Below are 57671 nucleotides of genomic sequence, written 5' to 3' on the forward strand. Positions count from 1 at the left end.
AAAAATTGATTACGGTAAAACAAATAGCCTCATATTGCGAAACGCAAATGAAGTTGGATGAAGCAAAAAGCTTCACCTGTTTTACCATAATCAAATCTGGAAACGCTGCATCGCTATGCGTATGTCAGTCGGTGGGGGGTAGTAAAAACGAACCTTATAATGGACAGGAAAATCCTTGACAGCCGCTGAGAAATCAATATTAAAATAAGTACTAAGAATTGCCACAAATACCGGTATATAGATACCAGTAGTATTTACGGAAACATTTTTATCCAAATCTTGAAACTCCTGCACTTCATTGGTACAACATCCGCCATCTTCTTTTGTAAGTAAGTTATTGCCATCAACGGGAATTAGTGTTGTGGGCTCGCTATCATGTTGGTGATTAATGCCATTTTCATGAACATGATTTGTTACTATTGCTGTTTCCTTTTCATGAACATGATTTTTCCCATCATCGTGAATATGCACTTCTGCAGACGCTTCAGTTTGGTTATGATGAGAGGAGGAATTAAAACCCATATCTACACCTATAGCACAGGCAAAACCTACAACTGTATTTGTTGCAAATACAACCAGTAGGAACAGCGCTTTTAGTTTTATGGATAAACTCTGTTTCATTGAATATTGCTAAAAATAAGAATTTTTAGCGAACCTCTACTCCTTTTGAAGACGAAGATATGGTAGAATGGTTTAGGAAATTTGTAAAATTATTGATAATTTTTATAAAATTTTGCTGCCACTTACTGCTACGCTTGCTTGGCTTTCCCGTTGAAAATGTAGTATTTACGTCAGCTAAACGTGTTTTTACCTCTTTTTTCCTAATAGTCTAAACCCACTCAACTAAAATTACTTAAACACCGAACTACCATCGCTTAATAACAGCCTCACAATTTTGATATTAGATAAAACGAAAATAGGTTGCCAGTCTGCTATTTATTGACTAAACCCTAAATATTTCTGCATTGCATAACTCTATTTCCCTTTTACATAAGTGGTATTACACAAAGCATGAGCACTTTTGCAATTCAAAATCATACTTATGAGTAAAAGAGAGCTTGTTTTGTGTTTAATGATATTGGCATTAAATGTAGCTACCGGGCAAACCAAAAAAGGAAATAGTGATACACTACTGATAAAAAACCTGCCCGATGTGACCGTAGTGGGTAGAAACAGCAAAAGCGATTATCAGCAAATACCGGAAATTGTTGGCACAAATATTTATGCGGGTAAAAAGAATACACTGATTGTGTTAGACAATGTGCAGGGTAATGTAGTAACAAATAACATGCGGCAGGTACTGGCAAAAGTACCCGGAATTCATATTTGGGAAAGTGACCCCAGCGGAATCCAGATTGGCATTGCTGCTCGTGGATTAAGTCCCAACCGCAGTTGGGAGTTTAATGTGCGTCAAAACGGATATGATATTGCTGCGGATCCTTTTGGTTATCCGGAAGCATACTATAATCCGCAGCTACAGGCTGTGCAACGTATAGAAATGGTAAGAGGACAAGGCTCTTTGCAATATGGCCCACAATTTGGCGGCTTGGTAAATTACATTCTCAGAAATGGTAGTGAAATAAACAAACCTTTTGAATTTGAAACACAGCAAACAGTTGGAAGCAATGGCCTATTCAACAGCTATAATGCAATAGGCGGCAAAAAAGGGAAAGTTCATTATTATACATTTTTCGACCATCGTAATGGAGACGGATGGAGAGAAAACAGTCGATATTTCACCAACGCAGGCTATGGTACTGTAACCTATAATTTCACAACAAAATTTTCATTAACGGCTGAAGTAATGCGTTCACATATCCGCAGTCAACAACCAGGTGGTTTAACAGATATACAAATAAAGCAGGATGCCCAACAAAGTTTCCGCAGCCGTAATTGGTTTGATATAACCTGGACAACCTCCGCATTAATCGCCAACTATCAAATAAATGAAAACGCCCGGTGGAATACGAAACTATTTAGCACCAATGGTGACAGGAACAGTGTTGGCTTTTTGCAATCCATCAATATAAAAGACAGTATTAACCCTGCATCACTGAACTACAACAACAGGGTGGTGAATCTTGACCAATACAGGAACTATGGAATGGAAAGCCGTATCATCACAGATTACCATCTGGGCAAAATGAAAAATACTTTATCTGCTGGTATCCGTTTATATACCGGGACTACCACCAGACAGGCCGACGGTAAAGGAACAACAGGTACAGGATATGATGTTACCATAACCGGTAATTATCCCCGTGATATTATTTTTAAGTCCAGAAACACAGCTGCATTTGCAGAAAATATTTTTCGTGTCAGCGATAAGTTTTTGATAATACCCGGAATAAGATATGAATGGCTGGAAGGCTCATCTTCTGGACGAAATGGATATACAACAGGGGGTACAGAAATAATCTTACAGAATATTACAAGAGATAGAAGTTTTGTTCTCGCTGGTGTGGGAACAGAGTACCATGTTACCAGGTCTACTGAGGTATATGCAAATTTTTCCCAGGCTTATCGCCCTATTCAGTTTGCAAATTTGCAAGCTCCACCTACAACCGATGTGGTTGACGCAGATTTGAAAGATGCCAAGGGATACAATATTGATTTAGGCTACCGTGGTAAAGCGAAAGATTTTCTCCAGTTTGATATAAGTGGATTTTACTTACAGTATGATAACCGTGTAGGGACAATTACTGTTAGCGGAACACCTTCATACCGGCTTATTACTAATGTTGGCAGCAGCACCAGCAAAGGGTTTGAGGGATATGTAGAATTTAATCCTTTCAGGGCATTCGGAAAAAACAAAGATGCAGATTTAATTATTTTTGGGTCTTACGGATATACAGATGCTAAATACAGTGGCAACCATAAAGATGCCAGTACAAAAGGTAAGAAAGTGGAGAATGCCCCAACGAATCTTTTCCGTGGTGGAATAACAGGCGGTTATAAAGGCTTTTTATTAACTGTACAGATGAGCAATGTAGGAGAAACCTTTAGCGATGCCAATAACACAGTTACACCTTCGGCAAATGGCAATAATGGTTTAATACCATCTTATACTGTAACTGATTTAACAGCTACCTATAAATTTTCAAAAGGGCTAAACCTGAAAGCAGGAGCAAATAATTTATTTAACGAAAGATATTTCACCCGCAGAGCAGGTGGTTATCCGGGGCCGGGTGCTTTACCGGCTGATGGAAGAACATTCTTTATATCTGTTGGAGCAAAATTTTAAACCAAAAGCGGCAGCAACATTAACTGCCGCTTTTTATACTGCCTTCGCTATCTTCTCCATAATATGATGGCTCTCGCCAAACTTGCACAATGCATCGCAATGACTACGTAATTCAGAAAAGAGGATGTATTTAATTATTACATTGTTTTGTTTAATTGCAGGACGGGAAAGTTGAAGACAAACATCTTTTTCTCTTTTATCAGGTACAATCAGATAGAACACTTCATCACCATCTGCAATTGTATAACTCAAATCTGTCAACCTTAAAATACCTGAATAAATACTGGTACTTTTTTCTACTTCAAAAGCAGCAATTACGTTATTTGTTCCCTTTTGAAACCAAAGAACATCTATTAGTTTTACAGTATTCAATGTATCTTTTTCCAACCGGATATCCGGGAATTGTTGTAAGCTCACAAATGAAAAACTGTTACCACAGTGTGATTTTGATCTGTCGTTAGAAGCGGCAATCACATCATAGCCTAAGGCACTACCTATTTTCAATAAATGATATTGCATCTCCGTATGCAGATTTTCTTCATCCTTTTCCTGCTGCACACTTTCCTGTCTTTTTTCAATTAGTTTTTCCAATTTCTTTCGTTCAGGCTCGGATAAATATGCATCTGTACCCAGTATCAATTTTTGAGTCCCTATTTCAAATAACAGACCAGCAATAGCGCCTAAATCGGATGACAGTTCTGAACGATACTGATTATTGGTATCAATCATTACTTCTCTCAGCTTAAGGTATTCACTCCAGCTACCTAATTTCTTTTTGTCTTTGTATAGGAAATTGAACCCATTAATAATAGCAGTGTTAAATGGAGGAATAATGGTTGGGTGAAGAAAATAAAGGATACTCGCAACAGCAGGGCCAAGACCTTTAATTTTTAAACCATCCAGTCTTATGATTTCTTTAAGAATCTGTTCCTCAGTCTTTGCATTCAGACAATTTTCTAAGAATTGTCCGAATGCCTGTTTATTGTTTTCATTCTCATAAATATCAGGAATCCTCAACTTGGGTTTCCAGTAAAATGGATGGGAAGCTCCTTCAAATACCTGCTTTTGTTCTGTAATGCAGGTAAGCACAAACTCTAACGAAGACCCTTTAAAATCAGCGGGAAATTTTTTACCCTTAATATCATCAATTACCTGCATAACGCCACGACGGATAGAACGAAACGCCTTTAGCCGTTCCTCATTATTGATGAACCAGGTGTTGTATACAGACTGATTATCTTCTTTATATTGCCGTATTAGTAGTGCTAATTTATTGTTCATATGCTGCTTAAGACAGCAAAATACACTATTTGACCCATTAGTTCACCCTTGTAAGGGTCTTGGTTTTACCAAATAGCCTCATGCCGTGGTAACCCGTAACTATAGCAGTATTTACATCTTTGAGTTTAATATAACAGCTTGCAGAATGTCCAATATCAGGTAACTGGATTTCGCCACCTTTCCACTCTTTGTCATCAGCATCATATTCCAAATTCCACAATACTCTCCTGCCGATTTCATTGTTTTTTGACATATCTTTTACCCAATAGATTTTACCAACGTATTTACCATCTTCTTTAACGACGCTTATCTTTTTACTACCATCCTGAAGCTGCCAATTACCGGTAATAGCATCTGCATACATCTGGGAAAATACAATTCCATTTATAAACAGCATAGCTGCAATGAGTAAGATTGTTTTTGAATTTTGCCGAATCTTTTTATTGAAAGGGTAGAGAAATTGTTTCCAGTAGTTTTTGGGAAAGTTCTTTTCTTCAGCAATACCGATAGCGCCTAATTCTGTTTGCATTTTCGGACTATCATACGCAGTGTTGAACAGGCGGTCCCAAATGGTAAGCCAGGCTCCGTAGTTAACCTGTGCATCTTTATAATCTGCACGGTGATGCCAGCGGTGCAACTCTGCTACACAAAAGAATTTCTTCAAAATACCTGCTTTGTAATCAAGATTGGTATGCTGCATAAACATATTTACGGCCAGAATTGCCAGCGCCACCACCACCACCGGTTGCGGAGTACCGATTACAAGGCAAAGAATAATGCCAGGTGTTCCCTCTATTACCTGGTGCAATGCATGACGTTTTTCACCATTTAAAAAGTATAATCGCTCCGAACTATGGTGAATAGCATGAAGCTTCCATAAAAATTGGTATTTATGACTCTGCCAGTGTACCAGGAAAAGAAAGAAGTCTATTATTGTAAGTGCAATTATAACCTGCATCCAAAATGGCAATTGCATCGGAAACAACGACAAAAAGCTAATACTTTCCGCCAGCCATATAAAAAGAAATTGAGCAATAAGTTTTATACTGTAATTAATGATGTAGTAAGTAAGGTCAAGGTTCCAGTCATCTTTACCACCTACCCAATTCTTTTCATAAGGCATCCATTGTTCCAATACTAAAATTAATATACCTGTAAGAGTAATGACAGGTACAGTTACAAGATATTGGTTGTACCCTGATCGGATTCCATACAAAATAATGGCGGAAGCTGACAACATGATGGCAGGATAAATTCCAAACTGAAATACTTTCTTCATGCAAAACATTTTTAGAGTGCAAAAATGCTTTACCGAAAAGTAAAAGACTTGAATAAACCTGCTATTATTTAAGAACTTCTGAAGGCGAAACTCCAAACATTTCTGTAAATGTGCGGCTAAGATGGGCTACATCTGAAAAACCCCCGCCATATGCTGCATTGGTAAACGATTGCCCTTTCATTACTTCTTGTAATGCTGCCTGCATCCGGCACCAAAGTATGTATTTACGAAATGGGATACCGGTTTGCTCCTTAAATAAATGGGCAAAGCGGCTTTCAGAAAGATGCACTTTAGAAGCGATATTTGCCAAACTTATTTCTTCATTCAAGTTTGAATGAAGAAACGCTATTGATTGTTTAATTCTTTCATCAATTTGATTAACTGAGTTTTCGCTGCCCGTTAGCTTTTCAACCAGCAAGCCAATTAGACTATGTACATTTTCCTCTTCATTTGATGCTGAATTAAACCAATTGATAAATTCAGTTCTTACAGCATCAATTTCACTACCAAAGTAATGAACCAATCCTTGTTTTTCCAGATGCATGGATGCTTCCAGCCTATGAGTGTAATTCAATTCAGCATCCAAATAAATGAAAATATAAAAATCATCCTTACCGATAAATTGATGTGGCAAGTCGGCAGCTATAATGCTGCAATCACTTTTTTCAAATTCAGTTCCATTTTTTGAAATCAAGAAAGATTTCTGGAATGACATTACAATTTCAAGGGCATGGTGTGCATGCATTTTTGTCAGCACCTGACGACCTATATAGACCGCCATGCCCCCGGAGATATGAAGTTTGAATTTTTGCAAGCCTGCTAAATTTTATCATGAAAAGATGTGTTAGCTTAAACGAATGTTTTGAAACCAGTTACTCTATTAAAATTGAATACTAGTCAAGCTGTGAATATTCCATAAGCAAATAGTTATTGTGCTTGAGTTATACAATTATTTGCCGTTAGTATTATTATTCATTTTATCTCTTCAATTGTTTACTTGGCGTATTGTTATATTTTTTAGAACTAAGTTAGGACGAAATAATTTTAACCGTTCTTCAATATTAATGAATCATATGTTGTGAACAGATTGTTCATTTCTCTTGTATTGAACGATGATTGGGGAGAGCTTGCTTTTCATCGGTAGTTTTTAACAGTAAAATATATCATTTACAGCAATCCTTTTTCCTTACAAAGAGCGCCTTAAAGATTTTCCAGAAAAATTGCCATATTGATTTTACAGTTGCCATTATAACATAGTTAGTAACATTAGTACACTCATGTAAATCATTAATAAATCCGCAAGAATGGTAATGGTACTCATGGGTAAATTAAATACAGCACCAAGGTAGGCAGATTTTATTTTCGTTTGTTAAGAACGCTTAATAAAGCTACAACAATGCTTACCGTCATTACTACAAAGGTAACGGTATTGGTAAAAATTGGATTGACCCCGGTTAAGAAAGCCAAGCATAAAGATAGCTTCTGCATATGAATTGTATATAAATCTGTTTGAATATTTAGATTATTATAGCCCAATTGAACATTTATTAGAGTTCGTTTGATGAAATATCGAAAGAGGGAGGATTTTTATTAATAGACTTCGCATAATTGATTTTTCTTAATGGCATTTTAGTATTAAGCAAGCATTCAAATTTAGGCCAATTAGGAAGACAGTTAGGCACTTGATATCGTTTAGCGGCTAAACGTATTTTACATGAAAAGAAGGAATCATCTCTATTTCGCATATACGATATTTAATACTTATTTTGATACGTATATCTTTTGCAAATCGCCATCATTTGGTACGGATAAATTAAAAGAAAGGTTGCTATTGCTTTTTAAAAAAATATCAGCTTTACATTTTCATTCCCTCCATCGGATTGGCTCCTTTATTGAAAATATATTCGCTGTGAAGCAAATAAGCCCCTTTCAATACAACAATATCCCCTTCGCTCAAACCGGATATTATTTCTATACGATCATCACTCTCCAACCCCGTCTGTACCATTAAATTTTTAAATGTATTCTTACCAGTCTGTACCCATACAGTTGCCCCTTTGCCGTCTCTTATTACTGCATCAATAGGTAAACTAAGGGACTTTCTTCTAGGACTTTTTAACAATACATAAGCCGACATACCAGGCTTCAAATAATTACCGGGATTCGGAATAGGAATGCGCACAAGATTAATTCTTGTAGCCTGATTGATTTCAGGATTTACAAATTCAAGTTTCCCTTTTATTTCCTTATTATTAAAATCCGGAAGTTGAACAGTAACCATACTGTTCTCCTGCAGATCAGCTAATTGCGAGCTATATACCTGTGCCTCTACCCATAATGTTGAAAGATCCGCAAGTTTTACAATTGTACCACCTTCCATTACATAATCGCCTTCCCGGATATCAAGCTGGGTAATATAGCCGCCCGCAGTGCTATAGTAGGTAGTTATCGGGCTTGCTTTCCTGGTATTGGCCAGCTCACTAAGTTGCATTTCGGTCAAGCCCCAAAGAAGTAATTTATTTTTCGCACCCTGAATTAATTGATCAAAATCAATAATGGCCTGACTTGAAAAAGCATTTTTCTTATCTATTGCAAGTAGGTATTCCTGTTTTGCATTATTCAAATCTTCACTGTACATTTCATAAAGTGGCGACCCTTTTTTGACGTATTCACCAAGGTTCTTGAAATAAAGTTTTTCAACTCTTCCCATAACCCTGGAACTAACAGCATATAGCTTCGATTGATCAAAATTCAATGAAGCAGTTAAAATTAACTGATCATTAATTGTCCCATTTCGGATAGTATCCACTAAAATGTTCCCTAATTGAATCTGCTGTTCACTCAGTTCCAGCTCATCTTGACTTTCTCCCTTTCTTTTTTTTACTGGTGTTAAGTCCATTTTACAAATAGGACATTTACCAGGTTTATACTCAACAACCTGAGGATCCATTGAACAGGTATAATATGTATCAGGATCGATAGGTTCCTTTATTGTATTCTTGCAAGACGAAACGAGTATTATGAATACTAGTATAAAGATGATATACCGCATACTTAGTTTTTTATTTTTATAAAACTTTCACTGTCCATAAGAAATTGAGCATTTGCTGCAACTGAATCTTTCATTGTCAATCCTTTGAGTATCTGTATCTGTTTCTCCAGAACAACCCCTGTAATTACTTTCTTTGCTCTAAAGCCCTCGGCTGTTTTTTGGAAAACCACTTTTTCTAATCCTAATGAGAGCACTGCGTCTTTGGGTAACCAATAACCTTTTATAGTATTTCCAAAGATTACTGCCTGAACCTGACTACCAATAGGTATTCTTAAACTGCTATTATTGAAGCCAACTCTTACAGTCTGGGTCTTACTTTCTTTGCGATAAAATGGCTCAACGAAATCAATGGTAGCTTTAAAGTCTTTCTGCCTAGCTGTTTCAGGAATAATCCTTACAGCATTACCTTTTTTTACAAAGGATTGATTTTCGCCATATATATTTAATATCGCCCATGCTTTATCGGGATTAAAGACTGTAAACACTGACTGACCTTTCTGTACATACATCCCTTCTTTTAATGCGAGCGCTTCGGTTTGTTGAGAAATTTTTCCCATATTATCATTTACTATGTTCATTTTATCAACATTAATGGTTTCATGAATATGCCCACTGTAATTACTGATAACCGAAATCGTGAATAAGGGTTTACCCAATTGAATCAACTCCATTACCTGTTTATTGCTCATTCCGAGTAATAAAAGTTTTTCTTTTGCCGCTTCTAATAAAGTCGAATTTTCAGGATCATTCTTTAAGAGAAACAAAAGATTCTGCTGTGCAGTGAGTAATTCAGGACTATAAATATCCATGATACGCTGTCCGTTAGTAACTTTCTGGTATTTATAGCGTACATAAAGTTTTTCGATTCTTCCCGACACCTTGGCAGAAATTCCCCCGATCATTCTTGTATCGTAGGCGATATTACCTAATGCGTTTAGTTCTATTTGCTCACTGCTGAACTCAAGACCAATAACAGGAATAGACGATATTACCAGTTCATTGGTTGGTTGGAGTAGAGCATTCAATTCAATATTTTCGTCTTTTTTATTATTGTTTTCTTTTTTAATTAAATCCATCCCGCAAATAGGGCAAGCTCCCGGTTGATCTTTAATGACCGAAGGGTGCATGGGGCAGGTATAGGTAGCATTTTTCTCTGGCTGATGATTTTCCTCCATTTTTACCAAATCCATTCCACACTTGATACATGTACCAGGTTTATCACTAAATATAGAATCCTCTGGCATAGGACAGGTATACGTTTCCTTAGAAACAGCTTGGTGATCACTATGTGTATTTTTATTTTCACAGGCAACCAAAAAGAATACCAGAACTTGTATAAAAAATAATTTCTTCATCATATATACAGCTTATATCAATTCATATTGTAACATCATGCCATCATCTTCATGTTCAAGATTATGGCAATGGAAAACAAATTTTCCTAAATTACTTTCGAACGGAATGATTATTTGAACCGTCTCCCCAGGCATTACCAGTACTGTGTCCTTCCAGCCGATTTCAGATGCTATCAGACTCCCCCTGCCACCTGTTCTTTGAAGTACCTGGAAAAAAACTCCGTGTAAATGCATAGGATGAGGCTCATCTCCTTTACTATTATCGAAGACCCATATCTCATTCGTATTGGATTTAATGCTTTCATCAATGCGACTGCTATCAAAAAGCTTACTATTAATGCGATGACGCATCCTCATACCATCATTCATAGGATATCCATGATGTTCCATCGGATTAGATATATCAAATGTTCTGCTCCTGACTGATGAAGAGGCTGGCAAACTATCGATCATTGAAAGTTTTGTGGGTACAGTGAAAGAATCTGTGACAGTAGCAGTAACTTTAAACTTCATGATCTTAAATGACTGCTTCCCTTGCGCATCTCCAGCGTTAGCAAATTCTTTACTTAGTAAGAATAGCTCTGTACCGATAGACAAACCATTAAAACTTACTAAAACATCCAGCCTTTCGCCTGGAGCCAATAAAATCTCCTTTACTGTTACAGGATTTTTCAATAAACCACCATCATTACCAATAATTATCATATCGGCATTATTACTGAATGCGAGATTATACAAACGTGCGTTTGAGCCATTCAAAATACGAAGTCTGTAATAACGGGTTGATACTTCAGTATAAGGTGAATAAATACCGTTTACCAATACAGACTCACCCATATAGCCCGACATAACTTCTTCTGCAGTAGGATTATATGTTATCCCCTGATTGGTTAATCGTTTATCTTGTATAACCAATGGAATCTCAAAACGACCCGATGGTAGATTTAAAGTTGTTTCTTCCAGATCATTAATAATAAACAAGCCTGCTAAGCCCTGAAATACCTGTTTACCTGTCTTAAAATGAGGGTGTGGATGATACCATGTCAATCCGGCTCTCTGATTCACAGTAAACTGATAGCGGAAAGTACCACCTGCATTTGCTAATTGATCTGGGTGTCCATCCATTAATGCAGGTACTTTTAAACCATGCCAGTGAATATTGGTATGTTCAGATAAATTATTCTGGAGCAAAATATTTACAACATCTCCCCTGTTTACCCTGAATGACGGACCAAGCATCCCATTAGGTTGATAGCCCAAGACAGGAATATTAGCCCCCCTAATATTTACAGTTGTAGTTTGTGCTGTGAGTGTCTGATTGGCACCAGACTGTAATGGGTTGGTAAGCATTTGTGAAAAATCATTCTCAGTAACCATAACAGGTTTTGTCATTAGCCCGTTGTGATGTTCTTTTCTGCACCCTGAACCAGCCATAAAAAATCCAGCTAAAGATCCACTTGTTATTAGGCTACCGGTACTAATCCCAGACAGTTGTATGAATTTTCTTCTTTGCATTCAGATTGGTTTAGTTTTTTTCAATAATTCTTTCAATTGTCACCTGAAGTTTCAATGCCTGACTTAGTAACTCTAATAATTCTAACTGTTTCATGTTTAGAATTTCCCATGCATCATATAACATGAATAACTCTTCTGTATTCTGCTCATAACCGAGTTGCATTGTCCTGTAATTATTACGCAATGCAGGGATTATCTGACTTTCAAAAAGTTTTAATTGCTTTTTCTTTAACCCCAGTTCGTTACGCATACCATAAGCCATCCCACTGTATTCATTCACCATCATTTCTTTCTGTGACTGAATGGCATTACTTTTCCATTTTAAGCTTTCAATATTGGCTTTATTCATTTTAGAAGACCATTTAGCCATCGGAATACGAACCATCCCCATAATAGTATACTGTAATGGCTGTCCTCCAAATCCAATCATATTATCATAACGAATACCAAATTGAGGTTTAAGGGCAGTACGCTCTGTTTCCTGTTTTAGAACAGTAAGATCAATCTCTCTATCCAATGATTTTAGGTCACTACGGTTAGTATAAAAAAGAGTGCTATCAAAAACAAGAGCTTCATAACTATTCAAGAAGTAAGTGGTATCAATATCGAAATCTGTCATGGCATTTCTACCCATAAGCGAATTGATGCGAATACGTTTTTCTTTAATGTCGCTTTCAAACATTAATTGCATATTTTTCACTTCTCCTAAAGCAGCTTTTGCTTTATAATAGGCACTTATCTTTTCAAGACCGTTTTTATAACGTATTTCTGCATTTTTGATCATGAAGTCCAATATCTTTTCATTCTCTTCCAGGATCAATAATTTCTTTTTCAGGATAATCCAATCATAATAGAACTGTTTAGCATCATTCACTAATTCATTCAGTGTTGCATTCTTTTTTTCTTTCTCAACTGACGACATAGCTTTCATGTACCTCTCATCTGCATCTAATTTTTTTCTATTCGGAAGCATTTGCTCACCAGAAATCATCACAGATCCCATACCAGGCATATCGCCCTCCCTATGCCAAAGTCGAACATCATATGGTGTCATAAATTGACCAATGCCAATTTGAGGAGGCATCCAGCTTCTTGCACCTTTTGCCGCTTCATCCATAGAACGGATTTCATGATCATACATCTTCACTACAGGATGCTTTGTTTTAATGCTATCAATGATTGTATCCAGCTTCAGGATTTGCCCATTGCCATATACAAAACCTGTCAAACCAAAGAAGGTCAGTATTAATTTATTCTTTAACATCGATTAATTCAATTTTACCGTTACGTTTTAGTTCTCTTTCTTTAATCATTTCAAAAATGACAGGAGTAATGAGTAACACATAAATAGTGGATGAGATTGTACCACCAATCAATGGAATGGTGATGGGTCGCATAATATCACTACCAACTCCTGTCGCCCAAAGAATAGGGATCAACCCAAATAGTCCAACTGAAACAGTCATGAGTTTAGGGCGCAACCTTTTGGCGGAACCTTCAATCACATAGTCTCGGATAATTGCGGGTGTTAATGTTGATTTAGAATTACCATGTTGAGCAACCATATTGTTCATGGCTTCATTTAGATAGATCGTCATCAACATAGCCGTTTCTATGGCCATTCCAAATAAAGCAATAAAGCCCACAGCGACAGCTACAGACAGATTAATGCCATAAAAATAGACCATGAAAACACCGCCAATTAATGCAAATGGCACGGTTATCATGGTGATAACAGCTTCTTTAAAAGAATGATATGTAAAATATAATACCATGAAAATGATAATGAGTACAATCGGCATGATCATTTTTAAAGTTTGATTAGCCCTGATTTGATTTTCCCACTGCCCGCTCCATTCTAGAAAGTATCCTTTTGGAAGTTTAGTGATCATTCGATTCAATCGTTCTTGTGCCTCTTTTACTGTACTGCCTAAATCTCTTTCTCTAACATTGAATAGTACTGTACCCCTAAGCATCGCATTTTCTGAATTAATCATCGGTGGGCCGTCACTTAGTTTAATGTCTGCAACAGCTTCTAATGGTATAGGACCAAAATCCATTGTCTGTACCTGAAGTCGCTTTAATGCTTGAATATTATTTCGAAAATCTTGCCCGTATCTGGCATTTACGGAAAATCGCTGACGGCCTTCAATAGTGGTAGTAAGTTTCATACCTCCTAATGCACTCTCAATTACGGTATTGACATCATCAACACTCAGTCCATACCGACCGATTTCATCACGTTTAACTACAATATCAATGTATTTTCCGCCCGTAATAGGCTCCACATATAAATCCTTTACTCCATCAATTCCCTCCAACTGCCGTTTAATAGTTTGAGCAAATGCATAAATACTGTCCAGGTTTTGTCCATATACTTTTAACCCGACATCGGTTCTTATACCAGTTGAAAGCATGTTAATACGATTAATGATGGGCTGTGTCCATCCATTTGTAACCCCAGGAATTTGCATTTTTGAATTGAGCTCATTTATAATATCATCTTTGGTTAGCCCTTCTCTCCATTCATTTTTAGGTTTAAGTAAAATGATGGTTTCAATCATGCTTATCGGAGAATTATCTGTTGCTGTATTGGCTCTTCCTGCTTTACCCAGAACATGTGAAACTTCGGGAACAGAGCGAATCAGCTTATCCTGAACCTGCAATAATCGTTTTGCTTCAGAATTGGATACGTCTGGAAGAGTTACCGGCATAAATAACAATGATCCCTCATCCAATGGCGGCATAAATTCCGAACCAAGACGAGTCATCATGATTACTCCCATAGCTAATGCCAGAATATTAAGCCCTATAGTAGTTTTTCTCCATTTTAAACACCATTTTAGAATGGGTGTATAAATTTTTTCCAGTGTTTTTGTTATTGGATTTGAATCTTCTGGTTTTAGTCGTCCTTTTAGAAAAAAGGAAATTAGAACCGGAGTTAATGTTATAGCCAATACCGCATCAATTAGTAGGATAAAGGTCTTTGTCCATGCTAGGGGATGAAAAAGTTTTCCTTCCATACCTGTAAGCAGAAATACAGGAAGAAAAGAAGCGACTACGATAATGGTAGAATAAAATACGCCGGGACCAACTTGTTTTGAAGATCTTTCAATAATCTCATTTCTTTCCTCTATTGTTAAGGGATCTTTATTTCTTTTGAACCACTTTGCCATATTTACGATTTGTCGGATAATTTAATTTTTTTAGCCTGTGCCTCGCTAATATGTCTGTACGCATTTTCCACCATTACAATGCCATCATCAACTACTACACCAATAGCAAGCGCGATTCCCGTCAATGACATAATATTGGATGAAATACCAAACATTTCAAGGAAAATAAACCCAGCTGCAACTGAAATAGGTAATTGAATCAGTATAATCACAGCACTGCGCCAATGGAATAGAAATATGAGCACTACCAATGAGACGACAATCATTTCTTCAACTAATGTTCCTTTTACTGAATCAATAGCTTCTTGAATCAGTGTACTGCGGTCATATGAAGTTTGGAACGTTACACCTTCCGGTAATCCCTTTTCAACCTCCTTCATCCGAGCTTTTATAGACTCAATGACCTTATTGGCATTTTCATTGTATCGCATTACCACTATACCACCTACCACTTCTCCTTTGCCGTCCATATCAAAAATTCCCAGACGCAAATCACCTCCCATTTGAACAGAACCAATGTCCTTAACTCTTACAGGTATACCATTGTAATTGGCAAGTGCAACATTTTCAATATCATTTTTATTCTTTATGTAGCCTAAGCCCCTGATAATGTAAGCCATATCCGCCATTTCAAATTTGCGTCCCCCTACATCATTATTATTGGCTTTTACTTTATTCATCACATCCATCAACGAAATGTTGTAATACTGCAGCTTTATGGGATCAACTACTAATTGATATTGCTTTTCAAAACCACCAAAAGATGCGACTTCTGCCACACCGGGTACTGTTTGTAAAGCAAATTTGATGTACCAGTCTTGAAGTGCTCTTTGTTCTCCCAGATCCATCTTAGGAGCATTAAGGTGATACCAGAAAATATGTCCCACGCCTGTTCCATCAGGACCCAGTGTAGGTGTTACATTTTGCGGCAGAAGACGTTGTGCAAAGTTGAGTCTTTCGAGTACACGGGTTCTCGCCCAGTATATATCAACATTGTCTTCGAAAATAACATATACAAAACTCATCCCAAACATGGATGAACCCCGAATATTCTTGATTTTGGGTATACCCTGCAAGTTGCTGACCAATGGATAGGTTACCTGGTCTTCTATAACCTGTGGACTGCGCCCCATCCATTCAGTAAATACGATCACCTGATTTTCACTTAAATCTGGAATAGCATCAATCGGATTCTGTTTCACAGCGTAAATTCCATAAGCAAATAATCCTCCCGCTAATAGCAGAATAATCACCCGGTTACGCAAAGCCAGTTCAATTAATTTTTGAACCATAATTTGATATTAATATTTGAAGCAATGTAGAAGCATTAGTTTGACCTCTTTTTTAAATCCATGCCACATTTAGTGCATTTACCAGGTTTATTGCTGGTGACATCCGAATGCATGGGGCAAGAATATATTTTCATCACTTCCATTTTCATTTTCTCTTTTGGAGAAAGTGTCAATGAGGTTCCACATTTTGAACACTTACCTGGCTTGTCACTAGTTATGTCCGGGTGATTAAAACATGAATATGTTTGAACAGATTGCTCCTCTCCTTTTAAATCCATTCCGCATTTCGGGCACTTACCTGACTCATCACTTGCCACATCGGGGTGCATCGGACAGGTATAGGTTTTCATTACCTCCATTTTCATTTTTTCCTTGGGTGAAAGATTCATTTTAGAACCACATACAGAACATTTGCCGGGTTTATCTCTTGTAATAGCTGGGTGTGCAGGGCATTCATAAAGACCAACTACCTCCATTTTCATTTTTTCTTTAGGAGTAAGGTTCCTACCACATTTAGGGCATTTTCCAGATTTGTCCATAATCACATCAGGATGCATTGGACATATATAGGTTTTTTCAACAGCTTGTTTATTTTTGTTTTTTTGTATTGTTGAAACCTGAGCAAAGACTGAAAAAGATAAGATAGGCAGCACTGCCACCATTAGCATTTTAATTGCTTTCATTTTTTCATGATTTTATTGTTGCATAACATTATACGGCAAAAAGAAACGCCTATAGCCTGACAATTTTAGTTGTCTGGCACTGCTAAGTCAATATGAAATTAAATGAGGATAGTTCTGTTAAGAAGGTATACTGCTGTCTTGCTACTTCGGGGTGGGGCATGACTTATTGGATACTCTTCAATTGAAGAGACATAGAAAATATCCGATAATGAAAAAAGGGATAGCGGTAAGTCAAGAATTGTGAGTGTAAAATTAATTGAGACTGATTCAGTAGCTTTTTGTTCTGAAACGTTCTTTATAAACTTGTTTTCATCTTTACAACAGCCATTATCTTTTGTATCGGATTCCTCCATCCCACAATTTTCGCATTTCGTAGAATCTCTATACATTAAACCCCAGTCAGCAAGTTTACCCATACAATAATGCATGCGTATAGTAGCCCCTGAGGAAGTACTCAGAAATAAAATTGCTACTATAAATGTGATAAACTTTTTCATAAACTTGCCTAAACAAATGTATAGTTTCTTTTTACAAATGGAGTTTAAAATTTTAGTTCTATGCTTAGCAATTCATCAAACTATGATTTAAATGAATATTTAATAGTTTAAAAATTAATTAATTGGCAATACATGGCTTCATTCACGGTTCTGAATTCTATAGAGCTTCTTTGTTTTACCCATCAATCTAAGGCCAGGAATACTAAATTGAGTATAAGTTTTGTTTCTAACCCAAACGGTACAATCATTACACCAAAAATATGTTTTGATTTATTCTCAATTTGAATAGTATGATACAAATCAAACTACTTATCATTTCGGCACGCTCTTAGAGATAAAGAAACGTAAATCTTTCACCCACCTTATGGATAGGATAAAAAAGCTATAAAATATCAATTTTTTAGCTTTTTTCTTTTCTTGGAAACGGCACCTTGCCCATCACCCTCATAAATTTGACTAGGGTGGTAAGTCGGAAATTCACCTCCCTTTTTCAATACGTTTTAGCATATCTACTCGTACATCACATAAATGTGCAAACGTAGATAAGGACAACTCGTGTTCCTCCCTGTATTCTTTGATGACTAAACCAACTTGCACATGATGATCATTGATAGCTTTATTCATCCTGCCAAATTACATTGAACAAAAAAAGCTTTGGCATACGATTATACACCAGTCAGAAATAAACGATTATTACGAATGCGAAATATCCTGCCCCTGAAATTTCTTAGCAGTATCAATTCTTTTTTGAGTGATAGAAAATCGTATCGTGTCTGCATGAAAGATCCGTACTGCACCTTCCTCTTCCAATAGGCTAAGACAGAAATAGATGGCTGACCAGTCAATCGGTAAACGCAAAATCAATTCACGTGGAATAAATTGGTATAAACTAGGTTGAGTAGATCCCTTAGCCATCTGTGCAAGAGTCGACAATATCAATTCTTTCTGTTCCATCTGCCGAAGATAAGGGTTGGAAAATCAAATGATAAAATGACGGGGAAACCTTTTAAACATTCACATATTTTTACACCATGCCGGAAAACTTTGAACTTCCTTTATGGTACAATGGAAAAAAAATCATGTTACCTGCTGAATTTCAGCCATGGGGATACACACACCGCATTACTGTCTATGTTGAGGACTTTCCATTTGTGTTTGAACTCGATGAAGAAAAAAATTATAGGACTATCGTATTGGAACAGGATAGAAAAAAAGCGGAGAAAATAGACCAACAATTATTACAGGCTATTGCGGAAACCTTGCAGAAATTATTTTCCTAACTATCCATTGATTTATACACTGCACTATCGAACCCTATAAAAATGCTGATATAACCTTCATCTTTAAAATGGTAACCGTATCGATAACAGAAAATAAAGTCCTTGTGCGTATGCGTATAATAATCCAGGTTAAATCCCTGTTTGATAATCTGCTCCCTTTTCTTTTTTACATACTCCTTATTCCCCAGAGCCTTACCCAGTATTAAAAAATTCTTCAAAAGAATTTTATTAATCTTTTTAATATCCGGATGGGTATCAGCCCGCCTGGGATTATGATGGGCTGCTTTGCATTGCTCATTACAGAACTTGGCATCCTTACGCATTTTAGGATCAAGTGCTTTGCCACAGCCAACATAAAGACAGTATCGTTTGGGTTGTAAGGCGTCTGTTTCCATTCATAAATCTAATCAAATATCCGTATCAGATACGGATATTATACGAAACGGATATGGATAAATACGGTTTACCTCATTTTGAAATTCAAGTTTTGCAATTCAAATCACACATCATGAAAACAAAAAACTTCGTTCAGTTGATCGGCTATCTCGGCAACGACCCCGAGATACATTTGACCATTACAGGTAGGATATTGGGTCGTTTACGATTAGCTACTGACTTCTTCCTTAAAAATGAAGATGGTACCAGTTCAAAAAAAACAACATGGCATGACATCAATGCCTGGAACAAACTGGCAGAAACCCTACCTGGTCAATTCATTAAGGGAAGCCATGTAATGGTAGAGGGAGAGATCCAATACCGCACGTTCCTTGATCATGAGGGTCACAAACGCTACGTAACCGAAATCAAAGCCGCCAACATCCTTAACCTCGACCGTTGACCCCAAATACATGCTTATGAAAACTGGCTCCATTAAATTCACCTACCGCACCCCCCAACCTCTCAAAGGTTGGGGTTGCCGGTTTGACTCTCTGACAGAACTACGTTTTGCAATTTCAGTTTTAGAAGACCATGCCTTGATTCGTTCCCCTCTTTCACTGTATTTCCATCCCGGTTCAGGTCAGTTGACGCATTTCCCAAAATTTGCCTATCGGAGATACACACCCGATTTCTTGATCCGCAATTACGAAACAAAAAAAGCCACCCTTGTTGAAATCAAACCACGGGCATTTGAAGACGAGTCTTCCCTGGCATTGCACCAAATGGTCGCAAACAATTACATCCGAACGCTGAAACTTGATTGGCAGTATAAAGTCATTTTTGATGACGAGATAATCCTATCAGCAGGACAACTAACCCATTACCATGACTGTCTGCAACTCGCAGTGAAAGACAGATTTAAGTGGTATGAAGAATACTACAAAAGAATAACCGGTAACCCACATTTAACTGCACACAAATCAAATGCAGAAATGGAATTTCTCATGCGTGGATGGTTACCTGAAAAATAACAACACCATGGCAAAATTTACCTACCATCAAAATTCGATCGCCTGTTTATATCAAGGTGAATGGCTTGATTCCATACTGGAGTTGCGCTACATCCTTTCAGTTGAAGAATCCCATTGCTGGTTGCGGGAAGATTTATCCATTTATTACAATCTGGATGAAGCGCCAGAAGGAATAAAAGGTGGCCTAAAAACATATACACCCGATTTTCTAGTACGGAATATCTACACTGGTAAAGCTACGCTGGTGGAATTAAAACCTTCAGCTTATGATGATCATTGGGAACTTCTCCGAAGAAGAAAAATCGCTGAAAATTTTATACAGTTCATGGGATTTGACTGGGATTTTAAAGTAGTCTTTTCCCACCAAATAGTATTGCCCCGTCGGGCCCAATTAAAATTTGATAATTTCCTCGACAAGTGGCGAATCGGATTTTCGCCTCAAAAATTGTATAAACTCGATTGCCAATCATTGAGCTATTCAGATTTTGTTATGTATGGTGGCTCACAAGCAATCGTAACCTGATGACATCATCCGTTGCGACGCTCCGTTCATGGTTCTGTTCCCTGATATCTCTTACCCTATTTCAAATCGCTCATTGCTACAACCAGTAGAGAGCACATCCCCTGCACAGCCTTAAACAGGGGATGCGCTCCCTACTTATTAACAAAAAAAATATTGTATGCAACCCTCAGAAAATAATTGGAACATGGTAAGTGAAATCGAATTGGTTTACAGATCAAAAATTAAAGCAACACAAAGACCTTTATTAAGATCCTCAAATGATGTTTTTGAATTTTTATTGCAACATTGGAACCATGACAAGATTGAATTGATAGAAAATGCAAAAGCGATTTTCTTAAATACCGCCTGTAATGTTCTCGGACTTCTCGACATTTCAATGGGCGGAACTACCAGCACTATTGTAGACCCCAAGATTGTTTTTCTACCAGCTATTAAACTTAATGCCAATCGCATTATACTTGCCCATAATCACCCATCCGGCAGGGTAAATCCTAGCGCAAATGACCTTTTGTTTACAGAAAATATATGTAAGGCAGGAATGTTGCTTGAGATTAAAATTATGGATCACATGATCATCTCCAAAGACACTTATTACTCTTTTGCAGACGAGGGTAAAATCTGATCCTGTCGATTTCTTATCAACCCCTCCATTGGTATTGAGAGGGGATTGATAAAAAATCTCCATTACATTTTTTTAATTAAAAAACATTTTATGCAAATCACAGGAAGGATCACAGCCGATGCAAAAATCAACACAGTAAAAGGCGACAAAGAAGTCGTCAATTTCTCCATTGCTGTTAATGACCGCTACAAAGTAAAAGGAACAAACGAGGTAAAGGAGTTCGTCACATTCATCAATGTCGCCTGGTGGATGAGTACCGGAATCCTTAAAATATTAAAAAAAGGCGCGATCGTGACAGTTACTGGTCGCTTATCGTGCAATGCTTACATCGACATGAATGGCAATGCAAAGGCAAGTATCAATTTCAACGCGGATAAGATCGATCTGATCCATTCCAAAAAAGCGGAAGCAGTGATTGAAGCGGAGACTTCTTTGATTACTGAACCGGTTGCAGACCTGCCATTTTAATCACCCAAAAACACTTCGCAAATGTCACACGAAATCAATTTTAATGAAAACACTGGAAAGCACAGCTTCTTTTCAGTAAAGGAAACGCCCTGGCATGGATTAGGGCAGGTGATTGAAGATTATCCTACCAGTAAGGAAGCGCTTCAGTTTGCAGGGCTTGACTATAAAGTAGAAAAAAGAGCCCTCTTCACTTACGATAACGAAAACCAGGAGGCAGATGAAGAAACCGGCATTAAGATTCCCGAACTGGAAGTGCCTGATCACCACGCTACCATACGTATAGATACCGAAGAGGTGCTCGGTGTGGTTGGAAAGGATTACGAGGTAGTACAGAATGTTGATGCCTTCTCATTCTTCGATTCGATCATCGGTGGGGATGGTATTCTTTACGAAACCGCAGGCGCATTGGGAAAAGGCGAAAGGATATTTATCACGGCCAAGTTGCCAGGTTACATCAAAGTGGGTAATGATGATTGTATTGAAAAATACATCTTCCTGACCACATCACACGATGGCTATGGAAGCATCATGGCAGCATTTACACCTGTCAGGATCGTTTGTAACAATACCCTTAATGCTGCCTTGTCAAATCAAATCAATTCAGTAAAGATCAGGCACACCGCCAATGCAAAAGACAGGCTGGAACAGGCACACAGGTTGATGGGCATTACAGGTAATATTTCTGAAAAAATGCAGGAGGTATTTAACCAGTGGGCGAAGATCACCGTGTCTGATGCAGAAATGAAACAGTTGATTCAGTTTGCCCTTGTGCCAAACCGTGAAGCGCTTATGGCGCTCCAACAGGGAAGAACGGACGAATGTTCAACTTACTATCAGAATATGTGTGATGCAGCCTTCCAGTATGCCATGGAAAGTGATGCGCAGCAGATGGATACTACCCGTGGAACGCTGTTTGGTCTGTACAATGCCATTACCGGCTATTTTCAGAACGTTCGCAAATACAAGGATAACACCGCTAAGATGAAATCATTGCTTTATGGCGGACTTGCCCAGCAGCGCGGACAAACAACATTTAACCTCTGTACGAGTTTTGCAGCAGGTAAACAGGAGATCAGCTAAGAAACAAAGGGCTGCTTTTAAGAAGGCTACCCTTTTCACTAAAATTATCTAAAAAATAAAGTCATTTAATATGAAACATAATTTCCACGAAAGAAAGGCAAACAGGATTGACCATGCAAAGAAGCAGGCGAAGAAAAATGAAGAGCTTTCTGATTCTTTATTTGAAAAGGCCAGTAAGATGGCTTCTATAGTCCCCATGGGTCAGCCGATACTTGTCGGACACCACAGCGAAAAATCAGACCGGAATTACCGAAACAAGATCCACAACACATTTGGCAAAGCATTTGAAGCAGAGGACAAGGCAAAATATTACCACGATAAAGCAGAAACCATAGAGTCGAATGATGCAATTTCATCTGATGATCCTGAAGCACTGGCCAAGTTGAAGGATAAGCTCGCTTCACTTCAAAAGAGCCAGGACTTTATGAAAGCAGCCAATCAGTGCCTGCGAAAAAAAGATAAAGAAGGGTTTCTCAAACTCGAAATGGCCACAGAAGGAATGTGGGGAGAATTAAACTGCCCCAACAACTTCGGATTTCCACATTACAAGTTTTCCAACAATTCTGCGGAGATCAGGAGGATTAAAGATCGCATAGTACAACTTCAAAAGATACAGGCGCTTGAAACAAAAGAAATACGCATTGGCGACTCTACAATCGTCATTAATGTTGAAGCCAACCGTGTGCAGATTTTATTCAATTCTATTCCACCGGAGGAAATGCGAAAAAAACTGAAATTAAATGGGTTCAGATGGTCTCCAACCCAGGGTGTATGGCAGCGGCATATTACCAATTATGCCATCTATATCGCAAAACAATTACTCACCGTTTAATCAATTAATATGCAAACGAATTTCTTTTCCCGGATCAAGCTACTAAATGTAACCGGCAACCTACGAATGAATATCCAGCCACAGGAAAATGGTGAACTGATTGTATCGCTCTTATTGGACACGTCACATATCAAGGATAAATCAGCGAAACTGATTCCGCCACTTGTATTAAAGGGTAGTGATAGTGACCTTGACAACGGATTTTTCCAAGCAATTAGCCAACCGGTTCAGACTACCCAATCACTCCTGGTAAACATGCAGCAGCATGTCGAAGCACTGGATAAAGCCAATAAAGAATCACGTATCGAAAAAGACAAACAGGATACGCAGAAAAAAGACAAGGATGGGAAACGGAAAAAGTTTGACGAACAGATGAAAAAAGTGGATGACTTAGTGAAGTTGAAAAAGATCGGTGAGGCCATCGGGCAGTTACCAGACCTGAAGCAATTCCCTGAATTTGAAACGGAGATCAAGAAGAAAAGCCAGGAACTGCGGGGACAGCATTCATCACTTTCCTTGTTTGCTGATGAAACTGTAATCAAAGGCAGCGAAGAAGATACAACCGAGGAAAACGAAGGCAATACTGATGTAGATGATGATAACAACGAAGACAACGATGAGGAGATCCTCGAAGAGAACGATGACAATTATGAGGATGAATACAACGCATAATTTATATACCGCTAAAACTATTATCCATGTTAATCAGTAATACTTTACCTCGTGTTTTTCTTTACGACCAGCAGGGTTCTAAACTGGTTCTTTCAGATCCTTCGATAACCATGCAACCAGAAGCGGTGCTGAATATGTACGCACAGACTTACCCTGAATTAACCACCGCCAAGATCGAAGGACCGGAAATCAAAAATGACAGGGTGGAATACATCTTCCAGGCAATGCTTGGCACAAAAGGATAACCATGAATAAAAGATGTAAAATAAGATTTGTAAAACCCGTTAAAAATCATTCGTTATGCCAGCAGTTAGCACAGATCGGGCAGTTCGCAGAAAGGTTAAACAAATTGCCGGACTCAGACGCAGTAAAAAAAGCAAAATTGCGTGCGGTACCTGTGGACCAGTTGCCCCTGATTTTTTAAGGCAGCAGTTCTTACCGATAACATTCAATAAGACCTCCAACGCTCAGAATTGGGAAAAGATTGAAAAGATGTTTTTTGCTTCCGTAAAACATTTATGCACCTTGCATAAAATTAATTTTATAAACGACCCTGATCTTTCTTTCCCAATGAACATTGCGGTTGCTTACCGCTTCTTAAAAAAAGAACTGGGAACCATTGATTCTTCGCTATACCTGTTGATCACGGAGAACAGGAATAAGACTACACTTGCCACCATTAAGTCACTGCACAAAGATTACGACCTGTTTTATGTGCCGTTAAACGCACTGGATGAATTGCACCGTGATAAGAACAAAGGCTGCTTTGATCTTGTGCTTTCAGTATTTGGTTATCTCAACCAACATGTCCGGTTGCCTTTGCTATGTGAAAACGATTACCTGAGTGGATGCTATGAGGCAATAACGGAGTGGGCAACCAATGCAGACAATGAACTGGAAGAAGCAGAGTACAACCGCTATCGTACCGATTTAAAAGCTATGCATAAAAAGATCAGCATTCTTGAAAAAGCGGTGCTTAATTCTTCCCATTTGGCTGCATTTAAAAAAAGGCTGAATGCATTTAAACCCTTTGGCAATACTGAAAGAAGATTAAAGGTGGTTGCTCGGAAATTTTATTCGCTTTACCAAGAGTTCCCAAACAGAAGTTTTCACAAAAATATTCATTGTGAACACCTGGAAGAAGAGGAAGGTGAACGAGGATATCCTGATCATTATTTTAGCTTTTTCTGGGACGACCATTGCTGGATCCACGACCACCTGGTGGAATACGTGAATTGCGACTTGCAGGAACGCTTAGAATTTGAAGTACCGGTATCAGTTCAATATTTTGACAGGAAGCAAACTTCGGTTACGCACGCATTTCCATTTGAGAACAAATTACTCACCCTGATGGACGAACTCTGCGCCGTCTTATATCGTTTTAATTATGAAAAACATCACGACTGATTTTACAAACATGCACCATCCTTACAAGGGACTGGTAGTTTACCGATCGGTAGAAGAAGCACCGGATTATTATGTGGAAGCCTATGACTTCAACGATGCTGGAAAGATGGTCAACCCACATCCACTGTCCTTGCAGGAAAGCCGGCAACTGGCGGCCACCTTACAGACTTCGTCAGAATTATCGGATAGTTACCTGCAATGCCGTGAGTTAATGCCTGCTAAACTCTTGTACACGCGTCAGGGTACCAACGGATTTGCAATCTGGTACACGCCTGCCATAACGCATTTTTTAGCATTTACACCGGACTTAAAAATACCGGATGGCGAATACCCGGTACCACCGATGCTATGGAAAGCATCCCGCACCGGTGTAACTGTGTTTGCGCTTACGAAAAATGAAACGCCGACCTTAAAAACTACGCTTTTTAAGGCTCCATTTTTCAATGTACATGACGATGGTAATGTCTGTATGGGAACGGTGGATATCGATATTGACCCACATACCCACTTGGAAGCATTTATGAGCAAATGGGAAGAGTATTTTTTCAATTCCAGGTTCTCCCATGTCCTGGGTGGTAAAAGCCCGGTAAAAGGCAACATCATTCAGCTCTGGCAATCCCTGAAAGATTCGCGCAGAAAATTTCCTGTTAGTTGTCTTCTAAAACATTCACTCACCCTTAAAAAACTGATCGCATGATTGCCCAAAAAACTGTCGTGCATTTTACGGACAACTACCTGCTGAACCCCACTAATCCAGTAACGGTAAATCTTATTGGCGCGGGTGGAACCGGAAGCCAGGTATTGACCGCACTGGCGCGGATGAGTCATTCACTGATCGCACTTGGTCACCCCGGTTTATACGTGCGGTTATTCGATGATGATGTGATAACAAAAGCCAACCTCGGTAGGCAGCTATTTTCTAAGGCTGAATTGGGGATGCACAAGTCCGCAGCTTTGATTGCGAGGGTCAACCGGTTCTTTGGCAGTAACTGGAAAAGTGTAGCCTCCAAATATGATTGGCTACCCAATCTGAAAGAGGAATTGTTTGCCAACATCACCATTTCCTGTGTCGATACAGTGAAGGCAAGGTTTACAATTGCTACTGTATTATCTAAACTGGAAAGGCAGAACAACGGCCCATATAAGCTCATTTACTGGATGGATTTTGGCAATGCGCAACAGACAGGACAGGTTATTTTTTCTACTGTATATCCGGTAAAGCAACCCGCTTCACAGATGTACGAAACAGTAAGCTCTTTGCCTACTGTAACCAAACTTTTCCGCAAACAATTGAACGACGTGCAAGAAGATGATCAGCCCAGTTGTTCGATGAGCGAAGCACTTGCCAAACAGGATCTGTTTATCAACACCTCTATAAGTGCTTTGGGTTCATCTCTTCTGTGGAATTTATTCAGGGAAGGAATGACATTTTACCGTGGCTTTTTCTTGAATTTAAAACAGTTCTCTTCTAATCCAATTCCCATCACTACTTCCAAAACCTAAGCCATGCAAAACCTATTATTCATGACCATGGAAGTCGATCCGAATGACCCGCCACAAGATGGACCATTTTATGTCATAGAACGGTTCCACGAACCGCAATTTGTTGTGGATGAAAAGGGTAATATAAAGTCCTTTGTTACTTACCCTGAAGCACTCGCAGAAGCAAGAGATTGCCAGAATGGCTATGTGATTGCTTTTTAGATTCTATAAGTTGTATTTAGCTTCACAATCGCCGATCTTTATTTACACTCACTTGCCTAAAATAAAGGCAAGCCGCGCAGGATATTTCTACCCTTTCTACATTTACATTGTAATTCCGATAGAACCTGAAAAAAGGTCGCCGGGTGTTTCCGCATGGTAGCCGACTTATCGCCGGCTGCAAGATGTACAAACGTAATACGTTTGGGATCATTTGACACTCACTCGGAACTCGTTCGTGTTGTGATTGACTGAAAACAAAAGTGATGGACAAGGAAAAACGAATGATTCGAAACAAGATCATTACACTTCGCATGAATGAGGATGAGTTTTCAACCCTGGTCAAAAACCGCCAAAAGACCACTGAGAAAACAAACAGTAATTACTTACGCAAACTTGCCCTTCACAAAGCCGTAACCGTCAAAACCAGAAACACATCAATGGATGAGCTTTCCGCAGAATTGATCATACTGCGAAAAGAAATCAATCACATCGGCCATAATTTGAACCAGGCAGTCCATAAGCTACATACGCTGGATAAAATCCCTGAATTCCGTGTCTGGGTTACAGTTTATGAAAAGACAAGGCAGGATGTTTTATCAGTGACAGTAAAACTTTGTACTGAAATTCAAAAATGGTCAGACCAATGGTTGCAAGGATAACATTCCCGGCTTCAATTAGTGAAACACTGAACTACAATGAACACAAAGTTCAAAAAGGGGTAGCCATCTGCGTTGCAGAAAACAATTTTTTATTACCGATCACAGCCATGAATTTTTACCATAAACTTGATTGGTTCAATCAAAGGAATAAATTGAATGAACGCGCCACTACAAAAACAATGCATGTGTCCCTGAATTTTTCGCCATCTGAAAATTTTCCAGTCGACAAGTTAAATTCAATCGCACAGGATTACATGGAACGAATCGGATTTGGCGACCAACCCTATCTCGTTTACCAGCATAAAGATGCAGGACATCCTCACCTCCATATTGTCGCAACAACAATACGGGGAGATGGTACTCGGATCAATACCCACAACATAGGACGTAATCAATCAGAAATGGCACGCAAACTGGTAGAGGAAAAACATGGGCTCATAAAGGCGGGGACAACGTCAAATGAACTGGCCTTGGCTGCTCCCATTCAAAACAGGTTGGAATATGGCAAATCAGAAACCAAACGAAGTATAGCCAATGTGCTGAAGCAGACCATCAATCTTTATAATTATGTTTCGCTGGCGCAGTTCAACGCGATATTGTCCAAGTTCGGTGTAAAAGCAGATCGGGGCAAGGAAGGGAGCTTTACACACCGAAAAAATGGCCTTCTGTACCGGATGATCGATAAAGACGGGCAAGCCATCGGAATACCCATAAAAGCCAGCTCCATTGCGGGCAAACCTACCCTCGCCTATCTGGAGAATCGTTTTACCCTCAATGAAACCAATCGGGATGTTTTAAAACTGCAGCTCAAAAACAGCCTTGACAATTGCCTGATGCAGAGACCTACATCCCTTGACAAAATGATCCAATTTCTAAGCAGCCAATCCGTCCAAACGGTTCTGCGACAAAATGCAGAAGGAAGAATCTACGGTATCACATTTGTCGACCATAAAAACAGAAGTGTTTTCAATGGCTCAGAATTAGGCAAAGAATATAGTATAGTAGGCTTGGCTAAAAAACTGAAAACAGAGAAACAAAAAGTCATAAAGTTGATCCATACAGAACAAAAAAATGCAGAGAAAAGTGCGCAACAAATGGAAGGCCTGGTCAATGACCTACTTCAGACAGAACCTGGAACTCAGCATATCCCCTTCCAACTAAAGAAAAAGAAACGAAAAAAACAAAGAGGCATATAAGTAAATCTATTGAGCAATGGGAACAGGTGAGAATGAACAGGGTTTGCGAAAAATAGTGGACTTAAGCAGGTGGCTTTCCGTTGGCCTTCTGCTGATGCATTTTTATTACAGTTGTTATGCTGCCTTTGCAAATTGTGGTGTGCGTTCCTATTTATCAGACCATGTGTTACAGTCCATCGCAAAAACAAGGGTGTTCGAAAGCACCCTGAAAATCAAGTCGCTTATCTTAGTTCTCTTACTCATTTCCTTTCTGGGAGCAAAAGGTAAAAAAGACCAGGAGTACAAATTAAGTGCAATTATCAGGTGGATTATTTGTGGCTTACTGTTGTTCTACCTCAGCAACTTTCTTCTCTTATCAAATTTGAGTATGGTTACTATTGCCGCCTCTTATATCCTTACCTGTAGCACTGGATTTGGATTATTGGTATTTACAGGTGCCCGGTTGAGCCGCTTGCTCTTTGACAATTTGAAGCAGGATATTTTTAATGAAGAAAATGAAACATTTCCGCAGGAAGAGGTTCCGCATGTCAATGAATATTCAATCAACTTCACTGCACAATACCGGTTAAAAAATAAAGTTCGTAAATCCACAATATCCTTCCCCAATCCTTTCCGTGGACTTTTGGTAACAGGCAGTCCGGGTGCAGGTAAATCATGGTTTGTGATCCTTCCCATGATTCGCCAGTTGATCTCGAAGGGGTACACCATGTTCATTTACGACTTTAAATATGATGACTTGTCAAAAGCTGCTTATAACTGGTTGTTACAAAACACCTCAGCGTATAAAACGCCACCTGCATTCTACGCCATCAATTTTGATAACCTCGCCTGCTCGCACAGATGCAACCCCTTGGATCCAGATTCCATGTTTGATATCACCGATGCCACTGAATCAGCCAGAACAATTTTACTGGGCCTCAATACCCAATGGATTAAAAAACAGGGAGATTTCTTTGTAGAATCTCCGATCAACTTTGTAACAGCCATTATCTGGTTTTTAAGAAAGTATGAAGATGGAGTATACTGTACCCTACCCCATGTGATTGAACTAATGCAGGTGGAATATGATACACTGTTCCCTGTTCTAAATGCTGAACCGGAAATTGAAGTATTTGTCAATCCCTTTATCACGGCATTCCAAAACGATGCAATGGAACAATTAGAAGGTCAGGTAGCTTCCGCCAAAATCGGAATGGCCAGACTTGCCTCCCCCCAACTTTACTGGGTGCTCTCTGGTAATGACTTCACCCTCGATATCAATTCGCCCTGGCAACCAAAAATCGTCTGCGTGGGCAACAACCCCGACAAGCGTTCCATTTATGGAGCCGTCCTCTCCCTCTACGCCTCCCGCCTCATTAAAATCGTAAACAGAAAGGATAAGCTCAAAAGTGCCTTGGTTTTTGACGAATTCCCTACCATCTTTTTCAATGACATTGATGGGCATATCGCAACTGCCAGGAGTAACAAAGTAGCCACCATACTTGCCGCTCAGGATTTTTCTCAGCTAAAGAAGGATTATGGTAAAGATCAGGCTGATGTAATCACCAATATTTGCGGGAATATAATTTCAGGTCAGGTAACCGGAGAAACCGCTCGATTATTATCAGAACGGTTTGGTAAGATTGTCCAGTTGCGACAAAGTATGAGTATCAATAGTAATGATACCAGCATTAGCAAATCCTGGCAAATGGATAATGCCATACCCGCCTCCAAAATTGCCACCCTCTCCTCCGGTGAATTTGTAGGAATGGTAGCAGATAATCCTGATGATAAGATTAAGCTGAAAATGTTTCACGCAGAAATCCTACAGGATACCGAGGCAATCAACAGGGAGATGAGAGACTTTAAGGAAATCCCGCCTGTTTATAGTATTTCACAACAGGATATTCAGGATAATTTCTACCAGATCAAACTTGATATCCGGAGATTAATTGAAAATGTTGTTGCGAAACTTGAAAATGAGTCTCAAACTCGTTAAAAGATAGCCGGGAGTAGATACTTTTGAGATACATTTTCCTTGTCAAACCCCCTCCGGTTGGTAAGGGGTATTGTCAAGAAAAATACAAGGATTAGATACATCTTAGCTCTCCTACAATCGAAGCCTATTCATCTTGGTGCAGCACCCAAAGCTGCTCCCCCAAAGAGGTAAAATAAGAATTACTCTCACAAATCACACTTACCTTTTGTTCAGTATCGCAAATAATATAGGTTTCTTTAAGATCTAATCAAGATCAAAGCCAATTGAAAGGCTCCTGTTTTTACACTACTATTTTTTATTATTTTGGCAATTCAAAAACAACCGTAATGTCCCATCAGAATATTCGTCTTTTCCAAGAATCTATTACGCAAGAACTAAACGTTACACAGAACCGTGTTCGTCATTTAATTGGAGATGCAAACTGGGGTGCTGAGGGGGGATATAAAGAAGCTATTTTGCGAAAAGTGATTGCTCAATTTCTTCCTGCTAATCTGAAAATCGGTACAGGATTTATATTGGGCAACAACGATCATTTACGCGGAACTGAAGGAAGAATATCAACACAACTGGACATAATAATTTATGAAGACAAAACACCCGTTATATTCAGAGAAGGTGATTTTGTGATCTTAACTGAATCAAGTGTACGTGCGGTAATTGAAGTAAAGGCAAGTATCATAAACTATTCAGCAGAGTCCGCAAATGCATTAAATAATATCATTACAAAATTAAACAGATTAAGAGATTTTCATGGTTTCAGAGAATTACCAGGGCAACGAAAAAAGTTTATAGGTGTATTTGTTTACAACTACAATGATACGTTTACGGCCAAAAGGGTTGATGAAGCATTAACTAATTCAAACGGCCTTATAAACCATATTTCTTTAGGACCAACCAATTTTATTAGGTATTGGGAAACTACTGAAGGTCTACATCCTCCTGTCAATAACAGAAACGGACGTTGTTATTTGAGATATCAATTAGAAAACTTATCATTCTCCTATTTTATCTCAAACCTGTTGCATATTGTATCAGACAATGATCCCGAAGACAGGTATTGGTTCTCATTTCCCATCGCCGGAACCAAAGAAATTCACAGGCTTGAACAAATTGTGAATCTTCCTGTCTTATAAATAAACGCACTGAATTCTTTACACAACTATCTCTATGAAACTTATTCTGGAACATGTGAAAAAGAATCGAAAAATCTGCTCAATGATTACAAGCTAATTGCGATCCCCAAGCATAAAACGATTATCGGTACAGCGCGAGAAGCATTCATTTCTGGAACAAAATCTACCAGAGTTTATTTCTTATCACTCTGGATAAATTTTGATTGTGAAAGTATCTGCTATTTTAAAATTCTTTTAATAGTTACAAACAGTACATTATTTCATTACAAAATGCATAACGAAATTGCTTACAAATGTTTACTTCAATTTTCTGTAACCCTTTATATTCTCCAAAATGTAGAAAGCACATTTCCATAGAACTACTTTGTATTTAACTGAATGATTTTAAAATCGAAACCCATACTCCGTATCTCTTTGCGTAATTCCAAAATGGAATATTTAGCGATGTTGGATTTGAAAAGTTCGACATTCCTTTTGAGGCTGCGGGCTGCTCCTGCAGTATCAGCGAATGCAAGACAAAAGCAAATATTTTTATTAAGTTTTTTCTCAAATACAGTTTTTAATCCGCGTGGATTAAAAACCTGAGTTGCCATTTTTTGCATAAAAGGGCTTTTGCTTTTTGCTCCACGCTTGACGGCTTCTTCAATCTGCTTTACATACACATAACCAGCCGTCTTATCCTGACTGATCCGTCGTGCAGCCATCAACACCTGTGAAGCAAGGTCACGGATCCTGTTGTCAAACCCTTTTTTTACATGGATGAGATGAACAAAGGTATCATCGAATTTCATTATGTCGCAAAACTCAATATTCTCAGGTGTGATCGTATCGAATACGTAGGTTTTGTCGCTCCCGATAAAATCTTCGTTGTAGTCCCGCTCTAAGCTGTGAACGGAAAAAGGTTCTGTCAGAAGTGTTTCATCAAGGCACTGAGCAATCATTTCTTTGCATTCTAAATTGAGCATTTCAATAAAATCAGGTTTTATCCTATACCAATCCCCGTCAATCAAAAAATAGGTCTGTTCGTTGTACGTGATCTCTCCGTGAAGGTGTTCAAAGAGGTTTCCACCCGTTAAGGTCTCTCCAGCCTCATCCCTGCTATATAAATAATTCTCGAGAAGCGAATACTTGAAATGGAGTTCGGTATCATGCAGCAGCCTCCCGGCTTTATTCAAACTCTTCAGTATTTCATCGAAGGACATTGGGTTATCAAACTCAACAGGGCTTTCCGAATTGGGGGAAATGAATGTAGAAGCAGTCAGAAACTTTTCAAAATCCTTATGGCAAAAATCAAAATCGGATAAGATACCAGCCTGGTAATTATTGTACAACAGCAAAATTAATGCCTCGTTGAGATATGCGATCGTCGCAGTATTGGTTTTCTTCTTTTTTGAGATTAGTTCAACGTGGTTGATGGAGAAATTGGCTTTCTTGTCTATGATCTCATCCAGCTTTGCTACAATTTTCAAAAACGTGGGAAAGTCGATTGTCTTGCTGATTTTGAATGAAGTTTTAGCAAGGCAGCCCGAAGTATTCCTCTTTAATTCCAGCTCGTTGAAACCAAAAAACGTAGTTAGGATTTTTTTATCAAGGTCTGCTTTCACCTCTTTATAAATAATACCGAATTGAGTATCGTCCGAAAGCCTTTGATCGCCGCGGTAAAATCTGCTCTGTCCAATCACGGCCCCGGTAACACCCCTGTTCTGAATGTATTTGATAACCTTGCTGTTTTTTTCAATCAGTCTAGTCAGGATTTCAATTCCGAATGTCTGGTCAGCAAACCGATCGATCTCCTGGGAAGCGAAACCGCCACAGATCGCAAAAATTCTTTGTTTGTACCCAACAAAAAGAATGAAAGCATGTGATACGTTGATGTAAGACCTAATAAAGGAATCTGGACGCAGTATCGGGCCGAGGAATGAACGCCAAGCTGGCGGGTTTTCATTCCTAGCTCTGTACAAACGCAATGAATACCCCGCAAATTTGGCAATATCCAGTTCTTCATCATATCGATCATCCTTTGTACGGGACATAATAAGTTCGACGATCTCATCATATGTTTCTTCCTTGAAAAGCGATTGATCAATAAGATAAATGCTTACTTGCATAGTTTCCTTTGCTGCCATGCACTTCGTTTTGATAAGGAAATGAGGTGTGTTAACACAGGATATTGGTCGGCAGGTTTGCCAAAAAGGGGGGAATGGTAAATTTAGGTTTTTTTTTTTAATACGGCATAAGAATCTGAATGAGGACTTCTCGTTACTTCGAGCCCCATAAATGTTAAGTTTCCTGCCAGTTATTTTTTCTGCTCACTAAACATCACTTTTCGTTTCTGTATAGCAAATAAGATTTGAGCATTTTCGGGGCTAGCATTATCGTGTTCCTAATTAATACCAGCTAAAAGCATTATATCTGAAATAAAGCGGTTCGAAAATTCCCAACCTCGGTTCACAAAGCCTCACAGAAATGTGGGGCTTTTCCTTTTAGGTAGCTCAGGGAATAGAGCATCCCGATGCAATCGGGGAGGTCATTGGTTCCCCCGATAATATCGGGACAATCCGGCTCACTAGCCTCACAGAAATGTGGGGCTTTTCCTTTTAGGTAGCTCAGGGGATAGAGCATCCCGATTTCATCGGGGAGGTCATTGGTTCCCCCGATAATATCGGGACAATCCGGTTCACAAAGCCTCACAGAAATGTGGGGCTTTTCCTTTTAGGTAGCTCAGGGAATAGAGCATCCCGATTCTATCGGGGAGGTAAAGGAAAAGTAATAGCTGTTGCACCTGACCTGATTAACAGTTATAAAAAGGTTTTAATCCAGATATCCATTTTTTCACTCTTATATCTGTTTTTTTCTTAATTTTCATCTCATCCTGCACTGCTTCTTCTAAAACCTGCAAAGAAATCCATCCTATGCAACCAATAAACAGGCTTTATTGTCTGTTTACACGTATCTGTTTCAAGTAAATGATCCATGAAAGGAGTAAACAGTTTTAGCATTATTAGGTACAGAAGTCTGCCGGCTTTTCTGCTCCTGCTCGTTTGCATGGGGGTACAAAACGCTATGGGTCAATGTCCGCCCAATATTGGTTTTGAAAAAGGAAGTTTTGAAAACTGGCAAACCTTAAAAGGACGTATTGAAAGAGACGGAACCATTAATATGAATGTGGTTGCACCAGACCCTACCAATCACCGTATACTGGATGCCAATATCAATGGCAAAGAAACCGACGATTTTGGAGGCTTTCCTGTTGTTTGTCCAAACGGCAGTGGCCATTCCGTAAAACTGGGTATGGAAGCAGGTGGTTCTGATGCACACGGACTTCATTACACATTCACCGTACCGCAAACAAATTCGGATTACAGTATCATTTACAATTATGCTGTTGTTCTGGAGAACCCTCCACACCAACCTCACGAACAACCACTGTTTGCGGTTAAGATTTTTAATGTTACCGATAATAAATACGAAGACTGTGGCTCTTTTCAATTTATTGCTGCGGCCAATTTGCCCGGCTTTCAACTGGCCAATGGTCCAAGACCCAATGTTTTTTATAAAGACTGGGCCCCCATTACATTAAAACTGCCCAACTACGCGGGCAAAACCCTGCGTCTGGAGTTTACAGTGAATGATTGTTCTTTGGGCGGACATTTTGGATACGCTTATATCGATATCAACGAAAACTGCACCACCCCCATTACAGGAAATGTATTGTGCAATGATGTTCCCAAACTCACCCTTACTGCACCTTATGGTTTTATGGGATACCGTTGGTTTACAGATGATTTTTCACAGGAGCTGGGAAAATCAAACACCCTAAAGCTGAGTCCTGCACCTGCCCCTGGCACACGTCTGGCATTAGAGATAGTTCCTTACCCCAATCAGGGCTGTCTGGATACATTGTATACCACTGTAATGAAATCGGATGATCCATTCGATTTCAAGCTCAAAGCAAATATGGAAGCCTGTGAAACACCCGGACTTGATCTTACAGTACCGGCACTTACATTAGGCAGTACACCGGGCATGGTATACAGTTATTTTTCGGATGAGAATGAATCGATTTTTGTATCCAATCCCAAAAAAATAATTACGGCTGGTACTTATTATATCAAAGCCGTTAATAAAGCCGGCTGCACAGATACAAAACCTTTTGATGCACAGGTGCGAAAGAATCCGATGATTAAAGTGCAGGGCGACCAGGCCGAGTGTATACCCAATACCATCAATATTACAGCCCCTGCTATTACACAGGGCAGTGATCCCGGTCTGGTATTTAGTTATTGGGAAGATGATAAAGCCACGAAAACACTGGCAAATCCTTCAGCCGTAGGTAAAACAGGACTGTTTTATATCAAGGGTACCAATCAGTATGGCTGTACCAATATTCAACCTATTTATACCTCTGTTACGGCGCCTCCGGTCATCATCACCAATGATTTTACTGCCTGTGGCGAATTACAACTCTCTACAGTGAACCCGGTAGCCGGCAGTGATGCAACAGCTACACCCAGTTATTGGAGAGATGCTGCTACTTCTGTTCCGATTGCACCTGATTTTATTTTTAAACAGACTACGAGTTATTATGTCAAACTCAGGTCCATCGCAGGTTGTGCCGTTACAAGGGTGGCAAAAGTTACCATCAACCCTGTTCCTGAATTTACGGTTACTCAGCCAGCCACAGTGCGTATTCCGCAGACCATTAACCTGGTGAATACAGTTCCGTTAAGTTCCAACTGGACTTATTCGTATTGGGAAGACAGTGCCACCCGTAAACCATTAATGAATCCGCAGCGGGTGTTGAAATCCGGCACATACTTTATTAAAAGCACCAATAGTTTTGGCTGTACCGCTACACATCCGGTGGAAGTAACGATTGAAGATGCGATTATAATTCCATCGAATATTTTCTCTCCCAACGGCGATGGTATCAATGATCTTTGGTCCATACCGCTGATTGAATATTATCCTGAATCGCAGATTGAAATATTTACCCGTAATGGACAGTCTGTTTACAAATCGAAGGGTTATACACCTGTATGGGATGGCCGCTCAAATGAAGGAAAGATTGTTCCGGTTGGTGTTTACTATTATGTGATTAAACAAAACAGCAAACAGAAACATATTTCAGGAACAGTTACGGTGATTTATTGATTGCTTGTGGCTGTTAGCTATTAGGTATTAGGCGGAAAGGAATGCCAGCATTTCGATGTAAATAAAGAGTATCCATTTTGCACCGATTTCTTATTACTCGAAGCTAAAAGCTGTTAGCTGTTAGCTATTAGCCAGAGAAGAATGCCAGCATTTCGATCTAAACAAAGAGTATCCATTTTACACCAATTCCTTCTTACTCGAAGCTAAAAGCCAGCAGCTAATAGCTAACAGCCACTAACCAATCTCTCCTCACATTCACGTATGGTTTCTGTATTTTCGCCAACAATCTTTTTCTGTTATGGATGTGAAGATAGAAGCATCTTGGAAAGCTGTTTTAAAAAATGAATTTACCAAACCCTATTTTTTACAGGTAGTTACACACCTGAAAACAGAAAGGGCCACTGGTGCTGTGATCTATCCGCCCGGGCAACTTATTTTTAATGCATTTACTACTACCCCATTCGATAAAGTAAAAGTGGTGATACTGGGGCAGGATCCCTATCATGGTGCCGGACAGGCGCATGGGTTAAGTTTTTCTGTTCCAGATGGTGTAAAACCTCCTCCTTCACTGGTAAATATGTATAAGGAACTGCAAAAAGATATCGGCATGTCCATTCCACAGTCGGGCAACCTGAGTAAATGGGCAGAACAGGGTGTACTATTACTCAACGCCGTATTAACCGTGAGAGCCAATGAACCCGCCAGTCATGCAAAAATTGGCTGGATGGATTTTACCGATGCAGTGATCAGGAAAATATCGGATGAAAAAAAAGGGGTCGTATTTTTATTGTGGGGTCGTTTTGCACAAGACAAACAGGTGCTGATTGATGAAACAAAACACTATGTCTTAAAAGCAGCACACCCCTCACCTTTTAGTGCCGATAAAGGTTTTTTTGGTTGCAAACATTTTAGCAGGGCCAATGAGTTATTGATGAAACAGGGACTCTCGCCCATTGACTGGAACATTTCAAACGATTAATTACATGAATCAACATCCGTCTGCAAAAACCCCTGTCTGGAAACTGATCTTCGGAAGGATCTTTGCCCTCTGGGCTCTGGTGTTATTCGTTGTTACCATGATTCCGGCAGTGCTGTTTTACCTCTACTGTTTTTTACTCAACGACCCCGCCAAAGCACGCTGGCACAGACATGTATCGAGGGTGTGGATGTGGATTTATTTACACCTGATTGGTTGTCCGCTTCGGGTAAAAGGGAAGGAACATTTTGAGAAAAATACCAATTATGTTGTTATCTGTAACCACAATAGTTTAATGGATGTACCTGTTAGCACTCCCTTTATGCCCCGTGCCAATAAAACCATCGCCAAAAAAAGCTTCGCCAAAATTCCGCTCTTCGGATGGATCTATACATTTGGCAGTGTACTGGTTGACAGAAAAAGTGATGAAAGCAGGAGACGCAGTTATGAGGAAATGAAAAAAATGTTATCGATAGGACTGGATATGGTTATTTATCCGGAAGGTACCCGCAACCGCAGCACTGATCCTTTGAAATCTTTTTATGACGGTGCTTTCAAACTCGCAGTAGACACAGGCAAACCCGTGTTACCGGCAGTACTTTTTCACACCAAAGAAGTATTGCCTGCCAATCTGTTTTTCTACCTCATGCCCCACCATCTTGAAATGCATTTTCTGCCACCCGTACCATCCATTGGGAAAACAACGGCTACACTAAAGGAGGAATTGTTTAAGTTGATGTGGAAGTATTATGAAGAGAATAGACCATAGTCCATAGCAATATACTATGGACCATCGACTATGGTCTATCCATCAACTATCCTCCCCTAAAATCTCGAATTAGAAAACACCCTGCTCCTGTTGATACGCAAATCGCGTAGTATGCCCGATTTGGGGTTGATGGTAATATTAAAGGATCGGTACAGACCGATGGGTGTAACATTGATTGATAACTGCCAGCAGTGCATTTCGCGGGTAATAAACATGCTCAATTGTTCCAGCTTTCTGTTGCCTACATCGAAACCACCAGTACCTCCCAGTTTCCATTTATCGGTAAGGCTGAAATCGCCATTAAAACTTACGGTTGAGAATGTTTCTGTTTTAAACCCTGAGAAATCGGGTTTCAGTATACGGGTAAAGTTTAATGAATAAGAAAGACTCACACTCCATGGAATATTAAAATCAGTAAACTCTGCAGGGTTAGCCTGTGCAAACTGTAATTGTCTTTGCTGTTCATCGGGTGTCATAAACGGATCTATCGGAATGTCTTTACCATTCTCATCCGATCCGTCTTTGGCCTTGCTGGAGAAAGAAGTTGATACTGCGAGGTTACCGCTGGTGATTCGTCCGAATTTTAATTTCTTAACATCAAATGCCAGTTGTTTCAAGCGATAGCCCTGTGCATCTACTTCATAGGGATCGAGGTTCATACCCGCTGTAATATTTATTTTATTAAAAAGGGTACTGCGTGCATAAAAATTAAAATTGCCCAGTGCAAAACTGTCGGCCAGTAAATTGTAAGATGAATTAAAACCAAAACCATCAATCAGTTTTACCTTTCTGGTAGCTTTGCCGGTGCTGTCTGATTTATCTTTTAGTTTCATCTCTAAAAGATTATCAATACCAAAACCAATACCTCCAAATGAGCCTTCGGAGAAGCCGGGTATCACACCCCCATCAAACTGCGAGAAACGTAATCTTCTTCCGGTTGTATCTACCTGTGTATCATAAAAATATTTCGCTGCCATATCGGGACGGTAACTGAATGAGATATTGGGTCTTACTTCATGCCTGATTGTTTTTTCATCTTTTGATTTCAGGGTATAGGTACCAAATATCCTGGTATTCATACTCACACCGAATGCCATCTGTCTGGCTGTATAAAAACCGCGTTGTATGGTAGTATCCACTCTTTTGGCAGCATCGTTCCAGTTCCTGAAAATACGCTGTCCATACCAGCGCTCTTCAAATGATATGCTGGGCGCAATGGTAATAGGGCCCAGTGAGGGCAATGAAAGTGTAATGGGTATATTGTGTTGCGCACCCCATTGCAATGTATCCAGCATTCTCCTGATATTAAAAGCCGTATCATAAAAAGACAACTGGTTCAATACATTACCGCTGTAACCAATACCAATTTTTTCATACCATTTTCCGGAACCCACCTGGTCTTTTTTCTGGAAGGGATAAAAAGTAACTACGTTGAAGTTCATCGTGGGCAGACTAAGGTTTACCAAACGGGTATTGTTATTCTGGCTATGATTGGCATTTAGAGACAGGTTGTATTTTCCTCTCCAGTCTTTTGTATAGCTGATGGAGGAGTTTAACTGGTTTTGAAAATTCTGTACCGGGTTGTTCAGCAATAACTGATTGAACCGGGTGCTACCAAAATTTACATTGGCAGAAAAACTCGTTCCCGGTCTGGCCCTGCCATCTCTGGTATGCGACCAGTTAATCATGAATGAGCGGGTTCTGTTAAACTCTTCTTTTGAAATACCTCCCCTGTTTAATATCCTTGAATTCTGTATGGTGAGGTTGATGTTACTGGTAAACTTATACCGTTTTAAAAACCTCGAATTAAAATTAACCATATACCCGCCATAGGAATATAAATTGGCTCTTGTAGTAAGATCGAGGTAATCGTTGAAGATATGGTAATAGCCAATGCCTTCCAGCCCAAGACCAAAATCTTCACTGGCAGTAAAAGCGGGTGCGATAAAACCCGACTGAGGTCCGCGGTACAAAGGAAAAATACCAAAGGGAATACCAATGGGCATGGGCACACCCTCAAACTCGGGGAATGCCGCACTTGAAATACCCATTTTATTATTGATGATTTTCATGCGGCTGGCACGAAAGGCAAAATGCGGTGTATCGAGGTTACAGGTTGTAAAACGGGCTTTGCTGGCAAATGCTTCATCGGCGCTTATTTTTTTAAGTATCTGTGCATTTACATAAATCTCTCCTTCCTGGAAAAAAGTGTTTTTGATAACACCCTTTGCTGTCTTCAGATTAAACAGGATTGAATCACTGACCGATTTTGTTTCTCCCTGTATCAGTTGTGGTTTACTCAAAGGATTACCCGTTGAGTCAAGCGACCCATAGGCTTTTACCATCTGCGATTCCTGGTCGTATCGAATGGTGGCCGCTTCCATCTGCAGATCCTTATAATTGGTTTTGGCTTTACCATAGAGAATAAATTCGCGCGTATCTATAATCAATACACCCGAATCAACAGCAGAATAATTGATGGGTGCATCAATAGAATCTTTTGAAATACGCAATGTATCTGTTCTGTTTACCAGCGAGTCATTTATTTTTTTTTGATTCAGGCTGTCTGTTTTTTTCCGGCTGCTGTCGCTGATGGCTTTAGCAGGAATAGTATCTCTCTGGGCAATATTGGTTCTTATCTGAAGAAAAGAGGGGGCTGCCTGCAGCTGCGTATGAAATGTTAATATGAGCAAATATCCACACGCAACAATAGGAAGCATGGTTTTTACGTTAATTTTACAGCGTTTGCGCATATTCACCTGACAAAAATAGTGTTTGAAGCGTGTAAACCGAACTCTGGGTATAATCCTTTAACGAATTGATATGATGCGTGTTAAATATGCTGCTTTTGTTTTGTTAAGTTTTGGGATCACTATGTTATGCTCTTTTAGCTCCAATAAGGGCAAACCCCAGCAGAAACAGGTGCTCAGAAGGATTATTGTGGATGCCGGTCATGGTGGTGCCGACATTGGTGCCCGGGGCAGGTATTCTACTGAAAGCCAGATTTCACTGGAAGTGGCACTGAAACTCGAAAAGATGTTACAGGATGCTTTGCCCGATGTGGAAATTATAATGACCCGCAAAACTGATATTTTCCACTCCGTGATACAGAAAGCCGATATTGCCAATCAGGCGAAAGGCGACCTCTTTGTATGTATACACGTAAACTCTGCGGCACCATCGAGGCACCGTGAATTTGTCGGATATAAGACCGTTAAAGTAAGGAGAAAAGGAAAACTGGTAAGCCAGCGTGTAAAAGATTACCGTACCTGGACCACCCCCAACCCTGCCATGGGTACTGAAACCTATATTTACGGGATTGATAAAACCGATGAGCGCAAAGCAGTGGCCAGTGAAGGATTGGATGAATACCTCGACAGTGTTTCGGTAAAAATACTGGAAGCACGTAAAAAAACAGATGCCAACGATCCTACCAAAACCATGCTGGCCAATATATTGACCCAGCAATACTTTCAGCGTAGTGCCAAACTCGCTATGACCATTGAGGAAGAATTCCTGAAAATAGGTCGTATCAGCAGGAAGGCCCAGCAAAGAAAAAAAGGTATCTGGGTTTTACAGGCAGTGAATATGCCTGCAGTGCTGGTAGAAACCGGTTTTATTTCCAATCCGGATGAAGAAGATTACCTGAACAGTGAAAAGGGACAGCTGGAAATTTGCCAGGTGGTTACCAAAGCTGTCCGTATTTATAAAAACTCTCTTGAGAACCAGGCGGGCATTACTGCAGCCGGTAACAGAAAATAAAGCCGCTTTAACAGGCTTTAGACAAGCCTTAAACCCAAGAAACCTTAGTTTTGCGATATGAAGATATCGAACGAAACAAAAGTGGGTGCACTTACGGCTATAGCTATCACTTTATTGATCCTTGGCTTTAATTTCCTGAAAGGAAAAACCTTATTCAAAACCGGTAATTTCATTTATGCCAAATATGCCGATACCAAAGGTATTATGGTATCGAATGGTGTATTTATCAATGGCTTTCAGGTGGGTTCGGTATATGATATTGAAAATGCCGATGCCAATCTCTCCGCTATTGTGGTGGCCATTAAACTGAAAGGCAATTATAATATTCCTGCTAATTCAGTTGCCTCTATTAAAGAAAACCCATTAGGAAATGCCAGCATTACCATTAGTCTGGGAGATGCAACTTCTTATGTAAAATCCGGGGATACCATAGTCACTTCTTCTTCTGCCGGCTTATTGGGCGATGTAATGAATAAACTGGGACCAGTAGGCGACCAGATCAAAGCAACGGTAAGTTCGCTGGACAGTGTACTGAAAAATATCAATACCATTTTCGATCCGGCCACCAAAAACAACCTGCAGGAAGTAATTGCCAATATCAATAAAACTACTGCCAGTCTGGTGGTATCATCGGCCTCTATTCAGTCTATGCTGAATGAGCAGACAGGTGCTATTACTGCTTCCATGAACAATGTAAACAGTTTTACCAAAAACCTGGCCGATAACAATGAGAAAGTTACCCGTATGATCAGCAATGTGGAGAAGACCACAGAAAACTTATCAAAAGCTGATATTGATGGTACGGTGGCTCAGTTAAAAACTTCGATTGAAACACTCAATAGCATACTCGCCAAAGCTTCGTCGACCGATGGTTCATTAGGCAAACTGCTCAACGATAAAACTTTGTATGATAACCTGAGCAATACTGTTAGAAGTGCCAATATACTGATGGATGATTTGCGTGTACATCCTAAACGTTATGTGAATATTTCTGTCTTTGGTAAAAAAGATAAAACAGGTCCGTTGATGGCCCCATTAGACTCTACGAAGAAAAAATAACAATGCGCATCAGGATCAGCCATCTTATTTTTTGCAGTTTGTTTTTATGCCTGGGGGTCTTTGGCAAAACGCAAACCAGTAATCTTCCTGCTACAGACACTACAAAACCTGTAACAGGTAAGCTATTGGAGCCACTGAGTGCGGCACGCAACAACCTCAGGAAAATTGATTCGCTGAACCAGTTTATTTCTTATGCGGGTAATGTGATCATGAAGCAGGACAAAACCCTGTTTTATGCAGACAGTGTGGTACTCAACCCCGTTACCAATATACTGGAAGCGTTTGGTAATGTTCATATCAATGATGCAGACAGTGTGCATACTTATGCGCAATACCTTAAATACCTTGCAAAAGATAAAAAAGCTTTTCTCAAAAGAAGGGTACGCCTCACCGATGGTAAAAGTACCCTCACCACCGATGAACTGGAATACGATGTAACCGTAAAAATTGGTACCTACCTGAAAGGCGGTAAAGTGGTGAATGAAAAAACAACACTTACCAGTACCGAAGGTTATTACTATGGCGATACCAGGGATATTTATTTCAAACGAAAAGTGGTGTTGATCAACCCAGATTATCGCATCAATACAGATACCCTGCAATACAATACCGATACAGAGATTGCCACATTTACGAGTCCAACTACTATTCGTAACGATAAAAAACTGGTCATCAAAACAAGAGATGGTTTTTATGACCTGAAAAACAAACGTGCCCAATTGTTCAAACGTTCTGTAATTGATGACAGTACGTATACCATGACGGCTGATGAAATGGCTTTGGACAGCATCAGTGGTTTGGGTGAGTTCAGGGGTAATGCGGTTTATCGGGGTAAAGATTCTGCCAAGGGGTTCGACCTGATTGCCAATAATATTAAAACCAACAATAAACGAAACTCATTGCTGGCTACACAGAGTCCTTTATTATTATTGAAACAGGATCGTGATTCCATTTATATTGCTGCCGATACTTTTTATTCGGCCAAACTATCCGACCTGCTGAAAATAAAACCGGTTCCGAGGGTGAGAGACAGCATCGATTTTATTTTTTCGCCCGACAGCACCAGAGAAGACAGTACCGATAAATATTTTGAAGCTTATTACAATGTGAAAATTTATTCCGATTCCATGCAAAGCGTGGGCGATAGTTTGTTTTATGCTTTAAAAGATTCTGTATTTCGCATATTCAAACAACCCGTAGTGTGGGCACAGGAAAACCAGGTAAGTGGCGATACCATTTATATGTACCTGAAGAATAGTAAACCGGAAAGATTATATGTATTTGAGAATGCAATGGCTTTGAGTAAGGTAGACAGTTCCATGTATTTTAACCAGGTGAAGGGTAATACCATCAATGCTTATTTTGATACCACGGGTCAGATTAATTTCCTGCGGGCAAAAGGCAATTCGGAAAATGTGTATTATGGTGTGGATGAACAGAAAAATTTTATCGGGGTGAATAAAAACAGTTCCGATGTTATTGAAATACGTTTCGACAATGGCAAACCCAAACGTGTGGTATTGATCAATGCTGTAGACGGAACCATGTACCCGATGCGGCAGGTAAACCATGAAGATTTAAAATTGCGTAATTTCAGGTGGCTCGATAACCGAAGACCCAAGAGCAGGTTTGATATTCTTTCGGGTCAATAACTATCCTCTGTATAATCTGTAAATTGCAAGTATGATCTTACCAAAGTTTGTGCATACCCGTTTATTGCATCCTTTAAAACAGTTTATTCACGACAGCCGTGCAATAGGTATTATTTTATTGGCATGCACTGCAGTATCGCTGATTGCTGCCAACTGGGGCAGTTGGGGCGAAGCGTACAGATCTATGTGGCATATTTCTTTTGACGGGAGTGCCGGGCATCATGCACACCTGGGTTTTTTATCATTACCCAATTCTCCCCTGCTGGTTATTAACGATGCCCTGATGGCATTGTTTTTTTTCCTTGCGGGTATGGAAATTAAAAGAGAGCTGGTTTGCGGAGAACTGGCATCCATCAAAAAATCTGCCCTTCCCGTAATTGGTGCAGTAGGTGGTATGCTGGTACCTGCCTTATTGTTTGGTTTGTTTAACAAGGGCACTGCTTATATGGAAGGATGGGCTGTTCCTACAGCCACAGATATTGCCTTTACGTTGGGAATAGCTTCACTTTTAGGAAACCGTGTACCCGTAGCGCTTAAAATATTTCTCACCGCCCTCGCCATCATCGATGATCTCGGCGCTATTGTGGTGATTGCCTTATTCTATGGCGGTGAAATTGTATTCGGGTATTTGATAGGTGTTATTGCCATAGTGGCTCTTTTATGGTTCATGAACAAAAGAAAAATGCCTTTTGGCTGGTTGCACTGGTTATTGGGTCTTGTGCTCTGGTATTGTATGTTTAACTCGGGTATCCATGCAACAGTGGCTGGTGTAATTTTTGCATTTATGGTACCTGTTCCAAAACTGGAAGAGCTGGAGCTCAAATTCCATACCCCTGTTTATTTTATCGTGATGCCCATTTTCGCGCTGGCCAATACTGCCATCGGCATTCCTGAAAACAGTTTACAGGCTTTAAACAGCACCCTGAGCTGGGGAATCATAATCGGGCTCTGTATTGGTAAACCATTGGGTATTACCACCGCCTGCTACCTGCTGGTATCGCGAAAACTGGCCGAACTGCCCTCTGGTACAAACTGGTATAAAATGATTGGTGGCGGGCTACTGGCAGGCATCGGTTTTACCATGAGCATATTCATCTCCACACTGGCTTTTACCGATACCAAAGACCAGGACATTGCAAAAATATCCGTCCTCCTCGCCTCTTTGATTGCTATGCTGAGTGGGTATGTGTGGCTGAAGAGAAAAGGAAAACAGAAGAATATTGAATAATGAATATCGAATATCCAAGGAAGTACTATCACTTCGTCATTCATTATTCATTATTCAACATTCTTCTGTTCTTTCAGCTTTCTTTCTCCATCATCAGATACGCTTTGATAAAGCCATCGATTTCTCCGTCCATTACCGGGCCTACATTGCCTACTTCGTAATCGGTGCGGTGGTCTTTGATCATTTTATAGGGATGGAATACATAGCTCCTGATCTGGCTGCCCCATTCTATTTTTTTCTTGTTGGCATTGGTGGCATTCATGGCTTCCTGGCGTTTGCGTAATTCTTCTTCATACAAACGGCTCTTGAGCATTTTCATGGCCAGTTCGCGGTTTTCTCCCTGTGTACGTGCCTGCTGACATTCTACAATAAAGCCGCTGGGAATATGTTTCAGGCGTACAGCCGTTTCTACTTTATTTACATTTTGTCCGCCACTGCCACCACTTCTGTAAAATGCCCATTCAAGATCGCTGGGGTTTACATTAATTTCAATACTGTCATCAATCAATGGGTACACAAATACCGATGCAAATGAAGTATGACGTCGGGCATTACTGTCAAAGGGTGAAATACGAACCAGTCTGTGTACACCGCTTTCTGCTTTTAAAAAGCCATAAGCGAAATCGCCATCGAACTGAAGTGTGGCGCTTTTTATACCGGCACCATCTCCTTCCTGGAAATCGAGTTCAGTTACTTTCCAGCCCTGTTTCTCACCGTACATACGATACATACGGAGCAGCATTTCTGCCCAGTCCTGGCTTTCTGTTCCACCAGCGCCTGAATTAATCTGTACAATACCCGGCAATTCATCTTCGGGTTTATTGAGTGTGCTTTTGAATTCTGCATCTTCAATATTCTTCAATGCATTTTCATAAGCCAGTTTTGTTTCTTCTTCCGTTGCATCACCTCCTTTCCAGAAATCGAACAATACGGCAAAATCTTCCACAGATGATTCCACCTGTTTGTACAGACGGAGCCAGTATTCATTCACTTTAATTTCTTTCATGATGGCCGTGGCGCGTGCATTATCATCCCAGAAGCCAGGCGAAAGAGAGAGTTGCCGATCAGTGTCTACTTTATAGTTCCTGTTATCGACGTCAAAGAAACCTCCTCAGGACAACTACACGGTCCCTTAAAATTTTAATTTGTTCTTGTGTCATAGATTAATTTTTTGATGTCAGATGTCAGATCTCAGATTTGAAAAATAAATCTGAGATCTGACATCTGACATCCAACATTTAAAAACCATAAGCCTCATAAGCCGGATTCTGTTCTTATACCATCATTTATCTGGCCTCAACATTACTGTTGCGATCTTGCTGCCTACCCTGGAACCCTCCCGACCGATGGTCGGGATCGGACGAGCCGCCCTCAATGATTCCTATACATGGCATTACAGCACCCAAGGTTTACCCGCTCTTACTGTTACCAGTAAAAACCGTGAGCTCTTACCTCACATTTTCACCCTTACCCCTACATTGCTGCAGAGACGGTTATTTTCTGTGGCACTATCTCGTCCCGATCAGATCGGGAGCCGGCTGTTCACCGGTGGGTTGCCCTTTGCTGTCCGGACTTTCCTCTCCGATGTAATCGGAGCGATGGTTCGGGCTTATAGAAAGGCAAAGGTAGTTGAAAAAGGTGGAGACCTGAGAATTCAAAAGTCAAAATTCAAAAGTCAAAAAAACGCAACATTCTTTTGAATTTTGACTTTTGGTTTTTGACTTTTGATTTACCCTAATATTGAAAGAAAATCTCCGTCGCCCCATATCCAAAACGAGGATCGTACTGGTTGATGAAATTTTTTACTTCGCGTTTGGTTTTGAGGATATCGTGTATTTCTTCGCGAAGACGCCCCGTTCCTACTCCGTGTATTACGATGAGGGTGGGTTGCCGGTGAGCCACTGCCAGGTCGAACCATTTTTCAAATTCCGATAGCTGGATACCGATGATTTCGATATTGCTTAGTTTTTCAAAATCATTGCTCAGCTTTTCAATATGCAGATCCACGACTGAACGGGCGGGTGGCAGGTGTTGGCGTGCTTTGGATGCATCGTAGATTTTATAGCCCTTGCCCGATAACTTTGAAAGGTCTACATAATCTTCTTCTGTTTTATCCGGATAGGTATCAAACAACTTGTATGAAATAGTAGGTTCATTGTTCTCTTTCATCGCTTCAATACGCTGAAACAGTTGCCTGGGCTTTAGTTTAAGTTGTGTTTCGTAGTGAGCCGCTTTCTTTTTTTCGGGTTGCAGCAATGAAAAATCAATAGAAAAAGAAGGACTGTCGTTCACCGCTTCAAAGGCTATATCATGCAGGTAAAAATCATGAAAGCCCTGCACCTGGGTGCTTAGTTCAAAATTAAGTTCCTGTGAGAAGAACTGTTTGTATACCAACTGGTAAGGCTGTGGGGTTTTGTTAACCAGGTGTACTTTCAGCAACTCTACTATTTCATCATTAAAATCATCCAGTGAAAATTTCGGGATAAAGGATAACCATACACCATCTGCTACCTGTATCTGATTGGGCTTGGGTTTTTCTTTGGGAACCTGGTCTATATACTGTTTGGGTGTTGTTTTCTTTTCTTCCGGCTGTTTCTTTTTGGTGAACCGATAGAAATAAGGGAAATCGATCTGGTCCATATAAGCAGGAAATTTCACTCCTCTTACTTCAATCAGCACCATTTTATCGTTGATGAGCTCAATTACTTTTCCCTCTTCATTGCTGTGTAATACAATGATCTCGTCTCCTACCTGGTATTTCATGCCGCAAAAATACGGATTAGGTTATTTAGTCTCTAAAGAATAACAGATTCGTATTACTCAATAAAATAGCCACAGATTCACAGATTATTAAATACAAATCTGTGAATCTGTGGCTAAAAATTCCTTACTAAGAGAAAAAGATTAAGCTGTTTCAGGAGTATTTAATATACTGTTTTTACGACCATAAAAGAAGTAAATCAACAATCCAAGTGTCATCCACATAAAGAACCAGGCCCAGCTTAGCGCTGGTATTTCAATCATCAGGTATGAGCAGGTAAATACGCCCATGATGGGTATAAAAGAATAATTGCGCATAAAAGTGAGTACACTCAATACAATGGTAATGATTACGAATACAATAAACAGTATTTCCTGGTAACCCTCTGTTGTCAGGTTATTAATCGCCAGCTGTAATCTTTCCCTGGTAAGAAAAATAAATGTGAGTGTTAATGCCGGGATAATCCATTTACCATTGATATAGGGCAGGCTGAACTTACCCGGTTCTTTTTTCACAGGTGGTAAGAGCAATACACCTCCCGATACCAATACAAAGGCAAATAGAGTACCTATGCTGGTGAGATCGGTCATGATACCTGCTTCAATAAACAAAGCACCGGCTGCTACAATGATACCTGTTACGATGGATGCAAAAACAGGCGTATTGTATTTAGGATGTATTTTCTGAAAACGTTTAGGTAATAATCCATCACGGCTCATGCTCATCCATATACGCGGCTGTCCTAACTGGAACACAAGCATTACAGATGTGGTAGCTACTACTGCACTGATGGATACGATTTTTTCAATCCAGGGTGCCCTGTTTTCAAATACAAATGCCAGTGGATCATTTACGTCTTTAAAATTGGCATAGTTCTCGATTCCGGTTAGTACCAGTGCGATAAGGATGTATAGAACGGTACAAATAACGAGTGAATAAATCATTCCCTTCGGTAAATCGCGTTGGGGGTCTTTACACTCTTCTGCTGTGGTTGATATGGCATCAAACCCTATATAGGCATAGAATACGGCAGATACCCCTTTCAGTACCCCGGTAAGCCCATTGGGCATAAAGGGTCTCCAGTTATTGGTATCCACAAAAAATGCACCGGCAATAATGACAAATATGATAACCGCCACTTTGAAGATCACCATGGCGTTGGCTGTCTTTTTACTTTCTTTGATACCGATGATGGTGATCCAGGTGATCAATGCCACTACCATAAATGCCGGCAGGTTGAAAAATATATGCATGCCACCGATTACAGGAGCACTGTTATATGCATTTATGGCAAAGCGATAGGATTCTAATTGTGTGGGATCGGTTATATTACCGGCAGCCATTGCATTGGTAGCTGTTGTAAAGGCATTGGATGCAGTTAATGGATCTACCAGCAACCAGTCGGGTAAATGAATATTGAAAATATGTACCAGCAGGTTATTGAAATAGCCACTCCAGGATATCGCTACTACAATGTTTCCGATTGCATATTCGAGTATGAGCGCCCATCCGATGATCCAGGCGATCAGTTCACCAAAAGTAACATAGGAATAGGTATAAGCACTTCCAGCAACAGGCACCCTGCTGGCAAATTCAGCATAACAAAGCGCAGAGAACCCACAGGTAATGGCTGTAATAACAAATAACAGAGAGATACCCGGTCCGCCATCATAAGCAGCGCCGCCAATGGTGGAAAACACACCGGCACCCACTACTGCAGCAATACCCATATAAGTGAGGTCGCGTACACCCAATACTTTTTTCAGTCCGGTGCCATGTGCATCTGAATGACCGGCTGCTGCGTCAGCCGTAATTTTATCGAGTGATTTTTTTCTGAAAAGAGAACCTGGCATGCTGGTTGGTTTTGGTGATGATAGATTCGTTATTTACAAGTTGAACAGGTGACAAGATAATTCAATCCGGCTAATATTCTCGCTGTATGAGAAAATTGGCCAGTTCCTGTAAAGGCTGTTTACGAACGGCTCTTACGGCAATGGCTTCGAGGTGTTCCAGTGCAGTTTGCAGGTATTTATCTTTAAGTTCCCTGGCCCATTCATCAATATTACAGGCACGGAATATTGCGAGTACTTTTTCTACTTTATCAATGGGATTTTGCTGCATCAGTTGTTCCAGTTCTTTTCGCTGTTCGGGTGTTGCCACTTCCAATGCATGTAAGAGCAGAAATGTTTTTTTATTCTGCCGGATATCTCCGCCTACATCTTTACCGAATTTTTCAGGGTCTCCAAAAGCATCCAGGTAATCATCCTGCACCTGGAAGGCAATACCTAAGTTTTTTCCGAAATCGTATAGATGCCTGCAATTACCTTCGCTGGCACCGCCGATGATGGCTCCCATTTCCAGACTGGCGGCCAGTAATACCGAAGTTTTCAGGCTGATCATTTCTATATATGCATCAAGTGAAACGGCTTCCAGTTTTTCGAAATCCATATCCAATTGCTGTCCCTCACAAACTTGTCTTGCGGTTGTATTAAAAAGGTTGAGAATGCGATGCAGGTATTGTGGATTGATTTTATTCAGGTATTCATATGCTTTAATGAGCATTACATCACCCGCGAGCAATGCAGTACTTTCTCCATAGCGGATATGTACTGTTTCCATCCCCCTGCGTAATGGGGCCTGATCCATGATATCGTCGTGGATCAGTGTGAAATTGTGAAATAATTCTACGGCTGTTGCCAGTTGCCACGTATCGGCATGAATATCATCGAAGAGTTCATTGCCCATCAGGCACATAACCGGACGGATTCTTTTTCCACCCCATGACAGAAAATATTCATTGGGTTCATACAAACTGGAAGGCTGCTCCGGAAAATGCCTGACTGTAAAATGATTCCCGAAATCTGTTACTAAATCTTTAAAACTGTGCATAATACAAACCTAAATATAAAAGCAAAAGCAACCTTAACTATTCCTTCCAGATTAGCAGGATTATTTTTGGCACGATTTTATCTAATTAGAGAAAAACACTGTTATGAAAAGAATAATCCTGTTAACCCTGATTGTTTTTACTGCTACTGCTGCCATGGCGCAGAGTACAGGTTCTACCTACAAAACCGCGCTGGGTGTGAAAGTGTACCCGGGTGCCATTAGTGTAAAACATTTTGTGAAAAGTAATGCCGCCGTTGAAGGACTGGGCTATATTTCAAATGATGGTTTCCGCTTAACGGGTTTGTATGAATACCATGGCGATTTTACCGGCGTAGACGGACTCAAATGGTATGTGGGTGGTGGTGCTCACCTTGGTTTGTGGAGCGACAGCTGGCGCAACCGTTATCCTACCCGAAACGATGGTCTGGCCATTGGTGTGGATGGTGTGCTGGGTGTTGATTACAAAATAAAAGGCGCCCCGCTTAACATCAGCTTCGACTGGCAACCCTCTTTCAACTTTATCGGCTACAACTATTTTGAAGGTGGCTGGGGAGGCATCGGGATAAGGTTTACGTTTTAAACAGAAGAACAGAGAAATGTCCAATATCCAATGTTGAAGTAGCATTTGGATATTGGACATTTCTCTGTTTCTCTGTTCTACAGTTTAAATAAGCTGTCTACAAATTCTCTTTTATCAAAGATGATAAGGTCATCTATTTTTTCTCCTACGCCGATATATTTTACGGGTATTTTAAACTGATTGGCTATGGCGAGAACAACGCCACCTTTTGCGGTGCCATCAAGTTTGGTAATGGACAGGGCGGTAACTTCTGTTGTTGCCGTAAACTGACGGGCCTGTTCGAGTGCATTTTGTCCGGTTGATCCGTCAAGCACCAGCATTACTTCATGGGGTGCATCGGGAATTACTTTCTGTATTACGCGTTTAATTTTTCCCAGTTCATCCATCAGGTGCAGTTTGTTGTGTAACCGCCCTGCGGTATCAATGATAACCACATCTGCGTTGCGTGATACGGCACTCTTTACTGTATCAAATGCTACCGCACTGGGATCTGAGCCCATGGCCTGTTTTACAATAGGTACACCTACTCTTTCACTCCAGATGGTTAGCTGGTCTACCGCCGCCGCACGAAATGTATCGGCTGCACCGAGTACCACTTCCTTTCCTGCTTTTTTATAATTGTATGCCAGTTTACCAATGGTAGTGGTTTTGCCTACGCCGTTTACACCCACTACCAGTATTACATAAGGTTTTTTGCCTTCTGGAATTTCAAAGTCTTTATAGGAAAAATCGGGTGCTTCTACCAGCATTTCCTGTATTTCCTGCTGTAATATCCGGTTGAGTTCTGTAGTGTTTACGTATTTATCTTCCTTAACCCTTTTCTCAATCCGTTCAATGATTTTGATGGTGGTATCGATGCCAACATCGGCACCCACCAGTGCTTCTTCGAGTTGATCAAGCACTTCTTCATCTACCGTGCTTTTACCGGCAATGGCTTTGGTAATTTTGGAAAGAAATCCCTCTTTGGTTTTTTGTAAACCCTGGTCCAGGCTTTCTTTTTCCTTCTTCCCGAATAACTTATCAAAAAATCCCATGAGAGATGGTTTTAGCGATGCAATTAAATACAAAAAGCCTTCCCGTAAAAGAGAAAGCTTTTAATATGTTGGGTTGAGAATAATTATTTCTCAGACATGTAATCCTTAACCTTATCCTTGTGCACAATGGCCTCTTTAAAGGTATATGCACCGGTTTTAGGGCTACGTACAGCCTTAATTACTTTAGTCCAGTTCTTAGCTTCAGCGGCTGCTTTCTGGTCTTTTACTTTCGCGTTTTTGGAAGCTGCTTTTGCCATGATTATTTAATTTCTTTATGAACGGTTACTTTTTTCAGAATGGGGTTGAACTTTTTCAATTCCATACGCTCAGGCGTATTTTTTTTGTTTTTGGTAGTGATATAACGGCTTGTACCGGGCAGACCTGTGGTCTTGTGCTCTGTACATTCCAGAATTACCTGTACCCTGTTACCTTTCTTTGCCATTGTATTAGGTAGTTTTTTCTTGTTGTTTAATTAGATCTTAGCGCCCTGGGCTCTCATTTCTTTGATCACAGTAGCTAAACCGTTCTTGTTGATGGTTCTTAAAGCATCAGTAGACACTTTCAGGGTAACCCAACGGTCTTCTTCTGCAAAAAAGAAACGCTTCTTTTGTAAATTTGGTAAAAAACGGCGCTTGGTCTTAATGTTTGAGTGAGAAACACTATTTCCAACAATCGGCTTTTTTCCAGTAACCTGACATACTCTTGCCATGACTCAAATTTTTTCGGGACGGCAAAGGTAGGGAAATGTGCCAAAATATCAATATAAAAACCTCTTTTTTTGTGAAATTTGTTCACATTTCCCGGATAATTCCTGTTTGGAATTTTAATTTGGCCGGGGTTATTCACAGTGGATAGTCCGAAAGACCGCAAGTCCGAAAGACCGAAAGTGGATCGCTGATGACATATGGTATAAATAAACTCTGTGTTTCTCTGTGCCCTCAGTGGCAATTAAATGCCACAGAAAGCACTGAAAAACACAGAAAATCATCTTTCCAACTTCCGGACTTTCTTCTATAGCCTGATAATATCCCCAAAAAACACCGCATTCATAAACAGCTTGGAGGTTCCCAGCCAGAATGCCCTGAAATTAAGGTTATCGACCATGGAAATAACTTTACCCCTTCCTACCCCATCAATATTAATAGCTGCGGTCTTTTTTACCACTTCTTTGTATCCCCTGTAGAGATAGCCGCTTTGCAGTGGGTTTTCGGTGTACATCACGGGAGAATCGTATGGATTGTTATTCTGATCCATAAACAGGGTATTCGATTTAAAGATACTGACAGACGGATCGCGGTAACCATAGGCCAATGGATGGGTAAGATCCATTTTTGCTTCGAACAGTGACCCTGCCATATCCTTCGCCCTCATTTCATCGGAACGCAGGTAATAGGGTAACTGTAGTGTAGTATCGCGTTTCTCGTCTGCATTTTTAAAGACCACTTTCGTAAACCCGTTGGTCGACAGCCATTTGGTGGCATCTTCAGTAGCTACTAGGGTGCCTCCGGCACTGATCCATTCTTTCAGTTTATCCTGTGCAGGCTTATTAAGGTTATTGTATGAACCGGATGGCATAATGATTACATTATACCTGTCTGCATTGATGGAATTAAAACGATCTACATCCACAATACTCACCGGTATATTGTAACGGATATCAATCATATGCCAAATCTCTCCCACGTCTGTAGCACTCGTGCCATTGCCACCAAACATCATTACTTTAGGTTGTTTTACATTGTTAAAGCTGGCACTTCCCAGATCAATTCCACCAGCAGCCAATCCTGTGGGCAATGCAAACACATCTATATTCGTACTGGCAGCTTCTGTTCCAATCAGACTGGCGAGAGCTGCCCCTTTTACTGTCTGGGTGGCAGTTGGAATAATGATGGTTCCATATTCAAAAGATTCTTCCTTCCCTTCTACCATCATTTTAAATTTCTGGGTGGCCACTTTTGCTTTAATCCCTTTCGATTGTAAACGATACAACACTTTCGGCGCATTGTAATCGTCCCAACGAAATGCATAGGCAGCAGCATTCGGCGACAGATTCATAATGGGCATACTCAGTGGTACTGCATTGATTACTTTGGCACCCATCAACTGATCATAACCTGTTTTTACTTCTGCCGTAGGCAGACCAAATGCCAGAGACATAGTCCAGGCTGTTACATCGTAGAAAAGACTGTCTTTATATTCAAAGGTTTTTTCAAACACCGTTTTAATGATCTTGAATTGTTTTTGTGTAGCAGGTATTACAAATGCCTGTCCGGCCTTGAATTGTTTTCCTTCTGCGGATAAATCCTGTTTCAGACTGAAGATATCTACTTCATGTCTTAGCAGCATTTGAATAAATGTATTAGTGCGTGTTTTATCGAATTGATCGCCTACTACAAAGGCTTTTACCGGGTATGCGGCGGCTTCTTTTTCTACCTCCTTATAAAAATCGCGCTGGTATTTCAACATATCAACACGTAAAGATTTTGCTGCAGCCAATGTTGACAATGCTGCTGTAAACTGGTTACGAATCGTAAATGCAAATGTCAACAAACCGTTTTCAGTTTCCTGTGCATGTCCGCGGCTACTTGCCTGCTCAAACAAAATACCTACGGCTCCATTGATATCAGGATAGGTTGATCCTTTTCCATAATAGAAATCATCGTATCCTTCCTTGGTGAAATAGAGTGACCCGATACTATCAAAGAATTTAGCGTGAAAATTACCAATGGCTCCGGTGAGTTCCTGGTTTTTCGATGGTGTATTCGGGTTTACCCTTGATGGAACACCGGGTTGAAAAAAGAAAGATGCATTACTTCCCATTTCATGATGATCTGTAAGAATATTGGGTTTCCAGTTGTGAAAAAGTTGTAACCTGTTCTGACTTTCTCTGTGCTGGGCTGGCAGCCAGTCTCTGTTTAAATCAAACCAGTAATGGTTAAAACGTCCACCGGGCCATACTTCATTAAATTCCCTTGCTTGTGGATCGGCTACCAGTGTCTGGCTTTTGTGCATATTGGCCCAGGTGGCAAAACGGTTTAAGCCATCTGGATTAAAGGAAGGATCAAGCAGTATCACTGTTTTATCCAACAAAGCATCTACTTCCGGGCCCTGTGCGGCTGCGAGGTAATACGTAGTCAAGAGCGATGCATTTGAGCCACTGCTTTCATTTCCATGGATACTATGACCAATCCATACAACAACGGGCATATCATTTACATTGAGCGAACCTGACTGTGCCGTATTGGTTAATTGAACGTGTTGCTGGCGAATCTGTTCCAGGTTCTGGTGATTTTTGGGAGATGTGATTACGAGAGCCAACTGTGGTCTTCCTTCATACGTAGTACCCAACTGTTGCAGGGTTACTCGATCGGAAGCTGCGTCAACGGCTTTCATATAATTTACGAGGCGGTCGTGTGTAACATGCCACTCTCCCACTTCATGTCCGATAACAGATGATGGTGTTGGAATAG

The 57671-nt window shown here is 40.0% G+C and carries 51 protein-coding genes and 1 other RNA gene (1 of these 52 running past the window's edge); 27 read left to right on the top strand and 25 right to left on the bottom strand.

What is annotated here, in order from left to right; genetic code table 11:
• Positions 1-90: 90 nt before the first annotated feature.
• Entirely contained in the window at positions 91-621 is a 531-nt protein-coding gene (locus KXJ59_RS05260) for a hypothetical protein (RefSeq protein ID WP_295201924.1), read from the bottom strand.
• Between the two features lie 421 nt (positions 622-1042).
• Between KXJ59_RS05260 and KXJ59_RS05265 the strand changes: the two genes are divergently transcribed.
• Entirely contained in the window at positions 1043-3244 is a 2202-nt protein-coding gene (locus tag KXJ59_RS05265) for a TonB-dependent receptor (protein WP_295201926.1), read from the top strand.
• 33 nt (positions 3245-3277) lie between these two features.
• Here the strand turns inward: KXJ59_RS05265 and KXJ59_RS05270 are convergent, their stop codons facing one another.
• The 11 genes from KXJ59_RS05270 to KXJ59_RS05320 all read right to left on the bottom strand — a co-directional run bounded on the left by KXJ59_RS05270 (position 3278) and on the right by KXJ59_RS05320 (position 18328).
• The gene (locus tag KXJ59_RS05270; protein ID WP_295201928.1) at positions 3278-4525 is read right to left on the bottom strand and encodes a hypothetical protein; all 1248 of its coding nucleotides are present in this window, start codon (positions 4523-4525) and stop codon (positions 3278-3280) included.
• Positions 4526-4562: 37 nt separating this feature from the next.
• Complete coding sequence (locus tag KXJ59_RS05275; protein ID WP_295201930.1) at positions 4563-5804, bottom strand: sterol desaturase family protein; 1242 nt, start codon at positions 5802-5804, stop codon at positions 4563-4565.
• A gap of 64 nt (positions 5805-5868) precedes the next feature.
• Positions 5869-6618, bottom strand: a complete 750-nt coding sequence (locus tag KXJ59_RS05280; protein WP_294993972.1) for an AraC family transcriptional regulator — start codon at positions 6616-6618, stop codon at positions 5869-5871.
• A 1041-nt stretch (positions 6619-7659) separates the two neighbouring features.
• Positions 7660-8856, bottom strand: coding sequence for an efflux RND transporter periplasmic adaptor subunit (locus tag KXJ59_RS05285; RefSeq protein WP_295201931.1), 1197 nt, complete (start codon positions 8854-8856; stop codon positions 7660-7662).
• A gap of 2 nt (positions 8857-8858) precedes the next feature.
• A complete protein-coding gene (locus tag KXJ59_RS05290) occupies positions 8859-10214 on the bottom strand; it encodes an efflux RND transporter periplasmic adaptor subunit (protein WP_294993979.1) in 1356 nt (451 codons plus the stop codon).
• 9 nt (positions 10215-10223) lie between these two features.
• Complete coding sequence (locus KXJ59_RS05295) at positions 10224-11726, bottom strand: multicopper oxidase domain-containing protein (RefSeq protein ID WP_295201934.1); 1503 nt, start codon at positions 11724-11726, stop codon at positions 10224-10226.
• 10 nt (positions 11727-11736) lie between these two features.
• Positions 11737-12990 (bottom strand): TolC family protein, encoded by a 1254-nt coding sequence (locus KXJ59_RS05300; protein WP_294993985.1) that lies wholly within the window; start codon positions 12988-12990, stop codon positions 11737-11739.
• Positions 12977-14902, bottom strand: coding sequence for an efflux RND transporter permease subunit (locus tag KXJ59_RS05305; RefSeq protein WP_294993989.1), 1926 nt, complete (start codon positions 14900-14902; stop codon positions 12977-12979). The genes KXJ59_RS05300 and KXJ59_RS05305 overlap by 14 nt, the downstream gene beginning before the upstream one ends.
• A 2-nt stretch (positions 14903-14904) precedes the next feature.
• Positions 14905-16194 carry an efflux RND transporter permease subunit gene (locus KXJ59_RS05310; RefSeq protein WP_294993991.1) on the bottom strand — a complete coding sequence of 430 codons (1290 nt, stop codon included), beginning with the start codon at positions 16192-16194 and terminating at the stop codon, positions 14905-14907.
• 35 nt (positions 16195-16229) lie between these two features.
• The gene (locus tag KXJ59_RS05315) at positions 16230-16877 is read right to left on the bottom strand and encodes a heavy metal-binding domain-containing protein (RefSeq protein ID WP_294993994.1); all 648 of its coding nucleotides are present in this window, start codon (positions 16875-16877) and stop codon (positions 16230-16232) included.
• A 1190-nt stretch (positions 16878-18067) separates the two neighbouring features.
• A complete protein-coding gene (locus KXJ59_RS05320; protein ID WP_294993997.1) occupies positions 18068-18328 on the bottom strand; it encodes a hypothetical protein in 261 nt (86 codons plus the stop codon).
• A gap of 77 nt (positions 18329-18405) precedes the next feature.
• On the opposite strand from KXJ59_RS05320, the gene KXJ59_RS05325 reads away from it, so the two are divergent.
• Entirely contained in the window at positions 18406-18654 is a 249-nt protein-coding gene (locus tag KXJ59_RS05325) for a hypothetical protein (RefSeq protein WP_178887985.1), read from the top strand.
• Here KXJ59_RS05325 and KXJ59_RS05330 read toward each other — a convergent pair.
• The gene (locus KXJ59_RS05330) at positions 18651-19049 is read right to left on the bottom strand and encodes a hypothetical protein (RefSeq protein WP_178887986.1); all 399 of its coding nucleotides are present in this window, start codon (positions 19047-19049) and stop codon (positions 18651-18653) included. The two genes, KXJ59_RS05325 and KXJ59_RS05330, sit on opposite strands and share 4 nt — an antisense overlap.
• Before the next feature lie 113 nt (positions 19050-19162).
• On the opposite strand from KXJ59_RS05330, the gene ssb reads away from it, so the two are divergent.
• The 17 genes from ssb to KXJ59_RS05415 all read left to right on the top strand — a co-directional run bounded on the left by ssb (position 19163) and on the right by KXJ59_RS05415 (position 32337).
• The gene (gene ssb / locus KXJ59_RS05335; protein WP_178887987.1) at positions 19163-19492 is read left to right on the top strand and encodes a single-stranded DNA-binding protein; all 330 of its coding nucleotides are present in this window, start codon (positions 19163-19165) and stop codon (positions 19490-19492) included.
• Between the two features lie 16 nt (positions 19493-19508).
• Positions 19509-20063, top strand: coding sequence for a hypothetical protein (locus KXJ59_RS05340; RefSeq protein ID WP_178887988.1), 555 nt, complete (start codon positions 19509-19511; stop codon positions 20061-20063).
• A 7-nt stretch (positions 20064-20070) separates the two neighbouring features.
• Positions 20071-20586, top strand: coding sequence for a hypothetical protein (locus KXJ59_RS05345; RefSeq protein ID WP_295201936.1), 516 nt, complete (start codon positions 20071-20073; stop codon positions 20584-20586).
• Between the two features lie 157 nt (positions 20587-20743).
• A complete protein-coding gene (locus KXJ59_RS05350; RefSeq protein WP_178887990.1) occupies positions 20744-21208 on the top strand; it encodes a JAB domain-containing protein in 465 nt (154 codons plus the stop codon).
• Positions 21209-21298: 90 nt separating this feature from the next.
• The gene (locus tag KXJ59_RS05355; protein ID WP_178887991.1) at positions 21299-21676 is read left to right on the top strand and encodes a single-stranded DNA-binding protein; all 378 of its coding nucleotides are present in this window, start codon (positions 21299-21301) and stop codon (positions 21674-21676) included.
• A 21-nt stretch (positions 21677-21697) separates the two neighbouring features.
• A complete protein-coding gene (locus KXJ59_RS05360) occupies positions 21698-22756 on the top strand; it encodes a DUF932 domain-containing protein (RefSeq protein ID WP_178887992.1) in 1059 nt (352 codons plus the stop codon).
• Positions 22757-22826: 70 nt separating this feature from the next.
• A complete protein-coding gene (locus tag KXJ59_RS05365; RefSeq protein WP_295201938.1) occupies positions 22827-23588 on the top strand; it encodes a DUF3560 domain-containing protein in 762 nt (253 codons plus the stop codon).
• 9 nt (positions 23589-23597) lie between these two features.
• Positions 23598-24260 (top strand): PRTRC system protein E, encoded by a 663-nt coding sequence (locus KXJ59_RS05370; protein ID WP_178887993.1) that lies wholly within the window; start codon positions 23598-23600, stop codon positions 24258-24260.
• Between the two features lie 26 nt (positions 24261-24286).
• Complete coding sequence (locus KXJ59_RS05375) at positions 24287-24505, top strand: PRTRC system protein C (protein ID WP_178887994.1); 219 nt, start codon at positions 24287-24289, stop codon at positions 24503-24505.
• A 325-nt stretch (positions 24506-24830) separates the two neighbouring features.
• A complete protein-coding gene (locus tag KXJ59_RS05380; protein ID WP_295201939.1) occupies positions 24831-25667 on the top strand; it encodes a hypothetical protein in 837 nt (278 codons plus the stop codon).
• Positions 25648-26364: a PRTRC system protein B gene (locus KXJ59_RS05385; RefSeq protein ID WP_178887996.1), complete on the top strand. Its 717-nt coding sequence runs from the start codon at positions 25648-25650 to the stop codon at positions 26362-26364. The genes KXJ59_RS05380 and KXJ59_RS05385 overlap by 20 nt, the downstream gene beginning before the upstream one ends.
• Complete coding sequence (locus tag KXJ59_RS05390) at positions 26361-27170, top strand: PRTRC system ThiF family protein (RefSeq protein WP_295201940.1); 810 nt, start codon at positions 26361-26363, stop codon at positions 27168-27170. Before KXJ59_RS05385 ends, KXJ59_RS05390 begins: the two co-directional genes overlap by 4 nt.
• A gap of 3 nt (positions 27171-27173) precedes the next feature.
• Positions 27174-27371: a hypothetical protein gene (locus tag KXJ59_RS05395; protein ID WP_178887998.1), complete on the top strand. Its 198-nt coding sequence runs from the start codon at positions 27174-27176 to the stop codon at positions 27369-27371.
• 263 nt (positions 27372-27634) lie between these two features.
• Positions 27635-28030, top strand: coding sequence for a plasmid mobilization relaxosome protein MobC (locus KXJ59_RS05400; RefSeq protein ID WP_178887999.1), 396 nt, complete (start codon positions 27635-27637; stop codon positions 28028-28030).
• Complete coding sequence (locus KXJ59_RS05405; RefSeq protein ID WP_178888000.1) at positions 28015-29226, top strand: relaxase/mobilization nuclease domain-containing protein; 1212 nt, start codon at positions 28015-28017, stop codon at positions 29224-29226. The genes KXJ59_RS05400 and KXJ59_RS05405 overlap by 16 nt, the downstream gene beginning before the upstream one ends.
• A gap of 16 nt (positions 29227-29242) precedes the next feature.
• Positions 29243-31204 (top strand): conjugal transfer protein MobC, encoded by a 1962-nt coding sequence (gene mobC / locus KXJ59_RS05410; RefSeq protein ID WP_295201941.1) that lies wholly within the window; start codon positions 29243-29245, stop codon positions 31202-31204.
• A gap of 326 nt (positions 31205-31530) precedes the next feature.
• The gene (locus KXJ59_RS05415; RefSeq protein ID WP_178888002.1) at positions 31531-32337 is read left to right on the top strand and encodes a DUF6602 domain-containing protein; all 807 of its coding nucleotides are present in this window, start codon (positions 31531-31533) and stop codon (positions 32335-32337) included.
• Between the two features lie 359 nt (positions 32338-32696).
• Here KXJ59_RS05415 and KXJ59_RS05420 read toward each other — a convergent pair whose 3' ends face one another.
• Complete coding sequence (locus KXJ59_RS05420; protein WP_178888003.1) at positions 32697-34463, bottom strand: DUF6119 family protein; 1767 nt, start codon at positions 34461-34463, stop codon at positions 32697-32699.
• 847 nt (positions 34464-35310) lie between these two features.
• Here KXJ59_RS05420 and KXJ59_RS05425 point away from each other — a divergent pair.
• The 3 genes from KXJ59_RS05425 to KXJ59_RS05435 all read left to right on the top strand — a co-directional run bounded on the left by KXJ59_RS05425 (position 35311) and on the right by KXJ59_RS05435 (position 39236).
• On the top strand, positions 35311-37491 hold the full coding sequence (locus tag KXJ59_RS05425) for a gliding motility-associated C-terminal domain-containing protein (protein ID WP_295201942.1): 2181 nt from the start codon (positions 35311-35313) through the stop codon (positions 37489-37491).
• Between the two features lie 298 nt (positions 37492-37789).
• A complete protein-coding gene (ung, locus tag KXJ59_RS05430) occupies positions 37790-38470 on the top strand; it encodes a uracil-DNA glycosylase (protein ID WP_295201944.1) in 681 nt (226 codons plus the stop codon).
• Positions 38471-38474: 4 nt separating this feature from the next.
• The gene (locus KXJ59_RS05435; protein ID WP_295201945.1) at positions 38475-39236 is read left to right on the top strand and encodes a 1-acyl-sn-glycerol-3-phosphate acyltransferase; all 762 of its coding nucleotides are present in this window, start codon (positions 38475-38477) and stop codon (positions 39234-39236) included.
• Positions 39237-39292: 56 nt separating this feature from the next.
• Here the strand turns inward: KXJ59_RS05435 and KXJ59_RS05440 are convergent, their stop codons facing one another.
• Positions 39293-41956 (bottom strand): putative LPS assembly protein LptD, encoded by a 2664-nt coding sequence (locus KXJ59_RS05440; protein ID WP_295201947.1) that lies wholly within the window; start codon positions 41954-41956, stop codon positions 39293-39295.
• Between the two features lie 103 nt (positions 41957-42059).
• Between KXJ59_RS05440 and KXJ59_RS05445 the strand changes: the two genes are divergently transcribed.
• Genes KXJ59_RS05445 through nhaA form a run of 4 tightly spaced genes read left to right on the top strand, consistent with a single transcriptional unit; the run spans position 42060 to position 46937 of the window.
• Positions 42060-42998 carry an N-acetylmuramoyl-L-alanine amidase gene (locus KXJ59_RS05445; RefSeq protein WP_295201949.1) on the top strand — a complete coding sequence of 313 codons (939 nt, stop codon included), beginning with the start codon at positions 42060-42062 and terminating at the stop codon, positions 42996-42998.
• Between the two features lie 57 nt (positions 42999-43055).
• On the top strand, positions 43056-44057 hold the full coding sequence (locus KXJ59_RS05450; RefSeq protein ID WP_295201951.1) for an MlaD family protein: 1002 nt from the start codon (positions 43056-43058) through the stop codon (positions 44055-44057).
• Between the two features lie 2 nt (positions 44058-44059).
• Entirely contained in the window at positions 44060-45709 is a 1650-nt protein-coding gene (locus KXJ59_RS05455; RefSeq protein WP_295201954.1) for an OstA-like protein, read from the top strand.
• 31 nt (positions 45710-45740) lie between these two features.
• Positions 45741-46937: a Na+/H+ antiporter NhaA gene (gene nhaA, locus KXJ59_RS05460; protein ID WP_295201956.1), complete on the top strand. Its 1197-nt coding sequence runs from the start codon at positions 45741-45743 to the stop codon at positions 46935-46937.
• Positions 46938-47010: 73 nt separating this feature from the next.
• Here nhaA and prfB read toward each other — a convergent pair.
• From prfB to KXJ59_RS05485, 5 genes are all read right to left on the bottom strand, one after another.
• Positions 47011-48097, bottom strand: a protein-coding gene (prfB, locus tag KXJ59_RS05465; protein WP_295201957.1) for a peptide chain release factor 2 whose coding sequence is annotated in 2 segments (ribosomal slippage) — positions 47011-48036 and positions 48038-48097 — 1086 coding nt in all. Because the reading frame shifts where the segments join, the coding sequence is not laid out codon by codon here.
• A gap of 81 nt (positions 48098-48178) precedes the next feature.
• Positions 48179-48552, bottom strand: an RNA gene (gene rnpB, locus KXJ59_RS05470) — RNase P RNA component class A.
• 119 nt (positions 48553-48671) lie between these two features.
• A complete protein-coding gene (locus KXJ59_RS05475; RefSeq protein WP_295201959.1) occupies positions 48672-49700 on the bottom strand; it encodes a Smr/MutS family protein in 1029 nt (342 codons plus the stop codon).
• A 141-nt stretch (positions 49701-49841) separates the two neighbouring features.
• Positions 49842-51551 (bottom strand): amino acid permease, encoded by a 1710-nt coding sequence (locus KXJ59_RS05480; protein WP_295201961.1) that lies wholly within the window; start codon positions 51549-51551, stop codon positions 49842-49844.
• 70 nt (positions 51552-51621) lie between these two features.
• Complete coding sequence (locus KXJ59_RS05485; RefSeq protein WP_295201963.1) at positions 51622-52587, bottom strand: polyprenyl synthetase family protein; 966 nt, start codon at positions 52585-52587, stop codon at positions 51622-51624.
• 103 nt (positions 52588-52690) lie between these two features.
• Between KXJ59_RS05485 and KXJ59_RS05490 the strand changes: the two genes are divergently transcribed.
• On the top strand, positions 52691-53167 hold the full coding sequence (locus KXJ59_RS05490; RefSeq protein ID WP_295201965.1) for a hypothetical protein: 477 nt from the start codon (positions 52691-52693) through the stop codon (positions 53165-53167).
• A gap of 77 nt (positions 53168-53244) precedes the next feature.
• On the opposite strand, the gene ftsY is transcribed toward KXJ59_RS05490, so the two are convergent.
• From ftsY to KXJ59_RS05515, 5 genes are all read right to left on the bottom strand, one after another.
• Positions 53245-54201, bottom strand: a complete 957-nt coding sequence (ftsY, locus tag KXJ59_RS05495) for a signal recognition particle-docking protein FtsY (protein WP_295201967.1) — start codon at positions 54199-54201, stop codon at positions 53245-53247.
• Positions 54202-54284: 83 nt separating this feature from the next.
• Entirely contained in the window at positions 54285-54458 is a 174-nt protein-coding gene (locus KXJ59_RS05500; protein ID WP_294991686.1) for a DUF4295 family protein, read from the bottom strand.
• A 2-nt stretch (positions 54459-54460) separates the two neighbouring features.
• Positions 54461-54643: a 50S ribosomal protein L33 gene (rpmG, locus tag KXJ59_RS05505; protein WP_133472563.1), complete on the bottom strand. Its 183-nt coding sequence runs from the start codon at positions 54641-54643 to the stop codon at positions 54461-54463.
• A gap of 30 nt (positions 54644-54673) precedes the next feature.
• Positions 54674-54910 (bottom strand): 50S ribosomal protein L28, encoded by a 237-nt coding sequence (gene rpmB, locus KXJ59_RS05510; protein ID WP_178889158.1) that lies wholly within the window; start codon positions 54908-54910, stop codon positions 54674-54676.
• Between the two features lie 302 nt (positions 54911-55212).
• A protein-coding gene (locus KXJ59_RS05515) for a M14 family metallopeptidase (RefSeq protein ID WP_295201970.1) crosses the window boundary here: on the bottom strand, positions 55213-57671 show its 3' portion. Its footprint extends 100 nt past the window's final position; only the last 2459 of its 2559 coding nucleotides appear in the window; its start codon lies off the right edge, out of view — the gene reads right to left on this strand; it ends in the stop codon at positions 55213-55215.

Origin of the sequence: Sediminibacterium sp. (assembly GCF_019264485.1) — a bacterium.
GTDB lineage: Bacteria > Bacteroidota > Bacteroidia > Chitinophagales > Chitinophagaceae > Sediminibacterium.

Excerpts from the sequence above, each read along its gene's own strand:
- KXJ59_RS05260 (WP_295201924.1), bottom strand. The coding sequence starts at position 621 with ATGAAACAGAGTTTATCCATAAAACTAAAAGCGCTGTTCCTACTGGTT.
- KXJ59_RS05345 (WP_295201936.1), top strand. The coding sequence starts at position 20,071 with ATGGCAAAATTTACCTACCATCAAAATTCGATCGCCTGTTTATATCAA.
- KXJ59_RS05270 (WP_295201928.1), bottom strand. The coding sequence starts at position 4,525 with ATGAACAATAAATTAGCACTACTAATACGGCAATATAAAGAAGATAAT.
- KXJ59_RS05290 (WP_294993979.1), bottom strand. The coding sequence starts at position 10,214 with ATGATGAAGAAATTATTTTTTATACAAGTTCTGGTATTCTTTTTGGTT.
- KXJ59_RS05490 (WP_295201965.1), top strand. The coding sequence starts at position 52,691 with ATGAAAAGAATAATCCTGTTAACCCTGATTGTTTTTACTGCTACTGCT.
- KXJ59_RS05370 (WP_178887993.1), top strand. The coding sequence starts at position 23,598 with ATGCAAACGAATTTCTTTTCCCGGATCAAGCTACTAAATGTAACCGGC.
- KXJ59_RS05385 (WP_178887996.1), top strand. The coding sequence starts at position 25,648 with ATGAAAAACATCACGACTGATTTTACAAACATGCACCATCCTTACAAG.
- KXJ59_RS05380 (WP_295201939.1), top strand. The coding sequence starts at position 24,831 with ATGAACATTGCGGTTGCTTACCGCTTCTTAAAAAAAGAACTGGGAACC.
- KXJ59_RS05355 (WP_178887991.1), top strand. The coding sequence starts at position 21,299 with ATGCAAATCACAGGAAGGATCACAGCCGATGCAAAAATCAACACAGTA.
- KXJ59_RS05350 (WP_178887990.1), top strand. The coding sequence starts at position 20,744 with ATGCAACCCTCAGAAAATAATTGGAACATGGTAAGTGAAATCGAATTG.
- KXJ59_RS05450 (WP_295201951.1), top strand. The coding sequence starts at position 43,056 with ATGAAGATATCGAACGAAACAAAAGTGGGTGCACTTACGGCTATAGCT.
- KXJ59_RS05375 (WP_178887994.1), top strand. The coding sequence starts at position 24,287 with ATGTTAATCAGTAATACTTTACCTCGTGTTTTTCTTTACGACCAGCAG.
- KXJ59_RS05305 (WP_294993989.1), bottom strand. The coding sequence starts at position 14,902 with ATGGCAAAGTGGTTCAAAAGAAATAAAGATCCCTTAACAATAGAGGAA.
- KXJ59_RS05390 (WP_295201940.1), top strand. The coding sequence starts at position 26,361 with ATGATTGCCCAAAAAACTGTCGTGCATTTTACGGACAACTACCTGCTG.
- KXJ59_RS05315 (WP_294993994.1), bottom strand. The coding sequence starts at position 16,877 with ATGAAAGCAATTAAAATGCTAATGGTGGCAGTGCTGCCTATCTTATCT.
- KXJ59_RS05435 (WP_295201945.1), top strand. The coding sequence starts at position 38,475 with ATGAATCAACATCCGTCTGCAAAAACCCCTGTCTGGAAACTGATCTTC.
- KXJ59_RS05320 (WP_294993997.1), bottom strand. The coding sequence starts at position 18,328 with ATGGAACAGAAAGAATTGATATTGTCGACTCTTGCACAGATGGCTAAG.
- KXJ59_RS05440 (WP_295201947.1), bottom strand. The coding sequence starts at position 41,956 with ATGCTTCCTATTGTTGCGTGTGGATATTTGCTCATATTAACATTTCAT.
- KXJ59_RS05365 (WP_295201938.1), top strand. The coding sequence starts at position 22,827 with ATGAAACATAATTTCCACGAAAGAAAGGCAAACAGGATTGACCATGCA.
- KXJ59_RS05275 (WP_295201930.1), bottom strand. The coding sequence starts at position 5,804 with ATGAAGAAAGTATTTCAGTTTGGAATTTATCCTGCCATCATGTTGTCA.
- KXJ59_RS05265 (WP_295201926.1), top strand. The coding sequence starts at position 1,043 with ATGAGTAAAAGAGAGCTTGTTTTGTGTTTAATGATATTGGCATTAAAT.
- KXJ59_RS05500 (WP_294991686.1), bottom strand. The coding sequence starts at position 54,458 with ATGGCAAAAGCAGCTTCCAAAAACGCGAAAGTAAAAGACCAGAAAGCA.
- KXJ59_RS05475 (WP_295201959.1), bottom strand. The coding sequence starts at position 49,700 with ATGAAATACCAGGTAGGAGACGAGATCATTGTATTACACAGCAATGAA.
- ssb (WP_178887987.1), top strand. The coding sequence starts at position 19,163 with ATGAAAACAAAAAACTTCGTTCAGTTGATCGGCTATCTCGGCAACGAC.
- KXJ59_RS05310 (WP_294993991.1), bottom strand. The coding sequence starts at position 16,194 with ATGGTTCAAAAATTAATTGAACTGGCTTTGCGTAACCGGGTGATTATT.
- ftsY (WP_295201967.1), bottom strand. The coding sequence starts at position 54,201 with ATGGGATTTTTTGATAAGTTATTCGGGAAGAAGGAAAAAGAAAGCCTG.
- KXJ59_RS05455 (WP_295201954.1), top strand. The coding sequence starts at position 44,060 with ATGCGCATCAGGATCAGCCATCTTATTTTTTGCAGTTTGTTTTTATGC.
- KXJ59_RS05330 (WP_178887986.1), bottom strand. The coding sequence starts at position 19,049 with ATGGAAACAGACGCCTTACAACCCAAACGATACTGTCTTTATGTTGGC.
- ung (WP_295201944.1), top strand. The coding sequence starts at position 37,790 with ATGGATGTGAAGATAGAAGCATCTTGGAAAGCTGTTTTAAAAAATGAA.
- KXJ59_RS05295 (WP_295201934.1), bottom strand. The coding sequence starts at position 11,726 with ATGCAAAGAAGAAAATTCATACAACTGTCTGGGATTAGTACCGGTAGC.
- nhaA (WP_295201956.1), top strand. The coding sequence starts at position 45,741 with ATGATCTTACCAAAGTTTGTGCATACCCGTTTATTGCATCCTTTAAAA.
- KXJ59_RS05285 (WP_295201931.1), bottom strand. The coding sequence starts at position 8,856 with ATGCGGTATATCATCTTTATACTAGTATTCATAATACTCGTTTCGTCT.
- KXJ59_RS05425 (WP_295201942.1), top strand. The coding sequence starts at position 35,311 with ATGAAAGGAGTAAACAGTTTTAGCATTATTAGGTACAGAAGTCTGCCG.
- KXJ59_RS05420 (WP_178888003.1), bottom strand. The coding sequence starts at position 34,463 with ATGGCAGCAAAGGAAACTATGCAAGTAAGCATTTATCTTATTGATCAA.
- mobC (WP_295201941.1), top strand. The coding sequence starts at position 29,243 with ATGGGAACAGGTGAGAATGAACAGGGTTTGCGAAAAATAGTGGACTTA.
- KXJ59_RS05445 (WP_295201949.1), top strand. The coding sequence starts at position 42,060 with ATGATGCGTGTTAAATATGCTGCTTTTGTTTTGTTAAGTTTTGGGATC.
- rpmB (WP_178889158.1), bottom strand. The coding sequence starts at position 54,910 with ATGGCAAGAGTATGTCAGGTTACTGGAAAAAAGCCGATTGTTGGAAAT.
- KXJ59_RS05325 (WP_178887985.1), top strand. The coding sequence starts at position 18,406 with ATGCCGGAAAACTTTGAACTTCCTTTATGGTACAATGGAAAAAAAATC.
- KXJ59_RS05405 (WP_178888000.1), top strand. The coding sequence starts at position 28,015 with ATGGTTGCAAGGATAACATTCCCGGCTTCAATTAGTGAAACACTGAAC.
- KXJ59_RS05480 (WP_295201961.1), bottom strand. The coding sequence starts at position 51,551 with ATGCCAGGTTCTCTTTTCAGAAAAAAATCACTCGATAAAATTACGGCT.
- KXJ59_RS05300 (WP_294993985.1), bottom strand. The coding sequence starts at position 12,990 with ATGTTAAAGAATAAATTAATACTGACCTTCTTTGGTTTGACAGGTTTT.
- rpmG (WP_133472563.1), bottom strand. The coding sequence starts at position 54,643 with ATGGCAAAGAAAGGTAACAGGGTACAGGTAATTCTGGAATGTACAGAG.
- KXJ59_RS05485 (WP_295201963.1), bottom strand. The coding sequence starts at position 52,587 with ATGCACAGTTTTAAAGATTTAGTAACAGATTTCGGGAATCATTTTACA.
- KXJ59_RS05360 (WP_178887992.1), top strand. The coding sequence starts at position 21,698 with ATGTCACACGAAATCAATTTTAATGAAAACACTGGAAAGCACAGCTTC.
- KXJ59_RS05415 (WP_178888002.1), top strand. The coding sequence starts at position 31,531 with ATGTCCCATCAGAATATTCGTCTTTTCCAAGAATCTATTACGCAAGAA.
- KXJ59_RS05340 (WP_178887988.1), top strand. The coding sequence starts at position 19,509 with ATGAAAACTGGCTCCATTAAATTCACCTACCGCACCCCCCAACCTCTC.
- KXJ59_RS05400 (WP_178887999.1), top strand. The coding sequence starts at position 27,635 with ATGGACAAGGAAAAACGAATGATTCGAAACAAGATCATTACACTTCGC.
- KXJ59_RS05395 (WP_178887998.1), top strand. The coding sequence starts at position 27,174 with ATGCAAAACCTATTATTCATGACCATGGAAGTCGATCCGAATGACCCG.